The sequence below is a fragment of the Paenibacillus mobilis genome, assembly GCF_058267595.1.
The window spans coordinates 56,329-113,999 of the sequence record NZ_JBZCMS010000010.1; the positions used below are offsets into that span (position 1 = coordinate 56,329).

The following is a 57,671-nucleotide window of genomic DNA, read 5'->3' on the forward strand; positions in this document are numbered from 1 at the left end:
TGCTGACCACTTCCGGATTCAGCAAATCCTTAAGCGTTGCGGCTGTATTTTCTTCACGGCCAGAAGCGTTGTTTGTTCCGCGATTTTTCTTCGCCACCTGCGGCCACCTCCGTTATTCGTTGATTTCAAGCCCTTTCGTTTCTTTACCCAGAAACCAAACAGCAGCGGCGCCAACCAGCACCGTTATAAAAAACATCGTAAATATCGCCGAGATCGATACCGCCTGATCCCGCATGTAGCCGACCAGCAGCGGCCCGAGCACGCCGCCGATCCGGCCGAAAGCCGTAGCCATGCCAACTCCGGTGGACCGCAGCTTTGTCGAATATTGCTCCGGACTGTACGCATACATGGCGCCCCAGGCCCCAAGATTAAAGAAAGACAAACACACACCGGCCGTAAGCAGCGAAGCCTCCGAAGCGGCATGTCCGAACCAGAAAGCGCTGAGCGCCGTCATGATCAAATACACGACAAGCACAAACTTGCGGCCGAACCGCTCGATGAAGTAGGCTGCCGTGAAATAACCCGGCAGCTGCGCGATCGTCATGAGCAGCACATATTCGAAGCTCTTCACCATGCTGTAGCCTTTGGCCTCCATAACCGTAGGAAGCCATAAAAACATGCCATAATAAGAAAAAACTACGGTAAACCATAAAATCCACAGCATGATCGTAGAACGGCGCGCCCCGGGCGACCAGACCCGGGAGAAACGTTCTCCAAACGAAAGCTTCGGCTCCAGCCTGCGGTTTAAATACTCCGGCGAATCTTCAATCGCCCGGCGGAGATACAATCCATACAGAGCCGGTACGGCGCCGATGACAAAAGCCGCCTGCCAGCCGTATTTCGGAATGACAAAATACGAGACGACCGCGGCGGCAATCCAGCCGACCGCCCAAAAGCTCTCCAGCAGGACCACGGCCTGGCCCCGGTCCTTAACGGCGACCGATTCCGACACCAGCGTGGAGGCGACCGGAAGCTCTCCGCCCAGGCCAACCCCGACTATAAAGCGCAGCAGGCAAAGAACGGCAAAACCTGTGGCGAGAGCCGAAAGGCCGCTGGCTACTGAAAAAATAAGCAGCGTCCACAGCAATACCGCCTTGCGCCCGAAACGGTCGGCAAAGCTGCCCGCAAGGGCGGCGCCAAACACCATGCCGATCGCGTTGATGCTGGTTAAAACCCCGATCTGGGAAGAGGTAAGCGACCATTTTTTAGCCAAATCGGTAACGACGAAGGACAGCAATCCGACATCCATCGCATCAAACAGCCAGCTGATTCCCGCGCTGAACAGCAATTTACGCTGCTTGGGCTGCCGGAGCAACTCGATACCGCTCATATGTATCCTCCATTCCGGGCTTTGGGCCCGAAGGTTGGTTAATTGTGAATATTCGAATAAAACAAAGCCATCCGCGGACACCCCGGCATGCTCCGGCGGACCCGCGGTGGTTCCTGTTTTGATTAGTTTGCTTGAAATAAGCATCGTCATTCACAAAGCTAACGTTTAAAGCTTATTATACCTTTATTTCTGCTTTTTTCTATCTTTTATAACTGTTGTTCAGCATAATTTTGCGGGGTTTTCTTACCGGCCGCCAGCATTCTGCCAATGAAAAAAACGGCCAGGAACAGCAGCATGATAAAGGATGACCAGCGGTACATCACCGCATACCCGGAATGGGAAGCCACGATGCCCAGCAGCATGGAGCCGGCCGCAACGCCAAAGTCGATGGAGTTGTAATACAGGCTGTTAACTGCGCCATGGCTGGTGGACGGGCTTTCCCGCAGCATCCAGGCCTGGGTGGCCGGCTGAATCGCCCCGAATCCGAGTCCGTAGAGCAAAGCCGAAACGACCAGCAGGGGCAGGCTGTGCACATAGGAAAGCAGCATAAGGCTTGCAAAAACGACCAGACCGGCGGGAACCAGCACGGCCGCAGGGCCTTTGCTGTCGAACAGCCGGCCGGAGATCGGACGAATGATCAGCACGGTTACCGCGTTAAACAGGAAAAACAGGCCGATCTGGGCCAGATGGATTTCTTTGCCGTATAGGGCCAGGAAGCCGAGCAGACTGCCGTAGGTTAAGGACAGCAGCGCGTTCAGCAGCGCAGGCAGCGCGATCTTTTTATTGATGTAGCGGGGCGCCTTCACAGGTCCTCCCTCTCCATGTTTCATTGGATGCGCCTGTGACCGGACAGGCTGAGGGGGAACGCTGCGGCTAACCAGCAGAAGCGGCACGATCAATAATACCGACAAGGTTCCCAATCCTGTCAGCGGCTTGAAACCGAAGCCGTCCATGACGGAAAGGCCGATCATCGGCCCGAAGGACATCGCCAGACTGGTTGATAATCCGAAGTAACCGATGCCTTCACCGAGGCGGAGTTTAGGAATAATCTGCGAAACAAGCGTGGGCATCACGGTGCTTGCCATCCCGAAACCGATGCCAAACAAGACGCGCAGTGCCAATACGGCGCCCATCGAACCGGCAAATCCGTATAAAACCGTGGCAATGGCTGCTAAAATCAAACCGATAAACAAAACCACGTTCCTGTGGACTTTTTTTAATACGGGAACGATCGCAAGCCGGGTCCCGATCGCGGATAAAGCAAACAAACTTGTCACAAGACTGACCGTAAAGTCATTCGGATGAAAACGGTCCTTCACATAGGCGGGGAAAGGAGACAGCAGCATTTGCAGGCTTAAAAACAAAAGCAGGTAACTTACGGTAAGCACAATAAACGATTGGGTCCAAAGCTTTTCCGGTTTCTCCAAACTTTCAGATGTCTGACTATTGATGTTCAACACTCCTGTTCTTTGTATCTTTATATAAAAACCTTCGCCACTATGCGCGGCTGTTTACTCGTGTAAAGGCAGATGCTCCGCATTGCGGATTACCCGCCGCAGCAGCTCCACAAGCTGCATATATTCCTCTTCCGTAAATCCTGCGCTGGCTTCTTTCATAGCGGCCTGCTCCAAAGGTTCGATTTCCCGGACTTTAGCGTTCCCCTCAGGGGTAATGTACACCCGGAAAGAACGGCGGTCCTTCGTCCCTTCCACCCTGCGGATCAGGCCTTTCTCCTCCAGCACCACCAGGATGCGGGTTGTGGTCGGTTTGTCTTTCTCCGCGCGTCTGCCGATCTCCCGCTGAATCATTCCTTCCTCTTCGCTGATCCGGTAAAGCACCGCCCATTGCTCAGGCGTAAGGTTGTGGTCCCTCAACTGCTGCTGAAACAGCTGCGCCACCTTCCGGTAAGCGACGCCAAGTAAAAAACCAAGCGACTGGTCCAGTCCCCTGCTCACAAGAAAACCCCCTATTTTTAAATAGTTGTTATAACAACTATATCGAAGGATTGCTGTTATTGTCAACTGGAGCCGCAAGGAAAAGTCCGGGATTTGGACGCAGAAATTGGGCATCAGGAAAAATGTGCTCAAAAAAAAGCGGACAGGCTGTCCGCTTTGGATTTATTGCTGTTATGGATTTTGAAAGAAAAACGATTCAACTTACAGGGAAAAATATTTCCCGATCATATCGGCAATGGCCTGGCTCTTCAAAGGTTTGCTCATATAATCGTCCATGCCGGCGGCGAGGCATTTCTCGCGATCGTCCGCCAGCGCATTAGCGGTAACAGCGACAATGACGGGACGCTGGTCCCGGGCATACTCCCGGTTGAGGATCCGAGCGGCTTCCAGCCCGTCCAGGCCTGGCATCAGCACATCCATAAAGATCATATCGAAGGCGCGAGCTTTCACCGCATCAAGCACCGCATGACCGTTATCGACGACCTCTACTTGATGGCCCTGCTTTTCCAGCATCTTCAGGATCACCTTCTGGTTGATCTCATTATCCTCGGCGACCAGCACCGATAGCACCCGTTTTTTAATTTCATTTTTCGGCTCTGCCGAACCGGCGATGCCGGATGGGGCCGGTTGTTCAGGCAGCGCTTCGATCGCAATCGTAAAATTAAAGGTGCTCCCCTGCATCGGCTTGGATTCCTCCAGCCAAATCTTTCCTCCCATGAGCTCTACAAGCTGCTTGGAAATGGCCAGGCCCAGGCCTGTGCCTTCGCTTTTCCGGTTCATGTAATCATCCAGCTGGTAAAAAGGCTCGAACAAACGCTCGCTCTGCGGCTCAGGAATGCCGATGCCCGTGTCCCGGACTGTGAATTGAAGCTTAAGCTTGCCTTTTCCCGCTTTGACATCCTGAGGCACTTGGTTTACAGTCAGCAGCACCGAACCTTCAAACGTATATTTGACCGCATTTCCGATCAGGTTGACCAGCACCTGCTTCAGCTTGCCGATATCTCCGGTCAGCAAATCCGGCACATCCGCCGCCACTTCGTAAGATAACGACAGCCCTTTCTCAGCAGCTTGCGTAGACAGCAGCAGCACCGTTTCCTTCAGGCATTCCCTTAAACTGAAAGTGCTGGCGAGCAGCGGCGTTTTGCCCGACTCCAGCTTGGAAAAGTCCAGGATATCATTAATGATGCTGAGCAGCAGCTCCCCGCTTTTGCGGATCATTTTCGCGTATTCGATCTGGTTCTCATTAAGCCCTCCGGAATCCATCAGCAGATCGGCCATTCCGATCACCCCGTTCATCGGCGTCCGGATCTCGTGGCTCATCATCGCCAGAAACTGGCTTTTCGCCTTATTGGTCCGTTCGGCGGCTTCCTTGGCCACCATGAGCTTTTTCTGCTCGGAAATATCTTTGGCAATGACATAAAGACCCACCTGCTCGCCGTTGATAATGATAGGAGCAAAGGTAGACAGCACTTCGGTTGCCGTTCCGTTTCGGTGAATAATCTGCTTGATCAGATTTTCATTGATCTGTCCTTCAAAGATCGGCGGCAGCGTATCCTCTCCGACATATTTGGCAAAGGGCTCCCCGGACAATTCAGAGGCTTGAAAGCCGGTCATATGTTCCGCCACTTTATTGGCGTTGATAATCCGCCCCTGCAGGTTCAAGGAAAAAACAGCGTCATAATTGTATTTTTTCAGCGAGGTATAACGTTCAACCGTTTCCTGCAGCTGCATCTCTACGATTTTCCGTTCCGTAACATCCTGAATCGTCCCGTTCATGGTCATTGGCGCGCCGTCCTCGCCGCGGGTTACCGTTGCCCGCAGATGCAAATAATGCAGGCTGTCCGCGGTACGGTATATTCCGTTTAAATCACCGCCGTCGAGCGTGTTCCCGACGGCTTCCTCCAGCAGGGGAAGATCCTCGGGATGAATGCACCGGATGAGCTCCGATAACGAAGCCACCACGCCTTCCTTCCCGCATCCGAACATGCGGCACAAAGAATCGGACAACGTCACTTTTCCGGAAGCGATATCCCACTCCCAAACGCCGATTGAGGTAATATCCATGGCCTGCTGGAGAATAAGTTCCTGGCGGGTCCGCTCCGAAATATCCCGAGCCACTGCTACGATGGCCTGCGTTCCTTCCTGCTCCATCCGGTTAACCGCCATTTCAAACGGTATATTTGGTCCTGCCGCGCTTCTTATCCAACAAGTCTCCGCCCCTTCTCCCGCCTCAAAAAGCTTCTCTATCCGTTCATGGTCTTCCGGACGGCAGAACTCCAAAAAACTTCTGCCCGTTATCTGATCCGGCTTAAAACCAAGAAGCTTTTCGACAGAGGGAGAAACCGACAAACAGATTCCTTCCCGTGTAAAGCAGTACACGATATCCGGTATGTGTGCAAGTACTTCAGCTGACTCTGTCGGTTTGTTCATGCCGTGCAGCGCTCCTGTCTGAAATTATATAAAATTTGTCATAAAATCAAGTCTCTATGTCTACATATCTAACAGACATTCATAGATTAGTCAATAAAACAAAAGAAAACCAACCTGAAAGCAGGCGGTTTTCTCTTGACTTGTTTTTTTTATAATTTGAAAACTCTACTATTAAAGCGTGTTAAACGTATCGGTCAGCACCGGAACGATTTGGGATTTGCGGGATACTACGCCTTTAAGTACGGCTTTGTTGTTCTCAAGCGTTACGTTATAGGCTTTTTCTACCGCAGCGGCTTTGTCGCCCAGAGCGATACCGACGGAGTCGTTGTTCAGGATGTCCGTTACGACGAACAGGAACAGGTCGAGCCCTTTGTCGGAAATAATGCCGGACAATGCCGCTTCCAGTTCAGCCTGACGGCTCAGCACGTCGTTCACGTCCACCGCATTGACCTGAGCGATTTCCACTTTGGAGCCGCCCATCTGGAATTCTTTTGCGTCCAGGGATACGAGATCCGCGATCGTTTTCTGGCTCAGATCCGCACCTGCTTTCAGCATGTCCAGACCATAGGCTTCGGCTTCCACGCCGGCGATTTTAGCCAGTTCGCGCGCGGCAGCCACATCTTCATCCGTGCAGGTAGGAGATTTGAACAACAGGGAATCGGAGATAATAGCGGACAGCATCAAACCTGCAATATTAGCCGGAATTTCTACGCCGTTCTCCTTGTACAGCTTCTTCAAAATGGTCGCCGTGCAGCCGACAGGCTCAGCGCGGTAGTACAGCGGGCCGCTCGTTTCGAAATTCGCGATGCGGTGATGGTCGATGACCTCAATTACACGTACTTTATCAATATCGGAAACGCTTTGCTGACGTTCGTTGTGATCCACCAAAATGACCTCTTTGGCTTCCTCCGCCGCCGCTTCAACAAGACGGGGAGCTTTCGCTCCGAACCGTTCCAGCGCAAATTGGGTTTCTCCGTTTACCGTCCCCAGGCGGACCGCTTCCGCGTCCATTCCCAGCTGCTGTTTCAGGTAAGCGTAGGCAATTGCCGAGCAAATCGTGTCCGTGTCTGGATTTTTATGACCAAAGACCAATACTTTTCCCATTTCGACTCTCCTCTTCCATTCTGTTTTGGCGAGACAAGTATACCCTATCTCGGGATTTCCTATCAAGATTATACCCGAAAAGCTGCTTTAATCCTATGATTTTAATAGGAATAAAAGGAAAACACTTTCCGGATCAGGCCTCCGGTGTTTCCCCTAGTAGCTGCAAACGGCTCCGCAATCCGGTAATGTGGGCTGTGTGATGATTCCCGTGCCAGGCGTAATTGCCCAAAGCATAGTCTAACCGGATGACAGCGCCTGATTCGGGATGAAGGAAAGGACGCGCAAAGTTTTCCTCGTTCATGGAACGTAGCAGAATAACCCATCTCTTATGCAGCGCTTCGAGCAGCGTCAAAGAGATGCCGATCTGCTCGCTGAGTCCGTCAGCCAGGTTCGCCCAACGGTCTTCATAATAAGGTTTGATCGTGGGCGTCTCTTCGGTCAACGCCAGCTTAAAGCGGGTCAAGCTGTTCATATGGCTGTCCGCCACGTGATGCACGACTTGGATTACCGTCCAGCCTCCGTCCCGATAAGGCAACTTCAGCTGCTCCGCGGTAAGTCCCGCAACCGCGGCTTTAAGCTTGCCCGGCAGCTCTTCGATTTCCTTGATCCAGCGCTCTCGCTGCTCCGCCGAAATTTCGCCTTCCCATTCAAAGTGGCCGATCGGATACCTTAAATCCTGTTCCATCCTTTCCATCCTCCCTTTCGATTAAAAACTTCAGCTGCCTGCGTACTTATTTCCCCTTCTAATTCGTTATTATAAATAAGAAGTTTCTGTCTGTGGGCCGTTGTTTTGATATAATGCAAATAAATCCGGCCCCGAACGGCCTGCTGCCCCATATCTTGCATCTATAAGGAGGATTCCGATTGAAAATCTTAGTGCTCGGCGGTACACGTTTCTTTGGAAAAAAACTGGTGGAGAAGCTGATCGAAGCCGGAGACGAGGTTACGATAGCGACCCGCGGGCTCGCGGAAGATCCGTTTGGCGACCAGGTAACAAGGGTTCACACCGACCGTCAGGAAAAAGCTTCCCTTCAAGCCCTGGCTGCGTACGGTCCATGGGACATTATTTACGACAACATCTGTTATGCTTCTGCAGATGCCGCCGATGCGGTCGAAACCTTTGGCGGCCTTACCGCAAGATACATATTGACTTCAACTTTATCCGTTTACGACCAGGGGCATGAAGCCTGGAAGGAAAGCGATGTCGATACCCTGCATCATCCGGTGACGTCTGGAAGAAGCAAGGATTTCAGCTATGCCGAGGGCAAACGCCAGGCCGAAGCCGTTTTGTTCCAGCAGGCGCGGTTCTCGGCCGCGGCCATGCGGATTCCTTTTGTGATCGGGGAGGACGACTACACGGAGCGGATGCTTTTTCATGTAAAAAAAGCCCGCGAAGGCGCGGCCGTTCAAGCTTTTAATCCGGAAGCCCGGGTCTCCTTTATTTCCTCCGAGGAAACGGCACGGTTTCTGTTCTGGCTGGGCCGGAGCACCTTGGAGGGGCCTGTAAACGCGGCTTCGGACGGAACCTTGTCTTTGGCTGAGATTATGCAGACGGTCCGCGAGGTGACGGGCGAACGCGCAGAGATCGAAGTGATCCCGGCTTCCAGCGCACCCGACAAGGAACGTTTGACGCCTTACGCGGTTGAAGAGTCTTACGGGCTGGACACTGCAAAGGCGGAGGCTGCCGGATTTGCTTTTACCCGTATCGCCGACTGGTTGCCGGCTCTGATCCGGGCCTTGGACAAACAAGCCGCGGCGGATGCCGAGTAAGGCCTGAAGATGGCGGTCATCATTTGATTTTTTTAAAAAATAGAAGCCGGACGCCTCCGAGGCTCCGGCTTTTTCTTTTTCCCCTTAAACGGTCAGTCCCGTTCCATGGCTTCGTTGCGGAGCACCATATGGATATGGTCCTCCCACACGCCGTTGATGTTCAAATATTTAAATGCTACGCCTTCATGATAAAAACCGAGTTTGTGCACTACGCCCAAGGAAGCCGCATTGCGCGGCATAATATTGGCTTCGATCCGGTGCAGGCCCAGCTCGTTAAAGGCATAATCGATCATCGGACGGAGCGCCTCGGTCATATACCCTTTGTTCCGCTCCTCTTCGTCCAATTTGTAGCCTAAATGGCAGGATAAAAAAGCTCCTCTGACGATGTTGGTCATGGCGGCAAAGCCGATAATCCGGCCGTTTTCGCCTAAAGTGCGGAACCACAGCTTAAACATATGCCCGCTGTTGATTTTGTCCTCATCCTCTTCCAGCAGGCGTCTTTGTTCTTCCAAAGTATAATAGGAAGCTTCCCGCCGGATTTCCCACGGCTCCAGAAACTGCCGGTTTCTTTCGAGATAGTCCAAAACCTCGGCTGCGTCCCGGCCGGTCAAGCTTTGAAGCTGCAGCCTTTCCGTATGTAATGAAATAGACATTTGTTTATTCTCCCTTCCTTTACAGAGATGCCATCCTGCCCGCACGCCGGTTCGCGTAATGCCGGAAAAACATTTCCCGCAGCCCGGTGTCCGTCTCCAGCTCCGGAGCGATCTCCGTTTTTCCATAGCCGGTGAGCCGCCCGTCCTCATAAGTGCAATGATGGTCATAGACCCTGCTGTCGTTCAGCAAGGTATCCAGCGTCCGCACGACATTGGAGGCGATTCCCAAATTTTCGGGATGGAGGACCCACCCGATCTTTTTCCAATCCAGGATGCCCTCCTCCGTCTTAAGAGGCGTTTCGACGGCCGCAGATTCCGGCACCTCCGCAACATATGTATACATGCCCCCGTAGCCGGAGCCGCTGTTCCAGGTAATCAGCCCTTTAAAATGAAGTTCATATTCCGGAATACCCGTCTCTTCAAAAATTTCCCGGATCATGGAGCCGCGCGGCGTTTCCCCGGCTTCCAGCTTGCCGCCGATCCCGTTCCAGCAGCCCATCCAGCTGGACCGCTCCCGATTCAGCAGCAGCACCTCGCTGCCCTTTTTCATAAAACAAATATTGTATTTGATCACGCCCAAAACCTCCCTTTAGGTGCAAAAAAACAAGCCAGACGGATCCATTCCATCTGACTCATTTTTCGGTTTTAATCGGCTCACTGATTGAGCCCACTTCCGGGTTCGGTATTGGTTAACAATATACCACCGGAGCATCAGAAGCGTGTAAACCGAAAACCTGATTTTTGTAAAAATTAAATCCATCTGAAAAATTTTCTATTGAGCAAGCGGATGCCATGCCGTTGCGCCCATTCGTCCAGCTCATCCAGACAAGGCTCATGGGCTTCCGTATACCGGAACACCAGCCCGGCCGGCGTAATTCGGACTCCCTTTGGTTTTACCGCAATACTTGGCTTCAAGTCCCCATCTACCATTATACATTGAATCTCCTGCGGATACAGCTTCCGGCCGGCAACGACCAGGAATTCCTCGGCCACGATCAATTCTCCTCTTTGGAAAAAACGTACCGCAGACACGATCAGTTGGAAAACAGCCAAAAGTATCAGGATGGAAAAAAACACTATATATGTCCGGTAACCCCTCTCGGGATGTCGTAAATGCGAATGATACTGCTGATACAGGGAAGAACTCATTAACAAGATTAAGAAAAGGCTCGTAAACACAGGTTTTATTCCCCAAAAAGGCGTAATCGGATATACGGCCGGCTGTTCTCCATTTTGATTCTGGTTCAGATTTTGATCTTGCCCTGGCGTTTAATCCGCCATTACTGCTCCAATAACGTCGCTCACAAAGGTAAGCACCGGTCTCGTTTCGCGTCGTTCCGTTATTCGCGCCATTAATCATTCATTACCTTTTCTATTTACAAGGTTAATAATCCTTTATTTTCAAATTAAAGGAATCCCGGAAGTTCAATAAAACGGGAAAACCCGCAGATCCGAGGATCTGCGGGCTGACTGTTGCCTGGTCAAGCATAGAGAAAAACGGCCGGGGTTACGCGTTTTTGAAACTTAACACAAACTCGAATTCCAGGTCCTGGCCGGAAGGAATCCGGTACTCCGGATGAACCGGCGCTCCCCAGCTGTCGTCACCGCCGACGCCCATCTGCCGGCCGGCTATCGTGACCACCGTGTAATGCACCGGCGGCAGCTCGTAAGCGTGGGCCGCATTTTCCAGCTCAAAGGCGGTGTAAGGCGACACGTTTGCCTCAAACGGCGTAGATGCGGCCCGGATCTGTAGGCCGCAGCCGGCTTCGTCCGTCACGCGAAGCTTGCGGACGCCCGTGCGGCCACCGGATTCCTGGGGCACCAGATAAGGCGAAGCCAGGCCAGCCACCGGCTTGCGGAACCAGCCGAGCCGCGCGCCAAAGCTGCGGTCGGCGTAATTTTCTTTGGGGCCAAGAGCGAGCCATTCCGTCTGGCTGTAATCCGCGTTCATTTTGAACGACCAGGCCACGATCGGCAGATTCGGCAGCCCTTCCGCCCCTTTATAGGAAGCTTTCACGTGAATCTGCCCGTCCCTGGTTACGGTGTACGTCGTAATAAACCGGACGTCCGGATGAATGCTGAAGCCGTATTCGAATGTCACGGATGCGCTGCTCTTGTCGCCGGGCTGCGTCACGGCAACGGACAGACACTTGCGCGCCAGGCTGGCCGCAAACCAGGCCCCGGCGTGGTAGTCAAGCGCAGTTCCCTTGTCATTGTCCGTCGAGGCACGCCAGAACAGCGGCACCGGCGGCGATTCGATTATTTCGCGGTCATGATAACGCAGCGATACCAGCGAACCCGCTCCTTTGGAGAACAGTGCGGCAAACCCTTCCCCTCTCACGCCGATGTTTACGTCACCTTCGATGATTTTGACGGGAATGGCTTTGCTTTGACCGTCTTTACCTTCTCCTTCACTTGCAGAGGAGGACCCCACTCCGGCCGGCCGTCCGTTGTCCACCGTAAAAATATGCTGCCCAAAGCCGGTCTCATATCCGGCTTCGGCCCAAAGCGTCGCTTCCTTTAAATGAAGCGACGCCTGAATGCAGTATTCGCCGGCCTCCAGCTGCTCCAGTTTGCCTCCCCAATCGGGCTTCACCACGCCCTCCCCGCCGGGAGGCACCTGAATCTCCTGCTGCCCGGCGGCAAGCTCCAGCCCTTCGCTTTGCAGGCTGTAGCTCAGCACGTAAGCATCCGTATTTTCAAACAGCTGCCCGTTGATCACCCGGATTTCCTCCGGAGAAGGCACAAGCTTGATGTTTTGGTACAGGAATTTGACCTCCTGCATCTTTGGCGTAACCGTGCGGTCCGCAAATACGATGCCGTTGCCGCAGAAGCTGTAGTCCGTCGGCCGGTCTCCGAAATCTCCGCCGTAAGCAAGGAATTCTTTGCCGTAGCGGTCTTTTTTGACCAAGGCCTGGTCGATGTAATCCCAGATGAACCCTCCCTGGTACATCTCGTATTTCTGCTCCAGCTCGGTATATTTGTGCAGGCCCCCGACCGAGTTGCCCATCGCATGCATATATTCGCAGCTGATGTACGGTTTGGCCGGGCTGCTGTTCAAATAGGCCTCGATATCCGCGGGTTTCGCGTACATCCGGCTTTCCATATCGCTGGTCGAATCATAATCGCGGTTATGGAACACGCCTTCGTAATGCACGAGACGGCCCGGATCTTTCGCGCGGAAATAATGCGAAACATTCAAAATCACCTCACCGGCATAAGATTCGTTGCCGCAGGACCAGATGAGAATGGACGGGTGGTTTTTGTCCCGCTCCAGCATCGATACGGCGCGGTCCATCACGATGTCCTGCCATTCCGGCTTGTTCCCCGGGATATTCCAGGACGGCTCAACGGCGCCAAGCTTTTGCCAGGAGCCATGGCTTTCCAGGTTCATCTCATCGATGACATATAGGCCGTATTCGTCACACAGCTCATACCAGAGCGTCTGGTTCGGATAATGGGAGGTGCGCACCGCGTTGATGTTGTTTTGTTTCATTACCTTGATGTCCCGGAGCATATCTTTCTTCGTGATGCTCCGGCCGCTGCGGCAGTTGAATTCATGGCGGTTTACGCCTTTAAAAATGATCCGTTTGCCGTTCAGCCTCATGATTTTGTCTTTCATTTCGAACCGGCGGAAACCCACCTTCTGCACAATCGCTTCCACCGTTTCGCCTGCCTCGTTCAGAACGGTCACGCACAGCTTATACAGATAAGGGCGCTCCGCGCTCCATAGCTGCACCTTGCCCGCCGGAAGCTTCACCTCCAGCTTGCCGTTCGCAAAAGCCGCCGTTTTTGTCAGGATCACGTTTCCTTCCGCATCTTTGAGCTCCAGCCGGGCTGAAGCCTGACCAGCGGATGCCGGAGCGATGCCGGTGGCTGCCAATCCGGCGTTCATGGATGACAAATTCCCCTGCCCAGTAGCCAATCCAGCAGCATTCAAGGTTAACTCGGCCTGCAAGGTCCCTTCGGTAAAGGTATCTTCCAGCTCCGTCCGCACCCAGATATCCTGCACATGGATTTCCGGAATCGTGTACAGATAAACCTCGCGGAAAATACCGGAGAACCGCCAAAAATCCTGGTCCTCAAGCCAGCTTCCTGTGCTGCGCTGAAACACTTCCACGGCCAGCTTGTTGCAGCCTTCCTGCAAATAAGGCGTCAGCTCAAATTCGGAAGGCGTAAAGCTGTCTTCGCTGTAGCCGACGAAATGGCCGTTCAGCCACACATAAAAGGCCGATTCAACGCCCTGAAAAGAAATAAATACTGGCTTCTGTATAAAGCCGTCCGGCAGCTCAAACCTCTTCACATAGCTCCCGACCGGATTATGCTCCCGAGGGATGCCTGGCGGTCTTACGCCGTCCAGGCCGTCCCAGGGATACATCGTGTTCACGTATTGGGGACTGCCGAAGCCCTGGAGCTGGATATGGCCGGGAACCTGAATCTCGCTCCAGCCGGCCGTGCGTCCGCGTTGACCGCGTAGTTAAACTTCCAGCCGCCGTTTAAGCTATGCCGCATGTCCATGGGGCCGCCGGCCTCCGCTTCCTCCATCGTCCGGTAGTAGCGGTGATCCGAATGCGCATCCATCCGGTTCACTCTATAAACGGCCGGATCGCTCAGCCAGGCAAGCTGCGGTTGTTGTTCTGTCATGGATAAGTCCTCCTTGTTGACTGCTTTGCTTGTCATTATTTAACGGATCCCGTCATGCCGGCAACAAAATGTTTCTGCATGAGGAAAAAGACCAGCGCCGTCGGCAGCGTCGAGATCACGATCGCCACCATGATCATGCCGTAATCCGGCGAGTAGCTCGAGCCCAGATTCGAAATGAGCAGCGGAATCGTCCGTTTCTCCGGCGACTGCAAAACGATCAGCGGCCACAGATAGTTGTTCCAGCTGGACATGAACGTAATGATGGCCCCGGCCGCATAGGTCATTTTCATCGTAGGCATATACACCCGGAAGAACAGCCCCAGCTCGCTGAGGCCGTCGATCCGGCCCGCTTCGAGCAGCTCTTTCGGAAACATTTTGGTGCTTTGGCGGAAGAAAAAGATCAGGAAAGCCGTCGTAAACGTAGGCAATATAACGGACGCCACCGTATCCACTCCGATAAAAGGAAGCGTGCCTGAAAACTTGGCGAACATTTGATACAAAGGCACCATCAGCGACGCAAAAGGAATCATCATCGAAAGCAGCAGGATATTAAACACGATGTCCTTGGCTCTGCTGCGGTAAATTTCAAAGCCATACCCCGCCAGGGAGGCTATCAGCAGCGCCAGCAGGGTTGTAATAACCGCGATCCGGCCCGAGTTCCAAAGCGCCTGGCCCAAATTGATCTGCTCGGTCAGGTGCTGGAAGTTCTGCAGCAGCTGCGCGCCCGGCAGCAGGCGGCCGTTCGAGACGTCTTTGGACTGGTTAGTGGCGCTTACGACAATCCAGAGAAACGGAAAGATCGAAACCGCGGCGGCCAGAATCAGAAACACGTACATCCAGAAACGTTTGAATTTGGTCATTTTCGGTCACCTGCCACTTTAAACTGGAGAATGGACAGCAGCACGATCAGGATCACGATCGTATAGGAGACGGTTGCCGCATACCCAAAGTCCGGCGTGTATTTGAACGACAAATTGTAAATATATTGCGAAATGGACAAGGTCGCGTTGCCGGGACCGCCTTTCGTGATGTTCATGATTTCGTCGAACAGCTGCAGCGTGCCGATCGTGGACGTGATCGAAGTAAACAAAATAATCGGCTTCAGCAGCGGAATGGTGATCGAACGGAACTGACGGAAGGCGGATGCCCCGTCGATGCGCGCGGCTTCGTAAATGGAGCTGTCGATATTTTGCAGGCCGGAGAGATAAAAAATCATGTTATAGCCGGTCCAGCGCCACGTGATGGCGATAATGATCGTAACTTTGGCCCAGAACGGATCCGTAATCCATTGGATCGGCGAGGATACCAGGTGCAGTTTGGTCAAGGCCAGGTTCACCAGGCCGTCCGTGCCGAACATATATTTAAAAACAACCGAGTAAGCAACCAGGGAAGTCACGCTCGGCAGAAAGATTGCGGTACGGAAGAAACCTTTGAATTTAAGCTTGCTGTCATTGAGAAGGACGGAAATAAAAATGGACAGCAAAATCATGATCGGTACCTGGATAATCAGGAAGATAAACGTGTTTTTCAGGGCCGTAATAAAAACCTTGTCGGTAAACAGCCGTTTATAGTTGTCTATCCCGTTAAAATGGATCATGGCCCCCGTGCCCGTCTTGAATGACAGCAGCAGCGCCTGAATCATCGGATAGAAATAAAACGCGCAGATCAAAACAACCGCGAGAATGACGAACATCCAGCCGGTTAATGCACCGTTAGAGCGACGGCGTAGTGCGGATTCGCTTTTCATGATGCGGGCTCCTTTCTCTTCCTTAAAAAGTAGTCTCTATGTCTATTCCTTTTTACACTCCGTATCCGGGTAAAGCCAGGTTGCCGCTCTTGTATAAAGAGCATACCGCCCTGCGGGAGGGCGGTATGCCGGACCTCAAGGATTCGGACCGGTAAGCGGGGCGTTGCTTTAGTGCAGCTGGCTTTCAGCCTGGGACTGCGCATCGGCAAGCACTTTATCCAAGTCTTGACCATTCAGGTAATTTTGCATTTCGCTGACCAAAATATCTTCGATGGCATAAGTGTTCATGCCGAAGTTGACTTGCGGTATCTGCTGCGTCCATTTGGAGAAGTCTTCGGCCGTTTTTTGTCCGCCAAAAAACTCGTCGGCTTCTTTATAGGCTTCGCCTCCGCCGGCCGCTTTCAGCGTGCCGATGACGCCGACCTTTGTCAGCAGGTCCTGGTACAGGTTAACGTCGGAGCCCAGCGTTTTGGAGAGGAATTCAGCGGCCTTCTCCTTGCCCGGGATGTTGAGCACATACCAGGAACTGCCGCCGATGTTCGTGGCGTTCACGGAGCTTGCCGTGTTTTTCAGCTTAGGCATCGGCACGACTGCCCATTTTCCGGACTGGGATGCCTCCGCTTTTACGGACGGGGTAATCCAGTTGCCTGTTGGAACGGTAGCGACGTCGCCGCTGTTGAAGCCCGCCAGGAATTGGCTCCAGTCGGAAGTGATTTTCACCGTGTTGGATTCCATCAGCGTTTTGTAGGTTTGAAAGGCGTCCTTTAAAGCCGCGTTGTCCTTCAGGTCAGGCGTGCTGCCGTCTTCTTTCGTATACCAGGAGCCGGCGGATTGGATCATCATCCGGATCAGGCCCAGGTCGTTCGGGTCTTGGGTCAGCATGTCGTGGCCGGTTTTGGCTTTGACTTCTTTTGCGATTTCAATGTATTTGTCCCAGTCGATGTTGGTTACGTCTTGCACCGTGTAGCCGGCATCCTTCAGGTAATCCGTACGAACGTAAAGCCCTGCTACGCCGGAGTCGAACGGAACGCCGTATTGCTTGCCGTCCAGGCTGCTGGACGCGATTTTGTATTCCGCGAAATCCGCAGGTTTAACGATGCTCGACAGGTCGTAAAAAGCGTCCGGATAAGCTTTCAGGAAGCTTTGCGCCCGGTAGTCTTCAATCAGGACGATGTTAGGAAGGCCGTTTGTCGTGCCGGAGTTGAGGCCTGTGTTCATTTTCTGGATAATATCATCCTGCGCATATTCGACGACGTTGATTTTTTGGTCAGGGTTTGTTTTGGCATAAGCCTCAACCGCAAGTTTCATGGCTGCTATGTTGAAGTTTGGATCCCAGGCCCAGACGGTAAGCTCTTTACCGGAATCGTTGCTGCCGCCGCTGGAAGCCGAATTATCCGATTTGCTGGAGCATGCCGTCAGCAGCAGGAAAGAGGCAAGCAAAAGAACGAGTGCTTTTTTCACTTTAAAAATCCCCCTTGTTCGTTAATGTAAACGCTTCTTGAAAGCGTCTGCTGTCTACGGATTTATCTTAGCACCCGGTTTTGGGGACCCGTTAGGAATATATCTATCCGGATTGGCGTTATTGTTGTATAAATGCAAACGCATTCATTTTGGCTTCTGGCACTTTTTTTAGTTAATAGCAATTTTTTTGGGTTATAGAGGCTCCTCGTTAACAAGCCAAGGCATTTTCAGTCTTATTTTTGTACCTTCCCCCGGTTTGCTTTCGATCGATACCCCATAGTTGTCCCCGTAAAGCAGAAGAATCCGCTCGTGCACGTTGCGGACACCGATGCCGGTAAACATCTGGCGTTTGTTTTTGGAGTTGGGCAGCTTGTCCCGGTCCGCCTCCAGAGCCATGCCTTCCCCATTGTCCACCACCTCGCACAGCAGCGTATTGCCCTCCCTTGAGATCATGACGTAAATGTAGCCGCTGTTCCGGTCTTTAAAACCGTGGAAAAAGGAGTTCTCAACAAAAGGCTGAAGGATCAGCTTGGGCAGCTTGGCTTTCATGCAATCCGGGGATACGAAAAAGTCCACCTGAATGCCGGTGCCGTAGCGGACCTGATTAATAAAGACATAATGCTTCAGGTTCACCAGCTCCTCCTCCACCGTGATGGTCTCCGATACATTGCTGATCGTATTCTGAAGAAGGGAGATCAGCGCGTGGATCGTCTCCGTCGCTTTCTCCTTGTTGCCGCGCTGCACCAAAATATTGACGGAAGCCAGCGTATTGTATAAAAAATGCGGGTTGATCTGCCGCTGCAAGGCTGCAAGCTCGGCGTTCCGCTGCTCCTTCTGGGTCTTCACGAGCTGGCTGATGTAATCGTTAAGCTCGTCTAGCATATAGTTAAAGGCCGTCCCGAGCTCTTTAGTCTCGTAACTTCCGCCTATGGTGATATAGTTATGAAAATTCCGTTTGGTCACGCTCGACATCTGGCGGACCAGCAGGCGCAGCGAACGGGTCACGCGGCGGATAATAATAAATAGGACCATCAGCGAAACGGTAACGATCACCGCCCCGGTCAAAAGGATCTGCTTGGCCGGAAGCAGGTGCTGGAGGGCCATTTTTTTATCGATCAGGTTTACGATGTAAAAGTCATAGGTGGGCAAATAATTGGCCAACACGATTTCGTTTTTGCCCTGGCTGGTCACCGTCATGTAATCGAGTTTGTTGTCGCGGATGCTTTGGGCGCTCTTCAGCAGCTCTGCCGAATGCTGCCCGATCCGTTCTTCCTGATTGCTGGAGACGATGAGACCGTTATGATCCAGGATCACCACGTCATTGCCGGTGCTCGTAAAATTATCGTAAAACTGCTTGAAGTCCGGCTCTCGGATCATCATGAATAAGGTGCCGTAAATCTCTTTGGTCGAAGGGGAACGCAGCGCTTTGGAAGCGATAATAAGCGGTTGGTCCGAGGTTTCTTCGTTGCCTTTAAAATAATGGTAGGACAGCTTCTCCGGATGCTGCAGCGTTTCTTCGTACAGCAGGCTGCCTTTCAGTTCGCCGGTAGTGCCCGTCCAGTAGGCGCGGTTGTTGAAATAACTCCGTCCGTTAACCCCGATAACCGCCACGGCTACTTCATTGATGTCCAGACTGCCTTGAATATGCTTCATCTGCTCGGTCATCCGGTAAACGGATTGGGCATTGGCGAGCGAATCCCGGTCCCCTTCCGTCAGGAAGGTTTTTACGGTATAACTTTGCAGCACTTCATTGGAGACCGTGACGATGCTGTAGTTAAAATCCTCAAAGCTGTTTTTGATCTGGCTGATCACTTTGGAATTCGTAATGCTGAAGGTGCTCATGAACAGATTCTGAGCCACCTGAACCATGATGAAAGAGGTAAGTACGGCCACCAGAATCGTGCTGACGACCATGACCACAAAAATTTTGCCAAACAAGGTCTGCGGGGAAAAACGGTTCCATGTCCATTTCATGCTAATATTGTCCTTCCATCCGTTGTTTGCGGTATTGGCTCGGGGAGATCCCTTTCTGTTTGCGGAACACTTTCGTGAAATAGCTGTGGTCGGAATAGCCCACCTCGCTGCTGATATCGGAGATCGGGGCGTCCCCCTGCCTGAGCAGCGCGCACGCTTTCTCAATCCGGACCTTGTTTAAATATTCGCTGAACCCTTCCTTATTGTGGCTGGCAAAATAGTTGGATAAATAGGATGGGTTAAAATGAAAATGATGGGCGATCTCCGTTAACGTCAGCGGTTCGGCATAATGCTCCTGAATATAATCAAGCATCCGCTGGACCGCCTGCTGCCCGGCCGAACGCGCCCGCTGCAGAATGCAGGCTTCGGCTTCGGCCAGGAAGTCTTCGATGAGCTCCGATGCCGCGCGGATATCCGCGGACTCGTGAATGCTGCGGAAGTATTCGTATTTCCGCTGCTCCAGCTTGAGCGCTTCGTACTGGAAACGAAGCAGCGCAAGGATGACATTAAAGACGCAGTGCCCCATCAGAGATTTGAACGCATACATGCCGGCGTCCAGCCTGCCCGGCATAAACGCTAAATAACTGCGCAGCCGGGTAAAGGCGGCTTGGAATTCCTGCTGGTTCAGCTCCCGGTTAAAGGCTTCGCTGTCAAACTCCCCGGCTGCCGCTCCCTCCTGTACTGCGGGCCAAGTCCCACCCGAGCCGGCTGCTTCGGTTAATCCGGCTGTTCCGGCAGTAAACACCCGCCGCTCCGGCAGGAAAAAACGTTTCTCCAGCAGGACCGGGATTTGTTCGGACGCGGCCTGATGCAGCTCCTCAAGCTCCACAAACGGAGCGCTGAGGGCCAAAACGACCGGCTGCCCTTCCACCTCGCAGCCTTCTGCGAGCTGCGAAAGCAGCATGTCCGGCGAAGCCAAAAACCGCTCCTCGGCATTCCATAAAAGGCGGACTCTTCCGTCCTCCTGACTTAAGGTTTTGAACTGAAGCGGGATTCCGCTTTGTTCGATCAAGACTTCGAGCCGGGCTTCAACCGTCTGCTGCAGCTCTTCCGAACTAAAGGAGGCCTGGCGGTCAAGCCGCTTCGCCGCCAGCAGCGCAAAAGACGAATAAGCAAAAGAACTGCGGACGAGGTCGCGCAGGGAATCCTTTTCGAGCGGGAAGCCGGAGACGAGCTTATCCAAAGCCGACGCTACCGACCGCTCCCGGTCGTCAGGCCTTGCGGCGCCCTGGAGCCGGGGTACGGCAGACGCAGCTTTTTTCAGGATGCCTACAAGTTCTCCCGCATCCAGCTTGGGTTTAAGAATATAATCGGACGCCCCGCTTTGGAACGTCGAACGCACAAATTCGAATTCGCTGAAGCTGCTGAGCACGATGATCTTCAGCTCCGGATACCGGCCCTGGATCAGCCGGGCAAGCTCTTCTCCGTCCATGACCGGCATTACGATATCCATCAAGATGATGTCCGGCTCAAGCCGCGGGATTTGCTCCAGCGCCTCTTTCCCGTTGGAAGCCTCACCGATGATCGTAAAACCTTCGCTTTCCCAGTCAAACAGATGTTTGATCCCTTGCCGGACCAGCATTTCATCGTCTACAATCAGCACTTTGCAATAAGTATCCATGTTGGACTTTCCCGCCTTTTGAGTCGAATTTCTTGTAACCGCTTTATAAACATTTGGTTCTATTATAACGCGTAAGTTTTGTCAAATTGAAAGAGAGACTGAATCTGCGGCCGAAACCGGTACCTTTTGAATACCAGGTTACCCGCACGTCAGTACTTGAAATGAAGCCTTTTTCCCCTCATAATGACGATATTATGCGGGCTTTTTAAGGAGGTTGCCATGAAACTGAGAGTTTCTGCCGTACAATATCATCTTCACACCATAAATTCCTTTGATGAATTTGCCGCGCAGGCTGAACACTATATTAAAACCGCTGCCGAATTCGGAACCGAATTTATCCTGTTCCCCGAATTCCTGACGACGCAGCTGCTGTCCATCGGGAACGGACAGGGCCAAGCCCTGGCCATCGGCGATTTGCCGGATTTCACGGCCCGTTACCGGGAGCTGTTCAGCGCGCTGGCCGCCCGCGAGAACATGCATATTATCGCCGGTACCCATGTCATCCGCAGAGAAGGAAAGCTGTACAATACCGCTCACCTGTTTTATCCGGACGGCCGCGTGGCCGAACAGGCCAAGCTGCATATTACGCCGACCGAAGTCGACGAATGGGGCATCTCCCGCGGCGAAGATCTGGAGGTCTTCGAGACGGAAAAAGGCAAAATCGCCATCCTGACCTGCTACGATATCGAGTTTCCGGAAATCGTCCGCATGGCGCGCGCCAAAGGGGCTAACGTGATCTTCAGTCCATCGTGCACGGACGACCGGCACGGGTTCTACCGCGTGCGGTATACCAGCCACGCCCGGGCCGTGGAGAACGAGGTTTACGTGGTCTCCACCGGTACGGTCGGCGCGCTGAAGACAGTTGATTTCATGCGTGCCAACTTCGGTCAGGCGGCGGTCATTACGCCAAACGACATTCCGTTCCCGCCGCGCGGCATTTTGGCCGAAGGCGAGCTGAATCAGGACATGATTATAACGGCCGACCTGGACTTGGCCCTGCTGGAGCAGGTGCGCAAAAAAGGCTCCGTCAGCACCTGGCGGGACCGCCGGACCGATCTCTATCCGGACTGGAAGGCCTGACTGAACGATTGGGAGACTGGCAGCCTTGGAGAGTGGCGCTATGCGCTGCGGCTCGGAGAAGCTGCGGATCCCAGGATTTATTGGGTTCAGGGGCCCAGAGAGCCAAGCTTCTGAGGAGGTACGAGACCAATGGCGGGTAACCGCGGCACTGTTTACCGAAAACAATTTTTTATATACGGTCAGGACGGTCCTGTCTCTGTTGTCATCCGCAATTACCGGGAGGACGACTTTGAAGGCATGATCGACATTCAGCGGGCCTGCTTCCCTCCCCCGTTCCCTTCGGAGCTGTGGTGGAACCGGGAGCAGCTGCTGAACCATGTCACGTTGTTCCCGGAAGGGACGTTGTGCGTGGAAATCGAAGGCAGATTGGCCGGTTCCATGACCGGACTGATCGTCGAATTCGATCCGGCTCATCCGGACCATACCTGGGCCGAAGCGACGGACGAAGGATACATCCGAAATCATAAACCGGACGGAAACACGCTTTATGTGGTCGACATTTCCGTCGATCCCGCTTACCGCAAGCTGGGACTTGGCCGCTGGCTGATGTTCTCCATGTACGAGGTGGTCGTCCAGCTCGGTTTGGACCGTCTGCTTGGCGGAGGACGCATGCCGGGCTATCACGCTCAGGCCGATCACCTGACTGCCGAGGAGTATGTGGAAGCCGTGCTGGAAGGCCGGCTGAAGGATCCGGTGCTCACGTTCCTGCTCCGCTGCGGACGCACCCCGGTCAAAGTCGTCGCCGATTATTTGGAGGACGAGGAATCGATGAACTACGGGACGCTGATGGAATGGCGCAATCCGTTTAAATGAAAGAGGATCTTAAACTGGGTGAAGGAGTTGGATAGACTTTGGGCAGCTCAAACATGCAATATCACCGCATCACCAGCCTTGCCGATCCGCTGTTCGCGGATATGCACCGGCTGATGCAGGAGGTTTTTCCGCCGGAGGAAGTGCTTGAATTTGATCTATGGAAAGAACCGCTTGAGGACCCGGGCATTCGTGTGTTTGTTGCCGTGCAGGACGGCAAGGTCGTCGGCACAACGGAATATCGCTACTATGAGGACTTTAACGTGGCGATGACCGATTTTACGATCATCGGACAGCCGGGGCTGGGCATCGGCCGCTATTTGTGGAAGCATCGGCAAGACGACCTGCTTGCGCTCGCTGCGGCAAACGGCAAAAAGCTTTACGGCATGTTCGCCGAAATTTATGATCCTTACCGCAATCTGGACCATGAATTCGGGGGCGTTAAACCGATGGATCCGTTCGTGCGCCGGGAGGTTTTATCCCATCTCGGTTACAAGCGGCTGGACTTCCCTTACGTGCACCCGTCCTGGAACAACGACGGCGAAGCCGTCAGCGGACTCGATTTGTGCTTCATGCCTGCCGATTATGAGCAGGACGAACTCTCCGCGGCGCTGATCGTCAGCTTTCTGGAGCGCTACTACAGCGTGCTTGACCGGAAACCGCAGCAGTGGCTGGAAATGGTGGCCGATTTGAAAAAGAAAACGTCGGTTGCTCTGCTGCCGATTTAAGCAAACGCAAAAACCCCGCTCCCTTCTATAACTGAAGGGTCGGGGTTTTTTGCTGTAAAAAACAAATCTTCTTGTGCAGCTGCCCTACGTAATGGCTTACGGCCGGTTCTTTTGGCGGCCGGCGTTTCAGGATTGCTGCTGTTTCTCCTGCTGCTCCATGTAATTGCGCATCTTCTTCATATACTCCGGTGCATCCAACGGGTCGGCGGAAATCATCTCAATGATGCACAGCTTGTTTTGATGCTCCGTTTCTGCGCGTCCGATGGCCTCTTCGAGCTCGGCGTTTGTTCTGACGAAAGCGGTGTAAGCTTCGCCGCCGAAGGCCTCGGCCAGCTTCGTATAGGACCAGTTCGGCACCTGGTTGTACTTCTGGTTCTCCGTTTTTACGTTTAAATACTTTTCGATCGTGTATCCGTAATTGTTCAGCACAAAGATGATTGGTTTGCAGCCGTACCTCAGCATGGAGCTGATTTCCTGCGCCGTCAGCTGCAGCGATCCGTCTCCCGTGAACAACAGCACCCGTCTTGCAGGCTCGGCTATGCAAGCTCCAAAAGCGGCCGGCGTCGCATAACCGATCGACTGCCAGCCTCCCTGGGCAATGTACGTCGCTCCCCGCGGCAGCTTGATCTGGGATAAACCGTAATAAAACGTTCCCGTTTCAGCGATCAGGATATCGTCTTCTTTCAGCATCCGTTGGAACCGCGGATAATACGCTTCCGCTTTCAGCGGGTCATTTGGTTCACCCTTCAATTCATCATAAGGGAAAGGATTTCTCATAACCTCGCCCTGCTGCCGGTATCCAGCATTTTGCAGCGCCATGAGCATATCCTCCGCCATCACGTTCGGATATTCCGCTTCCCCGATCTTTACCCGGTCAGGCTGAATCTCTACGGTCGTCAGGGGGTTCAGCTTCGAGGTGAAATTCGCCGTGTTGCTGTCCGCCCAAAGCAGGCCGACGGCAATGACGCAATCCGCGGTTTCCACCGCGCTCCGCACAGCTTGGCTGCCGAATTGCCCCGCGTACATGCCTATGAACTGTTTATGGCTTTCGTCAAAAGCCCCTTTGCCGAAGACCGCTGCGGTTGCCGGAATATTCATGGCTTCGGCAAGCTTCCGGACGGGCTCCTGAAGATGGAAGCGCAGCGTTTTGACATCGGCGATCAGAACAACGCGTTCCGCCTTGCCGAGTAATTGCATGGCGTGCTCCAACGCCGCTTTTAACGTTGCTTGATGCGTTGAGGGCTGCGGAGGCATGGGCACGCTGCGAACGGTAACCGGCTTTGAAACCAGGTCGGTCGCCACAACCAGATAAACCGGCTTTTTCTTCTGTTTCGCCATCGCGATCGCCGCCGGTATTTCCATTTCCGCGTTTTCCGGCGTTAATACAGCCGTGTAAACGGTAATCGGTTCATAAACCTTGCGGAAAACGTCATAATTGCCGTCCATCAAAGTATGGTGCATGAGTTTATGAGCCTGCTGCGCCATGGAAGGCGGCGCCCCTACGATATGAATGATCGGCACGTTTTCGCTGTTGGCTCCGGCTATGGCATTGCAGGCGCTCATCTCCCCCACGCCAAAAGTGGTAATCAGCGCCGATATGCCTTTTAACCGGGCATAAGCGTCCGCGGCGTATCCCGCGTTCAATTCATTGCGGCCGTTAACAAATCGCAGGCCTGCATAACGTTCGAGTTCATCCAGCAGCGTAAAATTATAATCGCCCGGTATCCCGAACACATCGGCGATCCCCTCTTGCTTCAGGCAGTCGAATAAATAACTTCCCAACGTCTTTTGAACGGTTCCGGCTGCCTTCATGTTTGGCTGCGGCATGTCTGTATCGATCATTTTCGCCATCGGCTGCTCTCTCCTATCCATTACTTGGGTTGCTTTCTGTAATACATTACCCAATTCCAATGAGGTTATACGGGCGGAAAGCGAGCAGCGGCCAAACCTCCCCCGCCACGAAACCGCCCGGTGGAGAGAAAAAAGCTTGAAAAGAAAAACAAAAAAACACGCCCGGACTTTTGGTCCAGGCGTGTTCAAACAAATTATACGGTTTTGACAAACAGCGGTTTAATTGCACACTCACAATATTTATCCGCGATCTCTTCAGCCGTGTAACCCAAATCATGAAGATAAAGGATCAGCTCCGGCTTCAGCGAAGCCGCGATCAGGCTGGAGGCAAAGATCAGATCGACGGTCACCAGCTCCTTGTTCTCCCGAGCTTCCAGCAGCAGCTCATTCACTTTGCCGCGGACAAAGATAAAGGGCGGAAACTCGCATAAATGCTCTTTGGCCTCCTCCAGCGTTGCCGAGTGCAGCAGCGTTTTAATGCTCTGCAGATCGTCGTCCAGATTGAGGACCAGCTTCTTCATGATAAAGGAAAGCCGGACCACGACCGGCTGGTCTTTGGCTTCCATCAGATAAGTTTCGATATCTCCGGTCAAACGGTCAAACTTGCTCTCCATCAGCGAAAAGCAAAGCTTGCTTTTATTAGGGTAACGCCGGTATAGGGTTCCCTGACCGATCCCGATTTCCTGGGCGATGCGGTGCATGGAAACCTCCTCGACACCCAGTTCGTCAAACAACGTTTGGGCAGTCTCCTGAATTTTCAGGGACAACTCATCCACTTCTTTACGGTTCGGCAACAACCTTCACTTCTTTCATATCTGCTTCTTCTTTGGAGAAAGTCCGTTTGACAAACAAACCTACAACAAAGGCTACAGCCGCGAAGAAGACGCCGGTCAAAAACGAGTTGTGCAAACCGGCAATCATGGCTTCAATCGGGTTTTGAGCGCCGTTTTTCTCAATATAATGTTTTGTACCGGAAGTCATGATACTGATAAACAGAGCTGTGCCAATCGCACCTGCTACCTGCTGCAGCGTATTCATGATTGCCGTACCGTGCGGGTACAGGCGTTTTGGCAGCTGGTTCAGCGCGGTTGTCTGCGCAGGCATCATCACCATCGAAATCCCGATCATCATCAGGACATGGACCAGAATAACGTGAAGCTTCGACCAGGAAGAATCCACCTGCGCGAACAGGAAGATCGAGATGACCATCAAAGCTAGACCCGGAAGCACCAGGGCTCGCGGTCCGAATTTATCGAACAGTCTGCCGGCGATCGGAGCCATCAATCCGTTTACGATACCGCCCGGCATCAGAACAAGGCCGGCAGCAAGTGCAGTGAAGCCTAATGCGTTCTGCAGGAACAGAGGCAGCATAATCATGGTGGAGAACAAGCTCATCATCATGATCAGCATCAATACAGCTACGATGGAGAACATCGGATATCTGAACGCTCTTAGGTCCAGCATCGGCTCTTTAACGACCAATTGGCGCCAGATGAACAAGGCCAGGCATACAATGCCGGCGGCAATCGTCCAGATGACCGTCGTATCGGACCAGCTGTGCTCACCTGCACGGCTGAAGCCGTAAACAACGCCGCCAAATCCGAGCGAAGACAGCAATATGGAAATGAAATCGACTTTAGGTTTCGTAAGTTCGGTTACATTTTTCAAAAATACCACCGCAAAAATGATGGAGAAAGCAGCCAGCGGAATAATGATAAAGAACAACCATCTCCAGTTCAGCGATTCGACGATCAAACCGGACAAAGTCGGGCCGATCGCAGGGGCGGTCATAATAACCAAACCGATCATCCCCATCGCCGCACCGCGGTTTTGCGGAGGGAAAATGGCCAAAATCGTGTTCATCAGCACGGGCAGCATCAAACCGGTCCCGAGCGCCTGAACAATCCGGCCGACCAGCAGCACGCCAAAAGTAGGCGACACGCCGCAAATAATCGTACCGATCAAAAATAGGGTCATCGCCCCGATAAACATCTGTCTAGTCGTAAACCACTGCTGCAGCAAAGCCGTCACCGGCACCAAAATACCCACGACAAGCATGTAGGCTGTAGCCAGCCATTGAACCGTCGGCTCGTCGATCCCGAAATTATTCATCAGATCGGGAAAAGCGATATTCAGCAAAGTCTCGTTCAGAATCGATACAAACGCACCGATAATGAGCGCAGCGACAATAGGTCCTCTCTTGATTTTGCTTAGATCCAAGTTAGCTGAGGATGCAGCTCCAGCTCCCATATCCAAAACTTCCACTCTCCTTTTATCTATACGCGGACAATTGTCCGTCTATGAGGATTATCATAGCTGACAACTGTCCGCTCGTCAATGGAAGGAATGGTTAAAAAAAATCCAGCAGCGCCGTTCCGCGGTGCGGAAGGACCTGCTCAAGCGCGGCAATGCCCGCGCTGCTGCCGCCGATCCGTTCGGCGCGGTAAAGCTCAACCGGCCTTTTATAGCCCAGCAGCATAGCGGCGAGGGACTGGATGTCACAGCTGATGACAGCTGCTGCCCCGGCTGCGGCGGAATCAACGGCGGCACCTTCACCGGCGGCGGCAGACTCGGTCTCGGCGGTTAGGCTGCCGACTGCAAGGTCCGCCTTCGGAGCGGCTGCTTCCTCTTCCGAAGGCCCGGCGTTCCCGGCGGCCAGCCGGGTCAGCTTTCCCTGCCCTTCACGGCCGACGCGAAGCTCCCACTCCCCGTCGTTCCAATCCGCAAATCCGTCCTGCAGGCGCAGCCTGACCGTGACTTCGCTGCCGCCGGAAATCACGGGCTCAAATTTATACTGCTCCACAAAAGCGGGAGCATCCACGATGCGGGCCATAAAATATGGCCAAACCTCCTGCTTGCAGCGCGGATCGTTCAGCAGGAACGGCAGCAGGTCGTCCGACGGTACATGGTCGACCACCACCTGCGAAACTTTGGAATCATGGTTGGACACGAATTCCCAGAGCCCCCTGCGGGCCGTTTCGTTCAAATAAACAAACTCGTCTATCGTTAGCTGTTGACCGCTGCTCTTGTACAGCAGATACCCTTCCGCTGTGCCGGACTCCGAATAATAAACGGCCGTCAGCAGCTCTTCATCAAAAACGGAGTTTTCCCACCATTCGCGGCTTCGGACCAGCGTGCCGTTGTAACGTTTGGCAAACGTCTCATAAAGAGGCGCAAGAACGCCGAGGTCTCTGATCCCTCTTTTTACAGTGCCCGACTCCCGGAATTTGCCGGAGAAACCCAGGACCGGAACGGGGATCGTATATTTTTTGTATTCGGTATATACCTCCCAGCCAAAGCGGCGGTAAAAAGGGACTAGAAAAGGATGCAGGCAGGACAAGCTTTGCCCCTGCTCTTTCATGACTTTTAACGCCTGGAGCAGCAGCTGGTTAACAAGCCCCTTGCGGCGCTGCTCCGGCCAGGTGCAAACACCGGCTATGCCGCCCATCGGCATTGCGGCTCCCTGGACATAAAGCGCAAGCGGCAGCAGAATCAGGCGGGCCTGCAGCTCTTCGTCTTCCCAGGCGCCCCAAAACTGCTCCGGCTTGAAGCGGGCGCGGCGGCGTTCTTTTTCCTCCGCAGAAAGTTTATAACCAAATGCATATTCCGCCAACTCGGTGCTGCGATCGAATTCTTCGGCTTTGAGCTGTCTGATTTCCATGCTTCCACCCTTCCCTGTCTGATGTTGGTCCTGCTCTTGTTTATCTTAATTCTCCGTCCCGAGGGAAGATGCCTTCACGCTGGTGCCCGGAAAAACCCATCCGCGCCTCCCTGGCTTTCAGCCGCAGGGTGTTGAGCAGATGCCGGGCTTCGCCTTCCCTTGCCCAGAGGAGACGGAGGCAAGCTCCATTCCGGAACAAAAGGATCTGTTTGTCCGCCTGCACCTCGTCAATTTCCTCATAATCATAGGCGGTAACCCGCCCCGCGCCGAAACCCCAGCACTCATGGAAAATCAGCCGGCGGGTGCTTGCCGCCAAACATCCTTTTTTATAAAACGGGCCCATCGGCTCCTCTTCGATAAACAACCCGGAAATGCTTCCGTAGACGCCTTCTCCCGGCTGCAAATATTCATTTAAGCTCCTCATGGACAACCTCTCCTTACTCCGTATTCATTATTGGCTGCAACATCGATCTTTGATCTGCAGAAGCGGATGAATCAAGGCCTTAAAGAAGTTGTAGAGGATGAAAACATTTTCAGGTCAAGCGCCAACTTTAAAAAACACAAAAAAGCCTGCGATGCCTACGCATTCACAGGCTTTTTACCGTTTGCCGGATCACCAGCCGATGGGGCACGCAAACCTGCCGATTGTCCCCGCCGAGCAGCATTTCCAGGGAACGCCGGCCCACCTCCTTGATGTTCAGGTCCATCGTGGTCAGATCCAGCGTCTCTGAAAAAGGCTGATTATCCGACCCCACAATCGACAATTCGCGAGGGATGGCCAGTCCCTCCAATTTAGCCTGCTGCAGCATGCCGGCCGCCACCTCGTCGCCATTAACCAAAAGGGCCGTCGGGCGGTCCTCCATTTGATTCAGCTCGCGGACCACCCTTTTGCCGTCTTCAAACACAAAGCAGTCCTTGAAAATCCAGGCTTCCTGCTCCGGCATTCCTGACTCCGCGCAGAAATCCCGGTAGGCGGCCAGACGGCTGCGGCTGCTCGCCCCCTCCTCCCTTCCCGTACAATAACCGATGCGCCGGTGTCCCCGGCTCTGCAAATATCGCATGCCGTCCAGGAAAGCGGCGTAATGGTCGATATATACGCAGGGCAGATCCGGAACGTATTCGCAGGCGGCAATCGGACCGTATTTCCGGTATGGCAAAATATCTTCCCAGCTGCTGGCATGCGAGCAGACGACAAGGCCGTCGATTTGCTTCTGCTTCAGCATCAGCAGATAGTTTTGCTCCTCCTGCTCGCTGTAATTGGTCGGACAGAACAGCACCGAATGCTGATGATGAAAAGCCGCTTCAAGAATCCCTCCGGCCATGAGCTGAAAGGCGGGATGGTCGATGTAAGGAAGCAGAACCCCGACGGTTCGCGTTTTTCCTTTAACCAGATGTACGGCGTTCATGTTCTGCCGGTAATTCAGCTCCTCGACGATCGCTTCGACCCTGCGCCGCTTGTCTTCCTGCACATAGGGATGGTGATTCAGCACCCGCGACACCGTTGCGATGGATACGCCAGCCAGCCTGGCGATGTCTTTAATAGTCGGCATAAGCTGTTCGTCCCCCTTATAAATAGGTCACTTACTATAACCATAAGGCAAGAGACGAGTTATGGCTACGTGCGGATCCTCTTTTTAACGCGTTTTCCCAAAAAACCGCTTGGTCGCCGAAAGTGCGGCTGCGGCACGAGGCCAGCCGGCGTAAAAAGCCAGAGGTCATTATTTCTGACAATTCCTCTTCTTCCAGACCGTTATCCTTCGCCAGACGAAGGTGGAAAGGGAGCTGCTCCGTATTTCCCTGGGCGACAAGAGCCCCCTCTTCCTTCCTGCAGCACCTTTTAAGCAAAAAGAAAGAGGACAACCGCTCAAATCGGCTGTCCTCTTCTTTCCTTATTGAACCGGCTCGGCCGCTCGGCCTGCCTTTCCATATCTTTATTTGCTTACCTTCACCGTAATCGTGTCACTTGTAGTAGCGCCTGCGGCATTGACCAGCTCGGCCCGGTATTCATAAACGCCGGGGGCGTGTCCGCTGATGGAAGTAACCGCAGACTGAGCCGCCGGGGTATTGGCGCTGAGTGTTTGGGTATCAATCAGCTCACCGTTTTCATATAAACGGTATTCTGTCGCATTGGTGCCCCACCACAAATTCATGGTGACCTTATAACTTCCGTCACCGTCCCAATTGTCCTGGGACAGCACCGGTTTGCCCGGTGAAGCGTCGCGGATCGTCACAGTGAACGGATCGCTTGTGGTCGTGCCGAATTTGTTCGTCAATTCAGCGGTATACACGTAGGTTCCGTTCGGTTTGCCTTGAATGTCCGTGTTTGCCGATTGTGCCGAAGGAGAAACGTCGGTCAACGTTTTGGTGTCGACCAGCACGCCGTTTTCGTAAAGTTTGTAAGTCGTGCCGTTGTTGCCCCACCACAGGTTCATCGTCACGGTATAATGGCCGTCGCCCAGTCCGTTTGCATAACCGCTGTTAGAGGACAAAACCGGCTTGCCGGGAACGCCCGTAGCCAGCGTTTTGCCTCCAACCTCGAAAGCATAGCTTTGTTCGGCCGTGTTGCCTGCAGCGTCGGTCACGACATATTTTACCGCATGGGAACCGGCGCCCAGATCGGCTGCGCTGAAGTTTTGGCCGCTGCTGATCGGCTGGCCGTCCAGCAGAAGCTGCTCGGAAGCGATACCCGACAGAGCGTCGCTGTCCGTCAATTCAAAAACAAGCTGATCCTGCTCGCTTACGTCTCCAACCGCATGGCCGGATTGCGTCAGCTCAGCCGTTGGCGGTGTCGAATCGATTTTGACCTGCAGCGCTTTGGGTTCTTCCGACAACCCCGAGTTGGTCACGGCATGATAAGTCAGGGTATAAATGCTGTCCCCGCTTAAAACGATCGGGGCGCTGTACACTTCGGTCGTGCTGCCATCCAGTCCATAATAAACCGTCGCCTCGGAACCTTCGCCTGTGGAGGTTTCAAGCACAGCCGTTACAGGCTGATTAAACCAGCCGGCCGCATTTGGCTCCGCGGACAACGTCGCGGTGGTCACCGGAGCCGCTTCTTCCCGGGCCGGGGAGAAGTCCGCCAGACTTCTTGGCTTGAGCTGGTAAATGCCTTTAAAAATCGCGGCAACGCCTTTAATATTCAGCGTTTGCCCTTCACTGTAAGGGAAATTTGCCTGGGTGATGCCGGTCCGGGTATCCACACGAATATGGTTGCTTGTGCCGTCGGCGGCAACCGCATCAAATTCAAAGGAACCGGCAGGCGTGGCGCTGATGATGTTGGTCACCGTCACCTCATCCAGCTCTACGAGCTGACCCTGGTTCGCATCGGTTACCGCAGATGTGATGACAGGCTGCGGCAATTCCGCCGTACCGGTCTTCTCGATTTGGACGACATCGGACAGCTCCAGCTCCGTGTTATACAAAGCAGTCGGAGCCGTAACCTTTACCGTGTCGCCGGCATGGAAACCACTTTGGCTTTGGAATACGTAAACACCGCCTGTTTCATCCTGCAAATAAAAAGCTTGTCCGCCAAAAATACCCGGCTCCGTCGTCACAACGCCTTCCACAGTCACCAAGGATCCGGCCGCTTTAGCGCGGGCTTCGCCAATGGAAACCGCTGCCGGAATCGGACTTTCTTCCGGTGGAAGCGTCTCGGCCGGCACATTGCCCAGCGTCACCGATTCCGTCTTGAGATTGCTGCCGTTCAAACGCAGCCGCAGGTTGGAAGCAGCCGTCGTGCCCGGCTTGATGCGGACCGTCAAATCTTTAAACGCATGCCCCTTCAAGTCGCCCGTCAAGCTGAAGTTTGCACTGTATCCATAGCTGGTCGGCCATGTGCCGTCGCTGTTCTGCACCATGGCGATCTGGGCGCCGCCGCTGACCTGGTAGATGCCGAGCTGGAAGCCCGATACCGTCGTGCCGGCCGGCAGGTTATCTGCAGTTACGCGGATTTGGAAATCCTCCGCATTCGGCAGAACCGCCTGGTGAGTAAAGCCGTAAACCGCGCTCGCCGATGCCGCCGGTCCGCCATAAGACCCCGGCTTGAAGGTGGAACGGTCATACCATTTGTAGCCAGGGTCCGGTGCGGCCCAAGGTTCAGGCTGCGGCTCCGTGGACAACGAAGGATCTTCGAACGGCAGCAGAGTCGTCGGCTGATCCAGCGTCAAGCCGTCCACTTGGGTGAAATCCGTATAATCCTCCTGATTGGCCAGCCAGTTGACGGTATTCACCAGCAGGGTGCCGTCGTTTACTTCTTTGAAGCCGTCATAGGTGGTTTTTCTGCCGCCCGTATCTTCGCGCAGATATTTAGGAGTCGCATCCTCTACCGGCGAAGAATCGCCGATAAAAGCGGCTTTGCCGGCACCTTTTTTCGCTACGGCCACAAAAGGGCCTTCCGCCACGCCGCCGCCTTCATAGACGCCCTGGTCAACAGCGTTTGCCCAACCCTCGTTGGTTTGCGGCATATAGACGATGCCTTTGGCTTTTGTCGGATCAAGGATAGCCAGCGTAGAACCGGCATGCATCGCCACGGCAAAAACGCCTTCCGTAATGCCGAATGCTTGAGCCGGGGCTACGATGTTGGTCGCGTTGATATCGGCCAAAGCGTTGTACCGGAACCGGACGCCAAACTCGTCCGCCAGCCAGTCGGAGCTCTCGACGCCCTGCATCGCTTCCGAATTGGCTTCTTCGGCGCTCATGCCTTTGGCCGGGTTATCCCACGCGCCGCGGCGGTAGCCGTTAAATACCTCGGAGCCGTCCCAGCGGTTTTTGTTGCGGTCCGCATTATAGTGGTCGGCAATAAAGAAAATACTGCCCCCGTTATCCACATAATCCGCCATCGCCTGCTGTTCGCTTGCTTTATAAGGAACGTTGGACTCGGCCACGACAAATACGTCATAGCCGCTAAGATCGCTTAACGTAATCGGGGTAGTCTTGCGAAGTTCTTTTACATAATAACCTTCCTCTGCAAGTGCATTGCCGAAGTCGGAAAAAGCGCCGTCAATCACCCAATCGGCCGCGCCTGCGGTTTGTTCATGGGTATTGTCGAACAAAATCTTTTGTCCTGCATGCTCATTGACGACCTTAGCCTCAATAAACGGCGCCGGATCAGCCGGCCCTTCGGCCAACGCGGCCGGTACGGCCCCAAATGCGAACAACTGAAGCGGCAGAGCCACCGCTGCTGCAAGCGTGCTGTTTAGCAGCTTCTTTTTCCAACCTGAATGCTTCTCCCTCATACCCTTCCTCCTCAAAAAAATGGATTGGGACAAAATTCGTCCACTTTTTTCGTCTATAATCCTATCACGGAAAAATTAGGAGAAGTGTTTTTTTATGTAAATCTATGTAACTTTGTACTTTAGTCCTATGTTTTAGCTAAGTTAGGAGAGAAATCATATCGTTTGTCCCGGTTTCCCTCTTATTGGCCCACCTCTTTCACCGCTTTTTCGGAAAAAGGTTCACTATACTTTTTTCTTAGAGTAAACTATTAAAATACTGGGGCTTATATCCAAAAGGGAGAATCGGATTCACCGCCCTTTAAAGTATTTTGCACAGCCCATGAAAGGATGTATAAAGGTATGACGATGGAAAAGATCAGCCAGGCTGAGCAGTTCGAGCAGCTGCTTGGAGAAATCAAACGCCTCAGCAGCAAGGAGCCCAAAACGCTGGAGCAAATGGCCCTCAAGCTCTCCGAGGAAGCCGGGGAAACCTCGCAGGCCGTGTTGTCCGCCTTGAACGCCAGCGGCAGCGGATACAAAGAATTAAATGTTAACGATGTGAAAGAGGAATGCGTGGACGTCGTTCTTGTGGCTTTGGCCATGTTCTACAAGCTGAGCAGCGAAGACGGGGAACTGATGAAGCTGCTGGGCGAGAAATCGAAAAAGTGGGCTAACAAAATGAGCTGAACCCTTAGGGTCAGCTCATTTTGTCGTTCAAGCTCAATCGCCTGAAGGATTCGTCTACTCCAATGGAACGCCCTGCAAAGAACGGCTCATCAACTCCCTGCTGATCTCCAGAGCTTCCTGCCGGTTTTCAGCCGGGGCTGAAACGGGTTCGACATTAGCAGCGTTGCCCTCGCCCAGCTGATATTTGATTCCATTTAAAGTCGTATGGATCTGCTGCGGCCACGTATACCAAATGAATCCGGCCTCTCAAAGCCTTTGTTTCATCATAAAATCGTTTGGATAAAATTTCAATTTTTTAATTCTTCCAGCTCAGCCCGTCTGCAAAAAAAAAGAACCCTCATCCCCAGGATGAGGGTTTAGGGTTCCATTTCAAGCTAATTTCCAAAGCTGATCGTGGGGGAACAAGCCAGAAATTTCGCCAAATAATCTGGAAACGGCGTTTCAGCTTTCTTTATTGGCGGATCCAGGCGTTGGCCAGCAGCAGCGCTCCTTGTGCGGAAGCGGTATCGGCCAAGGCGTTCAGCATTACAAAGTCATGGGTAATCCCTTCAAAACGGACAGCCGTCACGCGGACGCCAGCTTCACGGAGTTTGGCGGCATAAGCTTCGCCTTCATCCCGGAGCACGTCGGCTTCAGCGGTAATGACCAGCGCCTCGGGCAAACCTTTCAGTTCATCCACGCTGGCGCGCAGCGGTGAAGCGTATTTCTCCGCTCTTTGTGCAGGATCGGTTGTGTATTGATCCCAGAACCACTGCATGCCATCGCGGCGGAGGAAATAGCCGGTCGAAAATTGATAATAGGAATCGGTGTCAAAGGAAGCATCCGTTACCGGATAAAACAGCAGTTGTTTTTGAATCTCCCGACCTTTCCGGTCTTTCGCCATTAGCGTCACGGCCGCGGTCATGTTGCCTCCGACGCTGTCGCCGGCAGCGGTGATCCGGCTTGGATCAAGGCCATAATCCGCGCCCTTGTCCGCTACCCATTGCAGGGCTGTGTAAACCTGTTCGATCGCTACCGGGTAACGCGCTTCCGGCGACAGGCTGTAATTAACGAATACTACGGCAGAAGTGGAGCCTACAGCCAACTCCCGAATCAGATGATCATGCGTGTGGGCATCGCCGAACACCCAGCCCGCTCCGTGTGTATACAAAATAACCGGCAGATGGGCCGTCGTAAACTTAGGCCGCACGATTTCAATGGAAACGGAACCTGTCGGACCGCCCGGAATCGTCAAATTTTGAATATCCACCGGGGGTTTGCTGATAGGAGAGTCCTGAACGGCATCTACCGCTTTACGCCCTTCTTCAGGTCCGAGATCAAACAAATACGGCGGGTTCGCTGTATCCTCCACGAATTTCTGAGCCTCCGGCTCAAGGACTACCTTGTTCGCCGCGAAAGTAGAGGTGGTACCATAACCGGACAGCAGGATAAAGGCGGCAAGCCCAGCTGCCAGAAGTTGTTTTTTGGATTTAAATTTCAATTTAATTTCCTCCCTTAATGATTTATGGTCTAAAACCATTTTTCAAAATTATATTGCTAACAATGTATACGGGTAAAAAAATACCTTTTCCGCTCTAACAGCTGTTTGGGGAGCCGCTAAAACTTATGCCTGATTCGAGTTACTTCCACCGTTCTCTCCAGCTTTCCTCCTTCCCGTCCGGCCTTGCATATCCGCTTTGGCTTTCGGCAGTTCAGAATCAGGTTATTGCCCAAATCAATTGCTTACAACTATATTCTACACAATATATTTAATTGTTGTCAATCATATTGTGCAAAATATTTTTAATCATAAAAAACCGACTAGCATCCGAAGATGTTAACCGGCTTTAATCGCAAAAAGGTCAACCCATTTGGGCGGCTGACCCATCCGCTATTTTGTATCTATTCGGCGAACTACAGCGTTCCCGCCGCATTTTTCCCCAGCTTCTTCAACTGCTCGGTCAAAACTTTCTTCTCCTGCCGGGTCAGTCCAGGCATCATGGAATCTACGAAAGCGGCATGCTTCGGAAAAATGTCGTCAAACAGCTTCCGGCCTTCGTCCGTCAGCTCCGCCAGAATCACCCGGCGGTCGGCCGCGCTCGGAACCCGCTTCAGCAGCCCTCTGTTCTCCAGCTTATCGATGTTGTAGGTCATGCTGCCGCTCGTAATCAGCACCTTCTCCCCGATCTGCTGCAGCGGATAGCTGCCTTTATGGTACAGCACCTCCAGAATCGTAAACTCCGATGCCGTCAGCCCGTACTGCTTCATATCTTTGACCGCCCGGTCCATCAAGGAACGGTACGCTTTCGAAAGCACGATGAACAGCTTCAGGGAATCCTGATAGCTTTGTTCCTGCCGTTCTTCCTGCTCCACCTGCTGTTTTTGCTCAAATTCAGGCATAACCTCACCTCTAACGTTGTCTAATCAAGGTAAAAATATCGCCAAGCCCCGCGTAATCATCGCCCGCCAAACGGCTGACCGGCTTCAGCGCCGATGCTTCGATATAACCGTCCCGGTACACCGATTCGTCAAAATGGAACCGGACCACCCGGACAAGCAGCAGGTCGCACACTACTCCGTCTGCATCTGGACCGCCCGCTTCCGTTCCGGTTCCGGCCGTTTCGGCGGCCCGTTCCTCGGAAAGCTCTGCCGTGACTGCCCCGGCACCGCTTGTTCTCCTAATGGGGATGTTTTGTTCCACTACACATTCCATCCGGATTTTGGCCTCCCGAATGCCGGGTACGGCAACCCGTTCGCTCGGCACGGTCGTCAAAGCGGTCAAATCCAGCTCGCTTTGCTCCGGCGGAAGCGGAGCGGCGGTTTTATTCATCTCTTCCGCGAGCTCTTCATCCACGATATGGACGACGAGCTCCTTGCGGTTGACCGCATTGCGGGCCGTGTCCTTCATGACCCCGTTTTTGCGGTGGACGACTACCGACAGCAGCGGCGGGTCGCTCGCCACGATTGAAAAATAGCTGAACGGAGCAGCGTTAACCGTCCCCTCTTCTCCAAGCGTGGAGATAAAAGCAATCGGTCTTGGAATGACGCTGCCGATCAAAAGCTTGTAATTGGCCCTTTCATCCTGGCCGTCCGGATCAATGGAGATCATCGCCATGCTCCTTTACCCTTTTAGTTCTTTGCCGAACTGCTCGTCGTACCAGGCTTTTGCCGCCTCAACCTCGCTGCGGGACAACTGATGGCCCTGGTTTTCCCAATGCGTAGTTACCGCAATGCCTGCTCCCTGCAGCAGCCCGGCCAGCTCTTCCGTTTCGCTGGAACGGACCAGCGGATCATTGGTCCCAGCTCCGATAAATACCGGCAGTCCCGGGGATGCCGGGAGCTCGATATGGCGCCGCGGCACCATCGGATGCAGCAGAATGGCCCCTTTCACGGCGGAGGCATAATGAAACAGAAGGCTTGCGATAATATTCGCTCCGTTGGAATATCCTACCGCAATGAGGTTGCTGCGGTCAAATCCATACTCTTTCGCCGCTTCCTCCAAATACGCCTGTACCTCCCCAGTGCGCAGAATCAGATCCTGCTCGTCAAAAATCCCTTCCGCAAGCCGTCTGAAAAAACGCGGCATCCCGTTCTCCAGGACGCTGCCGCGTAGTCCCAGCACGGAAGATTCCGGCGAGATCATTTCCGCGAGAGGCAGCAGGTCACGTTCATTGCCGCCGGTGCCATGGAACATAACAAAGGTCGGGGCTTCGGGGTTGCTTCCTTTTACGAATACATGTTTCATGTTATTTATCCTCCTTTAGAACTCTGACTTCAATAGGCATCAAATTGGCCTCAATGGCTTGGCGATGCGGCTCGTACCACTCCGGCAGCTTCAGTTCCAGGCCCAGCTCATCCGCCGGCTCGTCGGTAGCAAAACCCGGAGGATCCGTAGCGATTTCGAACAGGATGCCGCCGTCCTCACGGAAATACAACGCTTTGAAATATTGGCGTTCCACAATGCCGGTCGTGCCGAAGCCGTAACCTGAGACGCGGCGGTTCCACTCCAGATGCTCCTCGTAATCTTTCGCTCTCCATGCGATATGGTGAACGGTACCCGCGCCGCCTGTTCCCCACGGAACATTGGAGACCGGCACATCGATGACATTGCCTAACTCTCCTTCGGCTTTAAAACGGATGAACCCGTTTTCTTCGCCGATTTCCGTCATGCCCAGTACGTCCGTGAGCACTTTCCGTGTACTTGCCGAATTTCCGCTGTACAGCACGACCCCGCCGAACCCTTTGATCGCTTTATCGGCCGAAACACCGCCAAACGACCAAGCGCTGGCCGGGCCTTCTTCCCGTTCTACCAGCTCCAGCTTCAAACCGTCGTTATCCGAAAACTGCAGGTAGCTTTCTCCGAAACGCGACGCTTTCATCACGGTAATACCAAACTTAAGCAGCCGTTCTTCCCAGAATGGGAGCGCGCCGGCAGGGACAACATAAGTGGTGATGCCGACCTGGCCGCCGCCGATTTGCCCTCTGCGGGCTCCCGGTGCCGGGAAAAAGGTAATGATCGTTCCGGGTGCCCCTCCTTCATTGCCGAAATACAGATGATAAATGTCCGGGGCGTCAAAGTTGATTGTTTTCTTCACGAGCCGCAGCCCAAGGACTCCGGCATAAAAATCGACGTTTGCCTGCGGGTCGCCCGCAAAAGCGGTGATGTGGTGGATACCGGCTGTTTTCATACTCATGTTAATCGCTCCTCTTATTGTACAATTATGTTTATTCTATTTCAAATATCTTTATAATAAATATCTTTAATTAAAGATTAATATGAAAAAGACCTCTTGTCAAGTCGTTAAAATCGGACCTCTTGACGCGAAACCATTTGGTTTCGTATAATTGACAAAAAGGAAACCAAATAGTTTCCTATTAATCTCTGCGGCGGTTTCATTTGCAGGATCCTAAGTATAATATATGGAGGTTATTCCATGTCAGAGAATCAGCAGGCTTTTTCCCACGAGGTTCATAAAACGGCGGTATTCAAGGCCCCCATTGAAAAAGTGTGGGCGGCGGTAGCCACGTCCGACGGCATTGCCGCCTGGTTTATGCCAAACACCTTTGAACCCGTGCTTGGCCACGAGTTTATTTTGAAGGCCGGCCCTTACGGCGATTCGCCGTGCAAGGTCATTGAGCTCGAACCTCCGACCCGGCTGAGCTTTAACTGGGGCAAGGACTGGATCCTTACCTTTGAATTGAAGGACCTCGGCGGCCAAACCGAATTCAACCTGTACCATAAAGGCTGGGATGCGGACAAGGTTACCGAATTCGGCCAGCCACATCCGGTTGTACAACCAAATATGGCGCAAGGCTGGAACCAGCTGGTGGCCAAGCTGCAGCAGCTGATGGAGCAATAATGTCCTCCGCTGCCGTAAAACACGATGTTTTCCAGGCGATCGCCGATCCCAGCCGGCGGAAGCTGTTAAAATTGCTCGCGGATAAAGAGATGCCGGTGAACGAAATCTGCGAGCATTTTTCGATGACAAGAACGGCGGTTTCCAAACATCTTCGCATATTGGCCGATTCAAACCTGGTCAGCGTGCAAAAGGTCGGACGGGAGTCCCGCTACAGGCTGGAAGCCGGTGGCCTCAAAGAGGTGCAGGAATGGGTGTCCTTTTACGAGCAGTATTGGGACAACAAGCTGTCGATGCTGCGTCATCTGGTGGAGAACGACGGCAAACCGGTGCCGCTGCATGCGGCGCGGGATGCGGAATCCGATACGGAACTCGATACGTAAAGCAACTCCCGGTCGGCCCGGGAGTTGCTTTAAGATGATGAATAAAAGAGGAGCAGTCTGCCGGGGGCGGCAGACTGCTCCTCTTTCTTCTTTTTTTAAAAGGGACCTGACAAAACCGGCAGCGAAAAATAAAATTCCACCCTGCCCTGCCCGGCTTCATGACCATAGGCTGCCTGATGGTTCTCGAGAATGGTGCCGGTAATCGACAAACCCAGCCCGGTGCCGCTTAAATGTTTGCTGCGGGATTCCTCCATGACAAAAAACGGCTCCCAAATCCGCTCCCACCGGGCTTCATCTCTCGTATCCGCCCTGTTGGCGATCCGGAACCGCACCTGTTCCGAACGCACTTCCGCCAGAACCTCCACCCGGCTGCCTTCCGAATATTTCACCGCGTTGGACAACAGGTTGCGCAGGACCGATTCCAGCTTGCGCCGGTCCCCCCTGACCCAAACCTCAGGAGGAAGAACGTCCTCCACGTTCAAATCCAGCTCTCGCTGCCGGAAAGCAACCCGGTAATCCTCCAGGGTTTCGACGAGCAGTGAATGAAATTCAGTCGGCTGAAAATCATATGTTTCCGTCTGCAGCTTGGACAGCTCCAGCAGCCTGTCGATCATCCCCGCCATTTCCTCCGTCTGCCGCCGGATGACCTCCACATACGTTCCGTCGTCCATTCCGTCCTGAATCCCGGAGGCATAAGCCCGGACCAGGGCAAGCGGAGTTTTCAGCTCATGCGACACATCGGCGATAAAGGTCCTTAAATTGTCGTTTCTCGCCTCCAGCGACCGCTGCGCTTTTTTCAATTTATCGCTCATTTTGTTGATGCTGTCCGCCAGGGACTCGATTTCGTCTCCCGTACGGACATCCGCATGAATAAAAGTCAAATCGGCAATCGATTTGGCGGTTTCGCTCAGCTTGGCCAACGGCTTTACGATTCTGGCCGTATACAAAGCCGACAGCAGAATCAGCAGCAGCAGCATGCCTGCCCAAATATACAGGTTAAACCGGTTGACGATGCCGATCGTCTCCGAGGAATAAGAGATGGACTCCCCTACCGCAATGACTTTCCCGTCCAGAGGCAAAAAATTAACCAGAAAGCTGGATTTTAATTTGGCCTGATCGTAAATTTTGTTGACCTGCCGGCCTTCGCGCAGCTGCGCCAGGCTTTCCTCGCTCAGCCAGAATTTGCTTAACGCGATGCCCTTCCGGTTTAGCTGCAGCAGGATATCGCTGTTTAAGTCGTTCAGGTTTTCCGACAGCGGCGCATAAACGACGGTCACTTGATTGCCAGCCTCCATTGACCGAATCCGCTCGTCCAAGCTGCCGCTGCCTGCGCTGGTCTGCGCCACTGCCAGCTCGGAGGTCACCTCCGCCAGCTTCACTTTTGTTTGATATAAGAAATACTTCGGCAGGAAATAGGTGTCCACGGCAAACGTCAGCATAAAAACGGCGCACAGCGCCAGCGTAATCCGCGTAATCAGCTTGCGGGTCAGCTTACTCATCCGGTCTGTCCCCCAGCGGGTTATCCGGCTTCTCTCCCCCTGGATCGTCCTCCAGGCAGTAGCCCATTCCCCGGTAAGTTTTGATCCGGCGTTCCCCGATTTTCTCCCTCAGCCTGCGGATATGCGTATCCACCGTACGTTCGTCCCCGAAGTAATCAAAGCCCCATACCTGGTCCAACAGCATTTTTCGGGTCACGATTTGCCCTTTATTAATCGTCAGATATTTCATCAGCTGAAATTCCTTCGACGTAGCCTGCAGATCCTGGCCTTCGCGGAAAATTTTTTGCCCCTCCAGGTCCACCACCAGGTCTCCGATCCGGATTTGGGCGTCCAGATTCAGCAGCTTGCGGGCTCTCGCCAGCAGAATTCGGGGATCAAACGGCTTGCGTATATAATCGTCGGCACCGGCATTTAAGGCGTACAGTTCTTCGTCGGTTTCGCCTTTTGCCGTCAGCAGCAGCACCTTGGTGCGGCTTGCTTTTTTGATCTCCCGGCATACCTCCACCCCGCTGAGCTTCGGCATCATCCAATCCAGCACGGCCAGGTCCACCTGATGTTCGTAAAACAGCTCCAGCGCCTCTTCCCCGTCCCGGGCCATATATACCTTAAACCCTTCTTTGATGAAATAACTTTTTAAAATCTGCAGCATCAGCAATTCGTCTTCCGCCAGCAGCAGGTTCATCAGAGTCCCCACCTTTCCGGCTTCGCTCAGCCCTTGTTTCTTATAAGAATTTAAGAGTGTTTATACATTTTAACTATAAAAAAGAAAGGTTACAGCAGTGTGACATCTCCGTCCCTCTTTGGCACATTGCTGTAACATTATGCCCTTACAATGGTTCTGTTTTTCAAAATCAGAAATAGAGGAGCAATGTTATGAAACCCAAATTTGCATGGATGACATCCTCGGCCCTTATGGCGGTTATGCTGGCCGGATGCGAAAGCGGCGGCGAAGCCGGCCAGGCTTTGCCGCCGGCCTTGGCTGCGGGCCATGTCGAGCAGACGAAAGCGGCCGTAGTTCCGGCCGGCGAACCGTTTGATTTTGAGGTGGATCCCGAAACCTTTGCGTTAACCCTTATCAAGGACGGCGTCCGGGAGCCGGCTTCCCTGCCCCTGCCCAAAACCAAGGTTACGAATCTGGTCAAAACCGAAAATTCCGTTTCCTGGACTTATCCCGGCCAGATGGACATCAGCATCGCCAAACAAAGCAACTATCTGGATATTCAGCTGAAGTCGGCCGGCGCCCCCAAATTCCAGTGGCCGGTGGTTCAGTCAGACAGCTATACGATGCCGCTTGGCGAAGGGAAACAGATTCCGGCGGACGACAAGGATTGGCAGACGTTTTTGAAAGACCAGACTTATACGTTCAGCGAGTCGTTTTCCATGGACTTTTTTGCCTTGAACAGCAAAGCTTTCTCCATGGTTTACGTGGTCACCAACAAATATAACGACGAGGTTCATTTCTCCGCTTCGCCTTCGCTGCAGTTTCAGTTCACGCATGACTTCCCGACGATTAATCCGGACAAAAGCTACGGCTTCCGCCTGTACGTAACGGGCAGCGATCCGCAGCAGATCGTGCAGCCTTACAAAAATTATGTAGCGGAAAACGGCGGTTTCGTCACACTGGAGCAGAAAGCCGCCCAAAATCCGAATATCCGCAAGCTCTACGGCGCCCCGCAAATTTATCTTTGGAGCGAACAGATCCTGACGGCCGATGACGTCAAATGGCCCAAGCTCAAAAATGTGCTGGCGTCCAGGCTGGGGCCATGGCTCGTGCATTTGATGAGCGAAACGGCCGACGGCAGCAGCGAGCTCTCCCAAACGCTGGCCGACGTTTCCGGTCAGGATTACGTAGACAGCTATCAAAAAAGAGTCATTTTAAACGCCTTCAACCAGGCGCTGAAAATGCGGGATTTTTACTCATTTGACCAGTTCCCGAATCCTGGCGAGGACGCCGCCTCCCTCATCCAGCAAGGGGTAGAAAACCTCAGTGAAGAGAAGCTGTACGATTTGAACAAGTTGCTTTTAAAAAATAGCCTGGGGGACGCCGTGTCCGACATCAGCGAATGGGGTCAAGCCGGCTCCACCGATCTGATTCAGAATCTGCACGACTCCGGCATCGACAAAGCCTGGATCGGTCTGCCCAATTGGGCGGACGGCCTGATGAACCCGGCTATGGTCGATGAAGCGGTCAAGGAAGGTTATCTCATCGCCCCTTACGATTCTTATCATTCCATCCAGGAGAAAGCGGACATTTCCTGGAATACGGCATCGTTTCCGGATCCGACGCTTTATGAAAAAGCAACCGTCACCCGTGAGGACGGAACCAAGGTGGCCGGCTTCCTCGGCCGGGGACGCAAGCTGAATCCTACGCTGGCAATGCCAAGCGTCAAGGAACGCGCCGAAGGCATCCTGCAGGACGGAATCGGCTATAACTCCTGGTTTGTGGACTGCGACGCCACCGGGGAAATTTACGACGATTACTCCGCCGACCATCCGACCACGCAGGCCGAGGATTTGAAGGCGCGGCTGGAGCGGCTCAGCTATTTTGCCAATGACCAGCAGATGGTTGTAGGCTCCGAAGGCGGCAACGACTACGCCAGCGGCGTGATCGCTTTTGCGGAAGGCATCGAAAGCCCGATTATTGCCTGGGGCGATCCCGATATGCGCGATAACAAGGACAGCCCTTATTACGTGGGCGGCTATTATGCGATGTCCGGCATCCCGGAGCGCTACGGCAAAGCCGTGCCGATCAAACCGCTGTATGCAAAGGTTTATACGGATCCGGCTTATTCCGTCCCGCTCTACAAGCTGGTTTATAATGATTCCATCATCACCACCAACCATTGGGAATGGGGCAGCTACAAAATTAAAGGCGAAGAAGCCGACCGGATGCTGTATGAGCTCCTTTATAACGCTCCTCCTCTGTACCATCTGGACCAAACGGCCTGGGATGCGGAGAAATCCAGCATCACCGGTTTCCTGAAGGTGTGGTCTCCTTTGCACCAGGCCGCCGTAACCGAAGAGATGACCGGCTTCGGGATTCTGACGGACGACAAGCGGGTGCAAAGCGCGCAATACGGAGACGACATCAAGGTGATTGTGAATTTCTCGGATCACGATGTTACCGTTCAGGGACAGAAGCTGAAGGCCAAATCCGCCTTTATTTTGCAGGACGGACAAACGGTCTTTTTTGATGCTGCGGCCAACGCCGCGCTGTTGAAATAGCTAGAAAAAAAGAACCCTTGATTCCTTACGGATCGGGGGTTCTTTGGCATGTGCGGGATACGGGCCTGGGCGAAAAACGCCCCTGGCGGCCTTGCCCGGATTACTTGTTCAAATACCGCTCCTTCAAGATCCCGAGCGTATGCAGCTCATGCCCGGCAATGATGTAAGCCAGCGCCCGAACCGTAGCCGGATTTCCGTTAACCGTGCCTTCCCGCGGCCAAGCCTCCTCGGATAATCCGGCGAGCAGCGTCAGGGTTGCGGTTCGCACGGCCGTATAATCCTTGGCAATCTCCTCGAAGGTCCGGCTGACTACGGCCGCGTTGCTTACATATTCATTTTCGTCAAAGCCGGGCAGCGGCGTTTTGTCTCCTCTTGCTACACAAAGCAAGCGGTAGCTCATCACCCGTTCCGTGTCAACCATGTGGCCCAGTACTTCTTTAAACGTCCATTTTCCGGGCGCGTAACGGGTTTCGCCCAGCTCCTCCGGGAGCCCGTCGATCCAATCCCCTACTTCGTTCAGCCTGCCCGCCAGCAAATCCGTAATTTCTCCCTCAGGAACCTTGGCTATGTACCCGTCGTAATAAGCCGGATATTCCTCCGGCAGAGGTCTGTTCATCATTTGATCTACCTCCTTATGGATTTTTTTATTTAACATACTATAAAAACCTAGCGAAATCAGCAGTTGATTTTAGCTGCCGTCGCACCATCCCTACTCTTCAATCTCGCTGCTGCCTGACCGTTTTATGGCTTTTCGAGTCCACTTCAAATCCATCGATCGTAAAATAACGGTTGTTTTTCCAATGCACCGTGCTTTCCATTCTGTAAGGACCCGAATAGAGCGTTTTGTCCAAAGTAAACGGACCGTAATACGTTCGAAGCGTTCCAAGCGTGCTTCCGCCCAAAGCTCCCTCATCCACCATCGTCACGATAACCGCCCGCCTGCCGTCCGGCGACTTCGCCTCGGCCAATACATTCTCGGCAGTAAGACCCCCAAACAGAAGTTTGACCAGAATGACCATCAGCAGCGCCAAAACAGCCAACAGATGCAGAACCCCTCCCATTACTTTGAGGCTGCCATGCGCTTTCTGCGCAGCGAGCGGGGGAACCAGCAGCAGCCAGGGCAGAACCAGCCAAGGGTAAAAAAGCGCAGCCGCAAACAGCGCTCCATCCAGAGCAAACAGCAGGAAGGCGGTGCGATTGCCCAATCTATGGGCATGGACATAGGTACGCCAAACGACCAGGAATACCGCGGCCGTATATAAACCTAAAGCTGCGTGCTGCAGCAGCGGGCTTTTCCAGTAGACATGAAATCCGTAGAAAAACGCAAACACCCCGGTGTAAACCGCACAAGAACTCACACCCAAGGAACATTTGGCGCGCAACATGAATTTCCCCCCTATCGCTTGCCTTCTTTTCGCAGGTTCCTTTACTTGCTTACCAGAAATTGTATCCTTTATCTTAACAACGAACTTAACGGACCATAGTTACACCTTGTTTTCTCAAAAAAGAGATTTCATTCCGATACACGCCTCTCCTTATTGTAGATGGAGCAATTCTATTACTTTTTCCGAAGCCGTCTACCAACTCCGATCAAATATGTTACTATTTATTTAAAAGCTAAGAGATGGACAACCATAACACCATTTTCCAAAGGGGAGCTAAGCGGTAAAATGGGCTCATTTATCACTAATTACATCGTGATCGTGTCGATCTCCGGTGTGCTTAACGTTTTCCTGGCTTTTCTGGCCTATTCCAGGCGCACGGATTTTCAGGGATTCAAAGCTTTTGTCGCTATTGCGGTTACGTCAGCTATCTATATTTTCGGTTACGCCTTGGAGCTTTCAAGCGGGTCCCTTGAGGAAATGCGGTTCTGGAGCAAAATCGAATATCTCGGGCTGCCGTTTATATCCCCCGCCGACCTGGTTCTGGTGTTTTTTTTCGTCGGAATGGAAAGGTGGCTGAACCGGATCACGCTGCCGCTGCTTTTTGTCGTCCCGGCCATTTCCTGCTTGTTGTCCTTAACCAACGATTATCATCACTTGCTGTACCGCGATATGTATTTGCATCCGGATGCGCCCTTTGCAACGGCCGATATCGTAATGGGCCCCTGGTATATCGTGAATGGCAGTTATACCTTTGGCTGCCTGTTTGCGGGAGGCTGCATCATTTTAGCCAAATGGAATTCGATGAAGCATAATTACAAATGGCAGATGCTTACCCTTCTAATCGGGATTTGTCTGCCGTCAGCCGCTTCCCTCTCCTACCTGTTCGGGCTCTCCCCTTACGGGATGGATCCCGTGCCGGTCGTCATGAGCGTGACCTCCACCTTATACATCATCGCCATTTGGTCTCGCGGCATGCTGACGGCTGCGCCGATTGCCCGCGAAAGCCTATTCCGGAACATGGTCGACGGAGTGCTGGTCATGGATTCCGCCGAAAGGGTGATTGATTATAACCCTTCGGCGGTCAAAATGATCCCCGGCTTGAACGCTGCCTTGATCGGCAAACCGGTGTTCCCGCTGCTGGAACCGGGAAGTCCCGAAGCGGCCGCTTTTATCCGGACAAACGGTCAGACCTCCCAGGCCGAAGAGCAGGTCAGATGGAGCAGCGGAGGACAGACCTTTCATTACCTGCTCCGCACGGCCCCCATCATGAAAGAAGGCGGCCGCTGCGTCGGCCGCATGATCAAGCTGATTGACGTGACGGAGCAAACGGTCATGCAGGAGAAGCTGCATTTCCTGGCTACAAGAGACAGCTTGACCCAGGTTTATAACAGGGGGCACTGGATGGAATTATCACGGGCGGCCCTACATGAGGTTAAAGAAGCTGGACGCCCGCTGTCCCTGATTCTGCTGGACATTGACCATTTCAAAAGCATTAATGACCGCTATGGGCATGATGCCGGCGATGAGGCTCTCCGCCATATAGTTGCCGTCTGCGGCCGTTATTTAGACGACGGTGCACATTTCGGCCGGTACGGCGGCGAAGAGTTTGTCATCTGTCTGCCGGGACAGGATCTCCAGCAGGCCTGGCGGCTTGCCGAGGCCCTTCGGCAGGGCATCGTGACAAATCCGCTTATGACGGAGTCGGAACAAGTGCCTATTACGTCAAGTTTTGGAGTAGCGGATGAAAAATGCGGCGACACGCTGGAAGAAATCCTTCGTTCAGCGGACAAAGCCCTTTACCGGGCCAAACACGGCGGACGAAATCAGGTTCATCTGGCCATGCCGGAAACCGTTCATTAATAGCAAAGACAATCAGGCTCCTATCCGTTTAAGACTAAAAAACGGATAGGAGCCTTTTTCTGTGCAGTTTGCGGAGATTTCCACTATGTAAGGAAGAATAAGGAATCCAAGGCCGGGAAATAATACACCAACAGCCAGTAAAGGAGGATTGACGATGAATACGCCACGACCATCCAATACCAGTCAATCTAACCATTCCGAACCGAAGAGCGTCCCCTCTTCACGTCCGTTTACAGACTCTCTGGAAGATAACCTGAATGAGCTTCTGGACCGTTTAGGAGAAAGCGCGGACGTTGTTGTGAGAAAGCTGGATTCTGAGGATGTCCTTCCTATCGCTTTGGTTTATATTGACGGACTTATAAACGTAGATATTATCAACCAATCCATTCTTCAGCCTCTGACGAATACGCTCCTTCAATATAAGGGAAAGGAATCAAAGGAAAGCGCTGCCGAACACCTGAGGGCAAAGCTGCTTCCCATTACCCAATTCCAGGAATGCAAAACCTTCGAAAGCGCATTCTCCATGCTCTTCGAAGGCCATACCCTCGTTTTTATCGACGGGAATAAAGTAGCGCTCTCCATGGATACCACCGGTTGGCAGATGCGCAGCATTAACGAACCCACTTCACAGGCGGTTGTACGCGGCCCTAAGGAAGGGTTTACCGAAAATCTCCGGACCGGAACTTCCTTGCTGCGCAGAAAAATCAAGTCCCCCGACCTGCGGATTGAGGAATACAAGATCGGGGCGCGTACCCAAACGAATATCGCGTTGGTTTATATGAAGGGAATAACCGACGATCAGATCCTGAAAGAAGTCCGGAGCCGGCTTAACGGGATACAAACAGACGCTATTCTTGAAAGCAATTATATCGAGGAATTTATCCAGGACGGAAAATGGACTCCGTTTCCGACCATACAAAACTCCGAACGTCCGGATGCCGTAGCTGCAGGCATCCTCGAGGGTCAAGTCGCACTCTTGATTGACGGGACACCCTTTGCGCTACTAACTCCGGCTACCTTTTTCAGTTTTTTTCAGTCCAGCGAAGATTATTATCAGCGGTACGATGTTGCTTCATTTTTACGACTTATCCGGATCGTCTCCTTTTTTGTTTCCATGACGCTGCCGGCTTTATATATAGCCATCACCACCTTTCATCAGGAAATGGTGCCGACGCCCCTGCTGGTGAGCCTCGCCGCGCAAAGGGAAGGGGTTCCTTTTCCCGCTCTGGTGGAAGCCCTGGTCATGGAATTGACGTTTGACGTGCTGAGGGAAGCCGGCGTCCGGATGCCTAGAGCCATAGGACCGGCCGTTTCCATCGTAGGCGCGCTTGTGCTGGGGCAAGCAGCCGTACAGGCTGGCCTGGTATCGGCGGCCATGGTTATCGTCGTATCCTTCACCGCGATATGCAACTTTGTAATCCCTTCCCAGGTGATTTCCAATGCGCTCAGACTGATCCGTTTTGTCATGATGCTGGCGGCCAGCGTGCTCGGATTATTCGGGATTACTTCATTCCTGATGTTTCTGATGATCCATATGGCGGGACTTAGCTCGGTCGGCGTCCCTTATCTGTCGCCTGTTGCGCCTATGACGCCCCGCTATTTGAAAGACGTATTCATTAGGGCCCCACAAACCCTGTTGAATGTACGTCCTAAAATCGCTGCCAAGCAGGAAGCTTTCAGACAGGCCAAAATCTCCAAGAAAAATTCGGATCAAGAAAATTCCGATCAAGACCCATCCAACCAAGGAGGTCAGTCCCCATGAAACCAAAAATAGGAACCGTACAGGCATCCTTCTTGCTTGTGAATGCGATTGCACCTACGGCCATCCTTCTCTTACCCTCCATTATCAGTACCAGACTGGAGCAGGACGGCCTTTTCAGCCTCGTTTTTTCTGCCGGTTTTGGCATGCTTGTGGTTTTGCTGACCGCCGAATTGATCAGGCGGAGCGGAGGAACCCCTTATATCGAATGGATTGGCAAAATAACCTCTCCGTTAGTTGGAACGATCATGGGCGCATTAATGATTGGAAATTTGATAGAGGAATCGTCCATTGTTTTGCGCCAAAGTACCAACATGCTCAATGAACTTGTCCTTATTAATACGCCGTTTGCCGCCATTTTGATTGTCATGGTAGGCGTAGGCGTTTACATGGCCCATCAGGGCATAGAGGCCTTTACCCGGGTTAACAATATCCTGCTTCTGGTGTATTTTCTGCCTATCCCTACGTACTTATCCGGGGTAATCGATTTCAATCAATTCAACCGGCTTTTGCCGATGTTCGATCACTCCTTTAACGAGTTTATCTTGGGCAGTCTGGGACCGGCCAACTGGTTCTCCGAATTCACCTTTCTTCTTTATATTGCCCACTATCTTAAAACCCCGGAACGGGCCAAATTTATTGGATTCATGAGTCTGCTCTATATCTTCCTTGAGTTATTCCTTGTTTATTTTCCAACCTTGCTGGCCTTCGGCCCGCAATATATAAAAGTACTAAACTATCCCGTGTTTACGTACTCACGAATCGTCCATTTAGGCCAGGCTTTTGAAAACCTGAATATCTTTCTCATCTCTTTTTGGATTATGGTGAGCTATATAAAGCTGGCCTTTTTCCTGTTCGTGACGCTGGAATGTTTCAAGCAAACCTTCCGGATCAAGGAAACCCAGCCTTATTTGATTGCTTTGGCTCTGATTATCGCCCTTGAATCTTACTACACCTGGGACGATCCTTCCGAATTGTATAAAACTAATCTCGAGAATCAATTTCCCGGCTTCATGCTGTTTAACCTCATAATTCCGTTAATTGTATATGCCATGAGCGTCGTTAACCAATGGAAGACACGGAGAAAGGAGATTAGTCGTGAATAAGTTCTTCTTACCCGGATCAAAAAAATGGCATACGGCTCTATGCATTTCTTTGACCGCCGCCATGTTGAGCGGCTGCTGGGATAACAGGGAGCTGAACGAGCTTGGGATCTCTTCGGGCACCGCCTATGATTGGGCCGATAACCGCTGGACCATTACTTATCAGGTCATCAATCCCCTGGCTTCATCGGGCTCGATGGGCGGCGGCGATGCCAATACTCCTCCTTTCCTGACTTTTACCGAACAAGGTTCTTCTATCATGGAAGCCGTTTCCCGTACCAATATGTCCAGCACCCGGCAGCTGTTCTTCGCCCACTCCCGGATGACCGTCTTTAGCGAAGCCATGGCGCGCAAAGGAATTACGGAGGTTATGGACTTGTTTCTGCGCAAGCCGGACGCCCGGGAAACCGTCAATGTCTTTATAAGCCGGCGAAAAGGCAGGGATATCCTGGATCAATTGATGCAATCGTCCAAAAACCAGGGGGCAGGCGTCCAGTTAATGATGCAGCAGGAAGCCAACCTGAACTCCTATTATCCGGGAATCAGAATGTTTGAGCTGGCTGTCAATCTGGCCTCCGAATCCCACTGCGCTACCGTTCCGGAGATTAAGCTTAGCGGTCAAGAAGTCATGGATACGACGCAGGAAACCGCGGTTACCGACCTTCCCAGCCGCCTTGAACTGGGCCGGCTTGGCGTGCTGAAACATGACAAGCTGGTCGGCTGGTTATCGATCAGGGAAGCCTTCGGGTTGACTTTTCTTACTGATCAGATTAAAACGGCCAGCATCTCCATCGCTTCGGATCCCGAAAAGGAGGACGTAAAAGATTCCTCCTTTTCCCTGCTGCACTCCAAAACGAAAGTCAAACCTAAATGGGAAAACGACCATTTCGTCATGGACGTCCATGTCCGCGGCGGCGGCATGCTGCTTCAGCTGTCGGGAGACGTCGATTTGAACAAACCGGGTGAAATTAAACGGCTGGAGCAGAACATTAATAAGCAGGTGCTCTCCTACATTCAGGAATCCTGGAGTGCCCTGCAAAAAATAAATGCCGACGCCACCGGCTTCGCCACCCTTGTCCACCGGAAATACCCGCGCAGGTGGAAGCAAATCAAAGCCGCCGACAGTTGGGACAAGGAATTCAGGGCGATTGAAATTCGCCCTCACGTTTCCATAAAAATCGAACGTTTTGGACTGGGCAGCAAATCCTATAAAAGTATAGAAAATGAATAAGAGAAGGACAGGAATTTCATGCTCACTGAAATTTTGCTGGTTATCGCCTATGCGGCGGCGTTTATTGTAGGCTGCCGACAATTAAAAGGAAAAAAGCAGGCTTACAAAAAAATAGTGCTCGCATTTCTTTTCGCTTGGAGCGCCGGGGAATGGCTCCTGGGGAGCAACGAAAAATGGTATCCGACCCTTTCGGTCGTGTACTTTTATTTCTATAAGCCCGTGGGCCAAGCCATCGTCCATTGGTTAGGAGGTTAAGCTTATGAAAGCGGGAAAAGAGCAAATCACATCGCTGCAAATCACCTTTATGGTCACTATGTTCGAAATCGGCAGCGCTCCGCTATTTTTGCTGGGCTCCCATGCTCGGCAGGATGCCTGGATCGCTACCGCGATTGGTTCCCTGGCCGGATTGCCGCTTCTCTTCCTGTTCTTCTGGATTCAAAGCAAAGCCGCCGACCGCGACTGGACAGGCCTGCTGCGCAAAGGCTTCGGCCCTTACATAGGTTCCGCCGTCGGCGGCATCTATTCCTTTTATTTTGCTTATCAATCCATGCGAAATGTTCGCGACTTGGGGGAATTAACCAAGCTCAGCTTATTGCCGGGCACCCCCATGTTTTTGACCATGCTGATCTTTGTTTTGACTGGCGGTTATGCGGTATGGAAAGGGGTCCCGGTCGTCTTCAGACTTCCGGAAATGCTGCTCCCGGTTGTTTTAACCTTGTATGCTCTGGTTATCGTAATTTTCTTCTTTTTGAAGGTTCCGGACTATAACCGTCTCGCTCCCGTGATGGAGAACGGATTTTGGCCAATTCTCCAGGTCGCCGTGCCCAATCTCGTGTCCTTCCCTTTTGGCCAAACTCTTGTTTTTCTGATGTTCTGGTCCTTTTGGGAGAATAAAGGCATCCCGGTCAAGCAGACCTTGCTTGGTTACCTGATCGTCAGCTTATTCCTGATCTTTGTTAATTCCGTGATCGTGGCCGTTTTAAGCGCTCCTATCGCTTCGGCCAGCGAGTTTCCCATGCTTAAGGCGGTGCATTCCCTTTCCAGCCTCCGTTTTGTTGAGCGGCTTGAAATCTTGCTGAGCATTTTGCTGTATGTCGGACTGTATATAAAAATGACCGTCTTCTTCCTATGCGCTGCTAGGGCCATGGCCTTCATTACAAAAAAACCGGCCAGGTTCTGGACGATCCCGGCCGGTTTGGTTATTTTCGGAGCTTCTTTTATTGAACAGGGTTATGCCCAGCATTTTGCCATCGGACTTGGTCCCAGCCTGAAAGTGGATGTCGTCTTTCAAATCGTCGTTCCCGTGCTGCTGATCTGCTTTCTGCTGCTCAAAGGACGAAAGAACCGCCGCGCGGGCACTGGCGGAACAACCAAATGAGCGCGGATGTTTTTCCAAAAAGTCAGCAGCTTTAAATCCGCATTTTTATAAAGGTTTAGGCAAAGGATTTCCTTCATTCCCAGCGGGAATATTGCGGGGCTGCAGTTCCGCAGCCGGGACAATGAGATGGTACACCCGGCTTTCGTACGGCTCAAGCTCCATTTCAGGCGAAAGCGCCACCTTCTCCGAGAAGCGGTTATGCAGCAGCAGGCCGGCAGCCGTATATTCCAGCGTTTCCGGCAGCTCGAGCTTCGCCTTACGGCCGCTCAGGTTGCAGATGACGAGCAGCTTTTCTCCGTCAAGCGTGCGGGTATAAGCATAAACCTGCTTATGCTCCGGGAGAAGCAGATCATAAGTGCCATACACAGCTGCCTTATAGTCCTTGCGCAGCTTGATCAGACTTTTATAGAAATGATAAACGGAATCGGGGTCATGCTTCTCCTGCTCCACGTTGATTTCCGTATAATTCGGGTTGATCTTCAGCCAAGGCTTGCCGGTGGTGAAGCCCGCATTTTCATGGCTGTTCCATTGCATGGGGGTTCTGGAGTTATCGCGACCGTTTTTCCAAATGATCTGCATGATCTCTTCATGGCTTTTTCCGTTTTCGGTTTCGATCTGATAGAGGTTTCTGATCGCAACATCATTATAATCGCCGATTTCAAACTGCACGTTGGTCATGCCGATTTCCTGGCCCTGGTAAATAAACGGCGTACCCTGCATAAGAAAATACATGGCGGCCAGCGCTTTTGCCGACTGCTTCCGGTAGGTGCGGTCGTTTCCCCAGGTGGAGACGATCCGGGGTTTGTCGTGGTTTTCGATAAACAAGGCGTTCCAGCCGCTGTTTTCGAGCCCTTTTTGCCAGCGGGTAAGCGTTTGCTTTAATTCCACCACATCCAGCTCGCCATCGACGCTTTTGTCCCAAAGCTGCATATGCTCGAACTGAAAAATCATGTTGAATTTGCCGTTTTCCTCCCCGACCCACTGATCAGCGTCCTCCACCGTCACCCCGCTTGCTTCGCCCACCGTCATCACGTCGTAGCGGTCAAGAGTCTCCTGTTTCAGCTCAAGCAAAAAATCATGGATGCCTTCACGGTTCATGTGGCCGTCAAAAGAAGGCACGTAACGCAGCTTGTCAGGGTTTGGCAGATCCGGCAGGCCCGGGAGCTTTTTAATATGAGAAATAGCGTCCACGCGGAAACCGTCGATTCCTTTGTCCAGCCACCAGTTCACCATGCCGTAAAGCTCCTTGCGTACCTCGGGATTCTCCCAGTTCAAATCAGGCTGTCGTTTGGAGAACACGTGCAGGAAATACTGCCCGGTGGTTTCGTCAAATTCCCAGGCCGATCCGCCAAAAATGCTCTCCCAATTGTTCGGCTCTTTCCCGTTCTTGCCGTCTTTCCATATATAATAATCCCGTTTGGGGTTTTCCTTGCTGGACCGCGACTCCACAAACCAGGGATGTTCATCCGAGGTATGGTTGATGACCAAATCCAGAATAAGCTTCATCCCTCGTGCATGGACCTCATCCAGCAGCTGATCAAAATCCGCCATGGTCCCGAAGTCTTCCATAATATCCTGATAATCCGAAATGTCGTACCCGTTGTCATCGTTAGGCGACTTATAAGTCGGACAGATCCAGATCACATCGATGCCAAGGTCGGCCATATAATCCAGTTTGGATACAATGCCCTGCAAATCGCCGATTCCGTCCCCGTTGCTGTCCATGAAACTCCGCGGGTAAATTTGATAAGCCGTTGCTTCTTTCCACCATTTTTTGTGCACGGTCTGCAGCCCCTTCACAGAAGTATTTCTAAGTGTTTTGAAAACAGATTTAGGAAAATATTTTCCCAACGCTGCTCATTATATAAGGAAGCCCTGCTTGGGGTCAATACAATAATCCTTGTCATAGCAATGAAATTATAGAATAAACCCTTTATATACTCGGGAAATTTTTTTCCTAAAGAACGTTCACGCCCCTCCGTATTTCCTAAAAAAGAGCCAGGGAAGAGACTTCTGCTCTCCTTCCGTTTACAATAAAAACAGATAAACCCTGAAATGAACGGAGCGAAGACCTGGAAGGACGTGAATTTCCACTTGAAGATCACCATTAAAGACATCGCCAAAATGGCGGGCGTATCCATATCTACCGTTTCGCGGGTCGTCAATAACAGCAAACCCGTCAACGATGACGTACGGCAGCGGGTGATGGATGCGATTCGGGCGACGAATTACCGGGCGGGCATGATTCCGGGCGAAACAGCCGGACTAAAGCCCGGCAACCCGCTGATCGGCCTTATCATCCCGCACAACGCCAATACGGTGCTGGATGATTTTAATACCGGCATTAATAATGTGGCCGATTTATATGGTTATGATGTAACGGTCGGATTGACGGATGCAACCGTAGAAGCCGAAACCGGCTATCTTCGTCTGTTTGGGGGAATTGGACTGCAGGGCATCCTTTTTGTCGGTTCACCGCTGAATGAACGCCATTTGGAGATCATCCGGGAATTCCGGCTGCCCTGCGTCGTGGTCGGGGAACTTTCCCCGGAGCCGTCCATCCCGTCGGTTCATGTGGACAATGTGACAGCTGCTTTTGAAGCGGTGACTTACCTGATTCAAAAAGGGCACCGCCGGATCGGCATGATCCGGGGCGCAGACGAAGGAGCGGTCGGCGGCCAGCGCTTTGAAGGTTACGCCCGCGCCCTGAAAGAAGCCGGCGTCAGCCTGAACGACAGCTGGGTTGCCGTCAGCGGCATGTCGGTCCAGGAAGGCATGGAAGCGATGGCCGGGATCATGAAAGGCAGCGATGGCGAACGCCCTACAGCCGTCTTCTGCTCGACGGACTGGATGGCGATCGGGGCCATGAATTATTTGCTGGATCACGGCTTTAAGGTGCCGGAGGAAGTTGCCGTATTCGGGTTCGACGGGAGTTTCATGTCCTCCGTTGTTCGCCCTCAGCTCTCTACGGTTTCTTATTCGGCCACGGAAATCGGCATGACGGCCATGCGGAATTTAATCAAACTGATTAAAGGAGAAGAAGTGCTTCCTCATCATACCAACGTGCCGCATCATTTAACCGTACGAGGGAGCACCCCCTAACGGAGATCCGGACCGGAGGTGCTCTACTTGGACTTGGGCTGCTGCTGGGTAATGCAGTGGATATTCCCTCCACCATAGGCGATTTCGCGGGTATAAACCTGCACGACCTTCCGGTCGGGGAAAAGCGCCTGAAGCCGTTCATAAGCCGGCCGGTCTTGCGGATCCCCGAAAGCCGGCATAATCACGCCGCCGTTGCAGATATAAAAATTGACGTAAGTGGCGGCAAGACGTGTGCCCGACCGGCGGCTGTAGCTCTGTCTAGCCCGGTCGATCAGCCGCGCTTCCTCTTCCGAAAGCACCGGCTGGCGGGGAATAGGAATTTTATGCAGCTCCAAACGGCGGCCTTTGGCATCGACCTCTCCTTTTAACTGCTCATAAGCCCGTTTTAACACGTCATATTGCGGATCCTTCTTGTCCTCGGTCCAACTGAGCGCCACTACGCCTGGCCGGATAAATGCGGCGACTTCGTCCACATGGCCGTCCGTTTCGTCATCAAGCATGCCTTCCTTCAGCCAGATGATCTTATCCACGTTTAAATATTCCCGCAGGTTCGCTTCGATATCCGTACGACTCATCTCCGGATTCCGGTTCGGGTTCAGCAGGCACTGCTCCGTCGTGATCAGCGTGCCTTCCCCGTCCACCGCAAACGACCCGCCTTCCAGAATAAAATGGCCTGCGTCGTAGCGGTTTT

Annotated in this window: 48 protein-coding genes and 2 pseudogenes (2 of these 50 only partly in view); 15 read left to right on the top strand and 35 right to left on the bottom strand. The window is 52.8% G+C overall.

Features of this window, described 5'->3' with window-relative positions:
• The 7 genes from AC3ZPD_RS17705 to AC3ZPD_RS17735 form a co-directional block, all read right to left on the bottom strand.
• Positions 1-97 carry the start of a YqkE family protein gene (locus AC3ZPD_RS17705; protein ID WP_490985608.1) on the bottom strand. 164 nt of this gene lie to the left of the window's left edge, so the window shows 97 of its 261 coding nt (coding positions 1-97); it begins with the start codon at positions 95-97; the stop codon falls past the left edge of the window.
• A 15-nt stretch (positions 98-112) separates the two neighbouring features.
• Positions 113-1,330 (bottom strand): MFS transporter, encoded by a 1,218-nt coding sequence (locus AC3ZPD_RS17710; RefSeq protein ID WP_490985609.1) that lies wholly within the window; start codon positions 1,328-1,330, stop codon positions 113-115.
• Between the two features lie 206 nt (positions 1,331-1,536).
• Positions 1,537-2,790 carry an MFS transporter gene (locus AC3ZPD_RS17715; RefSeq protein ID WP_490985610.1) on the bottom strand — a complete coding sequence of 418 codons (1,254 nt, stop codon included), beginning with the start codon at positions 2,788-2,790 and terminating at the stop codon, positions 1,537-1,539.
• Positions 2,791-2,841: 51 nt separating this feature from the next.
• Positions 2,842-3,285: a MarR family winged helix-turn-helix transcriptional regulator gene (locus tag AC3ZPD_RS17720; protein WP_490985611.1), complete on the bottom strand. Its 444-nt coding sequence runs from the start codon at positions 3,283-3,285 to the stop codon at positions 2,842-2,844.
• A gap of 201 nt (positions 3,286-3,486) precedes the next feature.
• Positions 3,487-5,715, bottom strand: coding sequence for a PAS domain S-box protein (locus AC3ZPD_RS17725; RefSeq protein ID WP_490985612.1), 2,229 nt, complete (start codon positions 5,713-5,715; stop codon positions 3,487-3,489).
• Between the two features lie 171 nt (positions 5,716-5,886).
• A complete protein-coding gene (locus AC3ZPD_RS17730; protein ID WP_490985613.1) occupies positions 5,887-6,819 on the bottom strand; it encodes a manganese-dependent inorganic pyrophosphatase in 933 nt (310 codons plus the stop codon).
• 133 nt (positions 6,820-6,952) lie between these two features.
• Positions 6,953-7,504 carry a YfiT family bacillithiol transferase gene (locus AC3ZPD_RS17735; protein ID WP_490985614.1) on the bottom strand — a complete coding sequence of 184 codons (552 nt, stop codon included), beginning with the start codon at positions 7,502-7,504 and terminating at the stop codon, positions 6,953-6,955.
• A 179-nt stretch (positions 7,505-7,683) separates the two neighbouring features.
• Between AC3ZPD_RS17735 and AC3ZPD_RS17740 the strand changes: the two genes are divergently transcribed.
• A complete protein-coding gene (locus AC3ZPD_RS17740; RefSeq protein WP_490985615.1) occupies positions 7,684-8,589 on the top strand; it encodes a Rossmann-fold NAD(P)-binding domain-containing protein in 906 nt (301 codons plus the stop codon).
• A gap of 92 nt (positions 8,590-8,681) precedes the next feature.
• Here the strand turns inward: AC3ZPD_RS17740 and AC3ZPD_RS17745 are convergent, their stop codons facing one another.
• The 9 genes and pseudogenes from AC3ZPD_RS17745 to AC3ZPD_RS17785 all read right to left on the bottom strand — a co-directional run bounded on the left by AC3ZPD_RS17745 (position 8,682) and on the right by AC3ZPD_RS17785 (position 20,689).
• Complete coding sequence (locus AC3ZPD_RS17745; protein WP_490985616.1) at positions 8,682-9,242, bottom strand: GNAT family N-acetyltransferase; 561 nt, start codon at positions 9,240-9,242, stop codon at positions 8,682-8,684.
• Between the two features lie 19 nt (positions 9,243-9,261).
• The gene (locus AC3ZPD_RS17750; RefSeq protein WP_490985617.1) at positions 9,262-9,816 is read right to left on the bottom strand and encodes an NUDIX hydrolase; all 555 of its coding nucleotides are present in this window, start codon (positions 9,814-9,816) and stop codon (positions 9,262-9,264) included.
• Positions 9,817-9,992: 176 nt separating this feature from the next.
• Positions 9,993-10,235 carry a hypothetical protein gene (locus tag AC3ZPD_RS17755; protein ID WP_490985618.1) on the bottom strand — a complete coding sequence of 81 codons (243 nt, stop codon included), beginning with the start codon at positions 10,233-10,235 and terminating at the stop codon, positions 9,993-9,995.
• A 514-nt stretch (positions 10,236-10,749) separates the two neighbouring features.
• A pseudogene (lacZ, locus tag AC3ZPD_RS17760) lies at positions 10,750-13,886 on the bottom strand (beta-galactosidase, LacZ type).
• A 35-nt stretch (positions 13,887-13,921) separates the two neighbouring features.
• Positions 13,922-14,746, bottom strand: coding sequence for a carbohydrate ABC transporter permease (locus AC3ZPD_RS17765; RefSeq protein WP_490985619.1), 825 nt, complete (start codon positions 14,744-14,746; stop codon positions 13,922-13,924).
• The gene (locus tag AC3ZPD_RS17770) at positions 14,743-15,633 is read right to left on the bottom strand and encodes a carbohydrate ABC transporter permease (protein WP_490985620.1); all 891 of its coding nucleotides are present in this window, start codon (positions 15,631-15,633) and stop codon (positions 14,743-14,745) included. Before AC3ZPD_RS17770 ends, AC3ZPD_RS17765 begins: the two co-directional genes overlap by 4 nt.
• Positions 15,634-15,801: 168 nt before the next feature.
• Positions 15,802-17,094 carry an ABC transporter substrate-binding protein gene (locus AC3ZPD_RS17775; protein ID WP_490985621.1) on the bottom strand — a complete coding sequence of 431 codons (1,293 nt, stop codon included), beginning with the start codon at positions 17,092-17,094 and terminating at the stop codon, positions 15,802-15,804.
• A 192-nt stretch (positions 17,095-17,286) separates the two neighbouring features.
• Complete coding sequence (locus tag AC3ZPD_RS17780; RefSeq protein ID WP_490985622.1) at positions 17,287-19,068, bottom strand: cache domain-containing sensor histidine kinase; 1,782 nt, start codon at positions 19,066-19,068, stop codon at positions 17,287-17,289.
• Between the two features lies 1 nt (position 19,069).
• Positions 19,070-20,689 carry a response regulator gene (locus tag AC3ZPD_RS17785; protein ID WP_490985623.1) on the bottom strand — a complete coding sequence of 540 codons (1,620 nt, stop codon included), beginning with the start codon at positions 20,687-20,689 and terminating at the stop codon, positions 19,070-19,072.
• 219 nt (positions 20,690-20,908) lie between these two features.
• Between AC3ZPD_RS17785 and AC3ZPD_RS17790 the strand changes: the two genes are divergently transcribed.
• The 3 genes from AC3ZPD_RS17790 (at position 20,909) to AC3ZPD_RS17800 (ending at position 23,307) form a co-directional block, all read left to right on the top strand.
• On the top strand, positions 20,909-21,769 hold the full coding sequence (locus AC3ZPD_RS17790) for a carbon-nitrogen hydrolase family protein (RefSeq protein WP_490985624.1): 861 nt from the start codon (positions 20,909-20,911) through the stop codon (positions 21,767-21,769).
• Between the two features lie 129 nt (positions 21,770-21,898).
• Positions 21,899-22,582: a GNAT family N-acetyltransferase gene (locus AC3ZPD_RS17795; RefSeq protein WP_490985625.1), complete on the top strand. Its 684-nt coding sequence runs from the start codon at positions 21,899-21,901 to the stop codon at positions 22,580-22,582.
• A gap of 53 nt (positions 22,583-22,635) precedes the next feature.
• Positions 22,636-23,307, top strand: coding sequence for a GNAT family N-acetyltransferase (locus AC3ZPD_RS17800; RefSeq protein ID WP_490985692.1), 672 nt, complete (start codon positions 22,636-22,638; stop codon positions 23,305-23,307).
• Positions 23,308-23,433: 126 nt separating this feature from the next.
• Here AC3ZPD_RS17800 and AC3ZPD_RS17805 read toward each other — a convergent pair whose 3' ends face one another.
• From AC3ZPD_RS17805 to AC3ZPD_RS17840, 8 genes and pseudogenes are all read right to left on the bottom strand, one after another.
• Positions 23,434-25,149, bottom strand: coding sequence for an alpha-keto acid decarboxylase family protein (locus AC3ZPD_RS17805; protein ID WP_490985693.1), 1,716 nt, complete (start codon positions 25,147-25,149; stop codon positions 23,434-23,436).
• A 203-nt stretch (positions 25,150-25,352) separates the two neighbouring features.
• Positions 25,353-25,952, bottom strand: a complete 600-nt coding sequence (locus tag AC3ZPD_RS17810) for a TetR/AcrR family transcriptional regulator (protein ID WP_490985626.1) — start codon at positions 25,950-25,952, stop codon at positions 25,353-25,355.
• A complete protein-coding gene (locus tag AC3ZPD_RS17815) occupies positions 25,939-27,408 on the bottom strand; it encodes a DHA2 family efflux MFS transporter permease subunit (RefSeq protein WP_490985694.1) in 1,470 nt (489 codons plus the stop codon). Before AC3ZPD_RS17815 ends, AC3ZPD_RS17810 begins: the two co-directional genes overlap by 14 nt.
• A gap of 100 nt (positions 27,409-27,508) precedes the next feature.
• On the bottom strand, positions 27,509-28,819 hold the full coding sequence (locus AC3ZPD_RS17820) for a GNAT family N-acetyltransferase (protein ID WP_490985627.1): 1,311 nt from the start codon (positions 28,817-28,819) through the stop codon (positions 27,509-27,511).
• Between the two features lie 40 nt (positions 28,820-28,859).
• Positions 28,860-29,243, bottom strand: coding sequence for a PH domain-containing protein (locus AC3ZPD_RS17825; protein WP_490985628.1), 384 nt, complete (start codon positions 29,241-29,243; stop codon positions 28,860-28,862).
• Between the two features lie 163 nt (positions 29,244-29,406).
• Positions 29,407-30,369 carry a LacI family DNA-binding transcriptional regulator gene (locus tag AC3ZPD_RS17830; RefSeq protein WP_490985629.1) on the bottom strand — a complete coding sequence of 321 codons (963 nt, stop codon included), beginning with the start codon at positions 30,367-30,369 and terminating at the stop codon, positions 29,407-29,409.
• A gap of 84 nt (positions 30,370-30,453) precedes the next feature.
• Positions 30,454-30,748: pseudogene (locus AC3ZPD_RS17835) on the bottom strand (carboxymuconolactone decarboxylase family protein).
• Between the two features lie 2 nt (positions 30,749-30,750).
• The gene (locus tag AC3ZPD_RS17840; RefSeq protein WP_490985630.1) at positions 30,751-34,053 is read right to left on the bottom strand and encodes a chitinase N-terminal domain-containing protein; all 3,303 of its coding nucleotides are present in this window, start codon (positions 34,051-34,053) and stop codon (positions 30,751-30,753) included.
• A 339-nt stretch (positions 34,054-34,392) separates the two neighbouring features.
• Between AC3ZPD_RS17840 and AC3ZPD_RS17845 the strand changes: the two genes are divergently transcribed.
• A complete protein-coding gene (locus tag AC3ZPD_RS17845; protein ID WP_490985631.1) occupies positions 34,393-34,719 on the top strand; it encodes a MazG-like family protein in 327 nt (108 codons plus the stop codon).
• 451 nt (positions 34,720-35,170) lie between these two features.
• Here AC3ZPD_RS17845 and AC3ZPD_RS17850 read toward each other — a convergent pair whose 3' ends face one another.
• The 5 genes from AC3ZPD_RS17850 to AC3ZPD_RS17870 form a co-directional block, all read right to left on the bottom strand.
• Positions 35,171-36,142: an alpha/beta hydrolase gene (locus AC3ZPD_RS17850; protein WP_490985695.1), complete on the bottom strand. Its 972-nt coding sequence runs from the start codon at positions 36,140-36,142 to the stop codon at positions 35,171-35,173.
• Positions 36,143-36,612: 470 nt separating this feature from the next.
• Positions 36,613-37,098: a MarR family winged helix-turn-helix transcriptional regulator gene (locus AC3ZPD_RS17855; RefSeq protein ID WP_490985632.1), complete on the bottom strand. Its 486-nt coding sequence runs from the start codon at positions 37,096-37,098 to the stop codon at positions 36,613-36,615.
• Between the two features lie 10 nt (positions 37,099-37,108).
• Positions 37,109-37,807 (bottom strand): flavin reductase family protein, encoded by a 699-nt coding sequence (locus AC3ZPD_RS17860; protein WP_490985633.1) that lies wholly within the window; start codon positions 37,805-37,807, stop codon positions 37,109-37,111.
• A gap of 12 nt (positions 37,808-37,819) precedes the next feature.
• Positions 37,820-38,443, bottom strand: a complete 624-nt coding sequence (locus AC3ZPD_RS17865; RefSeq protein ID WP_490985634.1) for an alpha/beta hydrolase — start codon at positions 38,441-38,443, stop codon at positions 37,820-37,822.
• 1 nt (position 38,444) lies between these two features.
• On the bottom strand, positions 38,445-39,392 hold the full coding sequence (locus AC3ZPD_RS17870; RefSeq protein WP_490985635.1) for a ring-cleaving dioxygenase: 948 nt from the start codon (positions 39,390-39,392) through the stop codon (positions 38,445-38,447).
• Positions 39,393-39,632: 240 nt separating this feature from the next.
• On the opposite strand from AC3ZPD_RS17870, the gene AC3ZPD_RS17875 reads away from it, so the two are divergent.
• Together AC3ZPD_RS17875 and AC3ZPD_RS17880 are read left to right on the top strand one after the other, a co-directional pair.
• On the top strand, positions 39,633-40,058 hold the full coding sequence (locus AC3ZPD_RS17875) for an SRPBCC family protein (protein ID WP_490985636.1): 426 nt from the start codon (positions 39,633-39,635) through the stop codon (positions 40,056-40,058).
• The gene (locus AC3ZPD_RS17880) at positions 40,058-40,438 is read left to right on the top strand and encodes an ArsR/SmtB family transcription factor (RefSeq protein ID WP_490985637.1); all 381 of its coding nucleotides are present in this window, start codon (positions 40,058-40,060) and stop codon (positions 40,436-40,438) included. The genes AC3ZPD_RS17875 and AC3ZPD_RS17880 overlap by 1 nt, the downstream gene beginning before the upstream one ends.
• 95 nt (positions 40,439-40,533) lie before the next feature.
• Here AC3ZPD_RS17880 and AC3ZPD_RS17885 read toward each other — a convergent pair whose 3' ends face one another.
• Together AC3ZPD_RS17885 and AC3ZPD_RS17890 are read right to left on the bottom strand one after the other, a co-directional pair.
• On the bottom strand, positions 40,534-41,937 hold the full coding sequence (locus AC3ZPD_RS17885) for a sensor histidine kinase (RefSeq protein WP_490985638.1): 1,404 nt from the start codon (positions 41,935-41,937) through the stop codon (positions 40,534-40,536).
• The gene (locus AC3ZPD_RS17890) at positions 41,930-42,619 is read right to left on the bottom strand and encodes a response regulator transcription factor (protein WP_490985639.1); all 690 of its coding nucleotides are present in this window, start codon (positions 42,617-42,619) and stop codon (positions 41,930-41,932) included. Before AC3ZPD_RS17890 ends, AC3ZPD_RS17885 begins: the two co-directional genes overlap by 8 nt.
• Positions 42,620-42,810: 191 nt before the next feature.
• Here AC3ZPD_RS17890 and AC3ZPD_RS17895 point away from each other — a divergent pair, with 191 nt between their 5' ends.
• Entirely contained in the window at positions 42,811-45,162 is a 2,352-nt protein-coding gene (locus AC3ZPD_RS17895) for a glycoside hydrolase (protein ID WP_490985640.1), read from the top strand.
• Between the two features lie 100 nt (positions 45,163-45,262).
• Here AC3ZPD_RS17895 and AC3ZPD_RS17900 read toward each other — a convergent pair whose 3' ends face one another.
• Together AC3ZPD_RS17900 and AC3ZPD_RS17905 are read right to left on the bottom strand one after the other, a co-directional pair.
• Positions 45,263-45,781: a DinB family protein gene (locus AC3ZPD_RS17900; RefSeq protein WP_490985641.1), complete on the bottom strand. Its 519-nt coding sequence runs from the start codon at positions 45,779-45,781 to the stop codon at positions 45,263-45,265.
• Positions 45,782-45,878: 97 nt separating this feature from the next.
• Positions 45,879-46,547: a hypothetical protein gene (locus AC3ZPD_RS17905; RefSeq protein ID WP_490985642.1), complete on the bottom strand. Its 669-nt coding sequence runs from the start codon at positions 46,545-46,547 to the stop codon at positions 45,879-45,881.
• Positions 46,548-46,832: 285 nt separating this feature from the next.
• On the opposite strand from AC3ZPD_RS17905, the gene AC3ZPD_RS17910 reads away from it, so the two are divergent.
• The 6 genes from AC3ZPD_RS17910 (at position 46,833) to AC3ZPD_RS17935 (ending at position 53,878) form a co-directional block, all read left to right on the top strand.
• Positions 46,833-48,407: a histidine kinase N-terminal 7TM domain-containing diguanylate cyclase gene (locus tag AC3ZPD_RS17910; RefSeq protein ID WP_490985643.1), complete on the top strand. Its 1,575-nt coding sequence runs from the start codon at positions 46,833-46,835 to the stop codon at positions 48,405-48,407.
• A 154-nt stretch (positions 48,408-48,561) separates the two neighbouring features.
• On the top strand, positions 48,562-50,169 hold the full coding sequence (locus AC3ZPD_RS17915) for a spore germination protein (protein ID WP_490985644.1): 1,608 nt from the start codon (positions 48,562-48,564) through the stop codon (positions 50,167-50,169).
• On the top strand, positions 50,166-51,272 hold the full coding sequence (locus AC3ZPD_RS17920) for a GerAB/ArcD/ProY family transporter (RefSeq protein WP_490985645.1): 1,107 nt from the start codon (positions 50,166-50,168) through the stop codon (positions 51,270-51,272). Before AC3ZPD_RS17915 ends, AC3ZPD_RS17920 begins: the two co-directional genes overlap by 4 nt.
• The gene (locus AC3ZPD_RS17925) at positions 51,265-52,500 is read left to right on the top strand and encodes a Ger(x)C family spore germination protein (RefSeq protein WP_490985646.1); all 1,236 of its coding nucleotides are present in this window, start codon (positions 51,265-51,267) and stop codon (positions 52,498-52,500) included. The genes AC3ZPD_RS17920 and AC3ZPD_RS17925 overlap by 8 nt, the downstream gene beginning before the upstream one ends.
• Before the next feature lie 18 nt (positions 52,501-52,518).
• Complete coding sequence (locus AC3ZPD_RS17930; protein WP_490985647.1) at positions 52,519-52,755, top strand: hypothetical protein; 237 nt, start codon at positions 52,519-52,521, stop codon at positions 52,753-52,755.
• Positions 52,756-52,759: 4 nt separating this feature from the next.
• Complete coding sequence (locus tag AC3ZPD_RS17935; RefSeq protein ID WP_490985648.1) at positions 52,760-53,878, top strand: GerAB/ArcD/ProY family transporter; 1,119 nt, start codon at positions 52,760-52,762, stop codon at positions 53,876-53,878.
• Between the two features lie 45 nt (positions 53,879-53,923).
• Here AC3ZPD_RS17935 and AC3ZPD_RS17940 read toward each other — a convergent pair whose 3' ends face one another.
• On the bottom strand, positions 53,924-55,660 hold the full coding sequence (locus AC3ZPD_RS17940; RefSeq protein ID WP_490985649.1) for a glycoside hydrolase family 13 protein: 1,737 nt from the start codon (positions 55,658-55,660) through the stop codon (positions 53,924-53,926).
• 273 nt (positions 55,661-55,933) lie between these two features.
• Here AC3ZPD_RS17940 and AC3ZPD_RS17945 point away from each other — a divergent pair, with 273 nt between their 5' ends.
• Complete coding sequence (locus AC3ZPD_RS17945) at positions 55,934-56,980, top strand: LacI family DNA-binding transcriptional regulator (RefSeq protein ID WP_490985650.1); 1,047 nt, start codon at positions 55,934-55,936, stop codon at positions 56,978-56,980.
• A 23-nt stretch (positions 56,981-57,003) separates the two neighbouring features.
• Here AC3ZPD_RS17945 and aguA read toward each other — a convergent pair whose 3' ends face one another.
• A protein-coding gene (gene aguA, locus AC3ZPD_RS17950; protein ID WP_490985651.1) for an agmatine deiminase crosses the window boundary here: on the bottom strand, positions 57,004-57,671 show its 3' portion. The gene runs 433 nt beyond the window's last position; only the last 668 of its 1,101 coding nucleotides appear in the window; the start codon falls outside the window, past its right edge; its stop codon occupies positions 57,004-57,006.

What these genes read in the sequence shown, in the direction of transcription:
- AC3ZPD_RS17710 (WP_490985609.1), bottom strand. Translation starts at nt 1,330, where the DNA reads ATGAGCGGTATCGAGTTGCTCCGGCAGCCCAAGCAGCGTAAATTGCTG.
- AC3ZPD_RS17725 (WP_490985612.1), bottom strand. Translation starts at nt 5,715, where the DNA reads ATGAACAAACCGACAGAGTCAGCTGAAGTACTTGCACACATACCGGAT.
- AC3ZPD_RS17730 (WP_490985613.1), bottom strand. Translation starts at nt 6,819, where the DNA reads ATGGGAAAAGTATTGGTCTTTGGTCATAAAAATCCAGACACGGACACG.
- AC3ZPD_RS17735 (WP_490985614.1), bottom strand. Translation starts at nt 7,504, where the DNA reads ATGGAACAGGATTTAAGGTATCCGATCGGCCACTTTGAATGGGAAGGC.
- AC3ZPD_RS17745 (WP_490985616.1), bottom strand. Translation starts at nt 9,242, where the DNA reads ATGTCTATTTCATTACATACGGAAAGGCTGCAGCTTCAAAGCTTGACC.
- AC3ZPD_RS17765 (WP_490985619.1), bottom strand. Translation starts at nt 14,746, where the DNA reads ATGACCAAATTCAAACGTTTCTGGATGTACGTGTTTCTGATTCTGGCC.
- AC3ZPD_RS17770 (WP_490985620.1), bottom strand. Translation starts at nt 15,633, where the DNA reads ATGAAAAGCGAATCCGCACTACGCCGTCGCTCTAACGGTGCATTAACC.
- AC3ZPD_RS17780 (WP_490985622.1), bottom strand. Translation starts at nt 19,068, where the DNA reads ATGAAATGGACATGGAACCGTTTTTCCCCGCAGACCTTGTTTGGCAAA.
- AC3ZPD_RS17785 (WP_490985623.1), bottom strand. Translation starts at nt 20,689, where the DNA reads ATGGATACTTATTGCAAAGTGCTGATTGTAGACGATGAAATGCTGGTC.
- AC3ZPD_RS17790 (WP_490985624.1), top strand. Translation starts at nt 20,909, where the DNA reads ATGAAACTGAGAGTTTCTGCCGTACAATATCATCTTCACACCATAAAT.
- AC3ZPD_RS17795 (WP_490985625.1), top strand. Translation starts at nt 21,899, where the DNA reads ATGGCGGGTAACCGCGGCACTGTTTACCGAAAACAATTTTTTATATAC.
- AC3ZPD_RS17800 (WP_490985692.1), top strand. Translation starts at nt 22,636, where the DNA reads ATGCAATATCACCGCATCACCAGCCTTGCCGATCCGCTGTTCGCGGAT.
- AC3ZPD_RS17805 (WP_490985693.1), bottom strand. Translation starts at nt 25,149, where the DNA reads ATGATCGATACAGACATGCCGCAGCCAAACATGAAGGCAGCCGGAACC.
- AC3ZPD_RS17815 (WP_490985694.1), bottom strand. Translation starts at nt 27,408, where the DNA reads ATGGGAGCTGGAGCTGCATCCTCAGCTAACTTGGATCTAAGCAAAATC.
- AC3ZPD_RS17820 (WP_490985627.1), bottom strand. Translation starts at nt 28,819, where the DNA reads ATGGAAATCAGACAGCTCAAAGCCGAAGAATTCGATCGCAGCACCGAG.
- AC3ZPD_RS17825 (WP_490985628.1), bottom strand. Translation starts at nt 29,243, where the DNA reads ATGAGGAGCTTAAATGAATATTTGCAGCCGGGAGAAGGCGTCTACGGA.
- AC3ZPD_RS17830 (WP_490985629.1), bottom strand. Translation starts at nt 30,369, where the DNA reads ATGCCGACTATTAAAGACATCGCCAGGCTGGCTGGCGTATCCATCGCA.
- AC3ZPD_RS17840 (WP_490985630.1), bottom strand. Translation starts at nt 34,053, where the DNA reads ATGAGGGAGAAGCATTCAGGTTGGAAAAAGAAGCTGCTAAACAGCACG.
- AC3ZPD_RS17845 (WP_490985631.1), top strand. Translation starts at nt 34,393, where the DNA reads ATGACGATGGAAAAGATCAGCCAGGCTGAGCAGTTCGAGCAGCTGCTT.
- AC3ZPD_RS17855 (WP_490985632.1), bottom strand. Translation starts at nt 37,098, where the DNA reads ATGCCTGAATTTGAGCAAAAACAGCAGGTGGAGCAGGAAGAACGGCAG.
- AC3ZPD_RS17860 (WP_490985633.1), bottom strand. Translation starts at nt 37,807, where the DNA reads ATGATCTCCATTGATCCGGACGGCCAGGATGAAAGGGCCAATTACAAG.
- AC3ZPD_RS17865 (WP_490985634.1), bottom strand. Translation starts at nt 38,443, where the DNA reads ATGAAACATGTATTCGTAAAAGGAAGCAACCCCGAAGCCCCGACCTTT.
- AC3ZPD_RS17870 (WP_490985635.1), bottom strand. Translation starts at nt 39,392, where the DNA reads ATGAGTATGAAAACAGCCGGTATCCACCACATCACCGCTTTTGCGGGC.
- AC3ZPD_RS17875 (WP_490985636.1), top strand. Translation starts at nt 39,633, where the DNA reads ATGTCAGAGAATCAGCAGGCTTTTTCCCACGAGGTTCATAAAACGGCG.
- AC3ZPD_RS17880 (WP_490985637.1), top strand. Translation starts at nt 40,058, where the DNA reads ATGTCCTCCGCTGCCGTAAAACACGATGTTTTCCAGGCGATCGCCGAT.
- AC3ZPD_RS17885 (WP_490985638.1), bottom strand. Translation starts at nt 41,937, where the DNA reads ATGAGTAAGCTGACCCGCAAGCTGATTACGCGGATTACGCTGGCGCTG.
- AC3ZPD_RS17890 (WP_490985639.1), bottom strand. Translation starts at nt 42,619, where the DNA reads ATGAACCTGCTGCTGGCGGAAGACGAATTGCTGATGCTGCAGATTTTA.
- AC3ZPD_RS17895 (WP_490985640.1), top strand. Translation starts at nt 42,811, where the DNA reads ATGAAACCCAAATTTGCATGGATGACATCCTCGGCCCTTATGGCGGTT.
- AC3ZPD_RS17900 (WP_490985641.1), bottom strand. Translation starts at nt 45,781, where the DNA reads ATGATGAACAGACCTCTGCCGGAGGAATATCCGGCTTATTACGACGGG.
- AC3ZPD_RS17905 (WP_490985642.1), bottom strand. Translation starts at nt 46,547, where the DNA reads ATGTTGCGCGCCAAATGTTCCTTGGGTGTGAGTTCTTGTGCGGTTTAC.
- AC3ZPD_RS17910 (WP_490985643.1), top strand. Translation starts at nt 46,833, where the DNA reads ATGGGCTCATTTATCACTAATTACATCGTGATCGTGTCGATCTCCGGT.
- AC3ZPD_RS17915 (WP_490985644.1), top strand. Translation starts at nt 48,562, where the DNA reads ATGAATACGCCACGACCATCCAATACCAGTCAATCTAACCATTCCGAA.
- AC3ZPD_RS17920 (WP_490985645.1), top strand. Translation starts at nt 50,166, where the DNA reads ATGAAACCAAAAATAGGAACCGTACAGGCATCCTTCTTGCTTGTGAAT.
- AC3ZPD_RS17930 (WP_490985647.1), top strand. Translation starts at nt 52,519, where the DNA reads ATGCTCACTGAAATTTTGCTGGTTATCGCCTATGCGGCGGCGTTTATT.
- AC3ZPD_RS17935 (WP_490985648.1), top strand. Translation starts at nt 52,760, where the DNA reads ATGAAAGCGGGAAAAGAGCAAATCACATCGCTGCAAATCACCTTTATG.
- AC3ZPD_RS17945 (WP_490985650.1), top strand. Translation starts at nt 55,934, where the DNA reads ATGAACGGAGCGAAGACCTGGAAGGACGTGAATTTCCACTTGAAGATC.